The organism is Pseudofrankia asymbiotica, assembly GCF_001983105.1.
In the GTDB taxonomy this organism is placed as follows: Bacteria; Actinomycetota; Actinomycetes; order Frankiales; family Frankiaceae; genus Pseudofrankia; species Pseudofrankia asymbiotica.
Genome location: NZ_MOMC01000082.1, coordinates 1 through 41,984, shown reverse-complemented (window position 1 = coordinate 41,984; position 41,984 = coordinate 1). Strand labels below are relative to the sequence as shown.

The window sequence follows — 41,984 nt, the reverse complement described above, 5'->3', positions numbered from 1 at the left end:
GACAGCCGCGGCGCCTACGAGGACTCCTACCTACCGGACGGGCAGCCCACCGCCACCCCCGAACAGGCACTCGACTGCGCCTGCGGGCTCTACGCCGGCGACCCCACCGCCTGGACCAAATGACCACCAACCAGACCAGCAAGATTTACGCGCGGCTGCACTAGCATCTGCYCGCGGGTCCTGCGGTCATCCAGACCGCTGGTGGACAGCAGGTCGGCGCGGAACGGCTCCTCGCCAAGCACGGCGAGGGTCCGGGAGTCGACGCCTCGACCCTGCCGGTGCCCCGGCGGAGTGAAGCCGTACCGACCGAGCCGGTGGTAGTCGCTCAGACCCTCAAGGATGGGCGCACGTGACTGATCCATACCCGGTCATTACCCAGCCGGACGCCAGTGACCGCCTCTGGTCGTCCCGGCCTGGACGACTCCACAGCCGGCGCGCCGGACGAGGCACCCAGCGGCTGCATGAYCGGGCAACCAACCACGACCACGCGCGTGGCGCACGCCGGACGTCGCCTTCAGCGCCTCGGCCGCCGTGCTTCGGTAGCGGCCATCTGGATGGCGAATGATTGCCCCGGGAGACTTGGGGGATGTCTCGACCGCCACCGAGCGTGGTCGCCGTCGCCAACCTGCCCGGGCCTGGCGCTCGTCGTCATCTCACCAGCGCGGGGCCTGATCAGCCGCAACCGGTATATGGAGCCGCGATACTTCATGATCTTCGGCCCATAGCCTCGAGATCAGCCGGGGAGGAGCGGAGGCAACAGTACATGTGGATGGAATGGAGGCGCCATGCGGCAGGACGCTCGATCGAGCGGGCGACGATCTGAGCGGCACGGCGGCGTCCACGACGTGGCGCGGAACGGGGCCACCAACGATCATGCCGACGGGACAACCGAACCTGGCCCTGGTCCRCACGCCACGACGTGGAAGGAGGCGCTTCGGTTGGCTGATCTCGCCCATGGGAGGTTGGTCGACGCGGGGCGGACGGTCGCGGTGGCCGAGTCCCTCACAGGCGGCCTGGTCAGCGTGGTTCTCACCGCCGCGCCCGGGACCAACGCCACGTTCAGAGGGGGCCTTGTGGTGTATGCCACCGATCTCAAGCATACGGCCGCTGGAGTGCCCCAGGCCGACATCGAGCGCCACGGTCCTGTCCACCCCGTGGTCGCCGAGCGGCTCGCGGCCGGAGTCCGCGAACGACTCTCGGCGGACTACGGCATCGGCGTCACCGGCGTTGCTGGGCCGGGCGAGCAGGCAAGGCATCCCGTCGGCGAGGTCTTCGTCTCGATCGGCTCCGAGGCGGGCACCTCGGTCACCCGCCATCAGTTCGAGGGCAGTCGTGACGACATTCGGCTGGCGGCCGCGATCGCGGCCCTCTCGGACCTCGTCCGCGCCCTCGACACCTCCCCGACGACCAGCACCTGACCCCGCCGGGCCCCAAGGACGCGCTGCGGACCCACACGTTGACCCGCCGCGGGCCCACCCTCACGTTGACAGGGCACGGCATCAGCCTGGTGGGGAGTCGGATCCGGCTCGGACTGGCTCGGAAGACGGTGAAGGGCGGACTTCGAGGTCGGATCGTTCCTCGGGCGGGACGGAGCGGGCGAGTCCTCGTGGAGGGTTATCCTTCGGCGCCGGTCACGTCGTGCGGGGTGCCGACGGGCTTGGACTCGGGTGAGCCGCGTTGTCGTAGGTAGATGGACAATGCTGCCATGGAGGCGACGGCGAGGAATTCCGACTGCCAGTTCTGGAAGGTGCGGTTCCAGAAGTCGGCGGAGCTGACGTAGCCGGTCCAGCTGACGGTGGGGGCATGCTGGGAGAGATGGTCCGCGTTGTACGCCGCTCGGCCCGCGATTGACTGGGCGAGCCATGACAGACCGAAGACCGTGCCCATTGCCAGCCCGAGGGACCGGGAGTACAGCCCAGCCCAGAACCGGCYGGCCCGTACTGGTCCCGGCGAGCGGGCTGTGGCGTGCGCGCCGACGTGCTGCTGTTCGTCGGACTCCGTGCCGCGGTCGTCGAGCGGCTTGGACTCGTTGGAGCCGCGTTGCACCAGCCAGACGGTCACGAAAATGTAGAGGAAGAACTGCAGGTACTCCGACTGCCAGTTCTCGGCCACATCGACGGCGAAATGGGAGGAGGTCAGATAACTACCCAGCGCCACGGTCGGGGCCCCGTTGAGTTCCTGTTGGTTGTTGAAGTCGGTGTGGCCGGTCAGCGCCTGACCCGCCAGCGCCAGCAGGAACACGGCGCCGAAGAACAGTGTCAGGCCGTTGTCCCGAAGGAAGGTCCGCATCGGCCTCATCTGTGCAGCAATCCCAGCAGGCTGAAGTAGGTAACGCCTGCCAGCAGTACGACCASCGTTACGACGAACACGACTCGCATGATCAGCCCTCCACCGTGCAGTCGTAGCGGTCGGGCGCTGGTTGGCACCCGGTGGCGCTGATCTGCCAGCCGGATKGGAAGTGAGCCAGGAACACCGTCTCGGTGTCGAGGACCACGCGAGCCTCAGTTCCCCATACCTCGCTCGAACGGAAAATTCCGCCCTTGAGATCGAGATCAGGGAGTGCCTGCTGGCACGATCGGCCGCTCGCCGCCTCAAGCGCGCCGCGGGCCTGTTCGGTCAACATCGCACAGGCGGCAGGCCCGTCGCCGTGGTTCAGCGCGTCGTAGAAGGACCGCGTGGTAGCGGTGGCCGCGTTCCGCTCGTCGCCGGGCCCGCACCCGGCCAGCACAGCCGTGGCGATGGCCCAACACAGCGCGACCATCCCGAACCCTCGATGTCCACCCGCGACTCGCCGCCGCCAATCGCCTCCGGTGTCGTCAGGTCCTTGCCCCAAGGACGTGGATGCTGTCACGAAGGCCGCCTACCCGGGTATCTGGGCCGATACGCCTCAGCGAGCCCAGGATCCGGGCACAACCACGATTGCTCTGTCGGCCCCAGGGTCCGTGTCTGGGCGGTTGCTCGGTGGCCGCGGCCCTACACCGCTGAGCCGCGCACCGCGCGGCCCCGCGTTAGCAGGAGCGGACCGGGTAGCGACCGGCTCATGACCCCTGATACTCCAGCCGCCATCGTGACCGGCTCCGACTCGGGAATCGGACGTGCCTGCGCCGTGGCGCTGGCCCGCGACGGCTTCAATGTCGGCATCACCTACTCGTCGGACGCGCAGGGTGCCAAGACGACCGCGGACGAGGTGCAGGACCTCGGCGGTACCGCGCACATCGCCCACCTAAACCTGACCGAGCTGCCCCGCGCCGGCGATGTCATCGACGGCCTCGTCGACGCCCTCGGCCGGATCGACGTCCTGGTCAACAGCGCCGGCACCGGATCGGCGACGCTCTTCGTCGAGACCGAATACGACAAGCTCCGGGAGGTCCTCCAGGTCGACCTGGAGGGCCCGTTCGTCTGTGGGCAGCGCGCCGCCCGCCACATGATCGAAGAAGGCCGGGGCGGTCGCATCATCAACATCACCAGCGTCCACGAGCACCAGCCGCGGGTCGGCTCCGCCGCCTACTGCGCAGCCAAGGGCGGCCTGGGTCTGCTCACCAGGACGATGGCGATCGAGCTCGCCGAGCATGGCATCACCGTGAACGCGGTCGCGCCGGGTGAGATAGCGACGCCGATGACTGGCCAGACCGACATCGACCCGAGGACCCAGCGCCGCCCCGGCGTGCCGCTCGGCCGGCCAGGTGACGCCCGCGAGATCGCGGCGGTAGTGGCGTTCCTGGCTAGCCCAGCGGCCTCCTACGTGACCGGCAGCTCGTATGTCGCCGACGGTGGAACGCTCCAGATGGGGCCGCAGGCGGGGTCGCACCTCGGCTCCGACGACTGGCGCCGGCCCTGATCGAAGCTCCCTGCCACTCCGGCCGATCCCGATAAATCCTCGCGACCCGTTACGACCGACCCACAGAGCCGCGGCGCGACTTCGCCGGCCACCTGCTTGATGGCGCGTGAACGCTCAGGCCGGGGCGGGTGCCGGCCCGGCGTTCTCATGCGCCCGCAGCGAGGTGTGGCCGCCACGCCTCGCGACTCGACCCACATCAAGGTGACCCGTGTGGGCGCGGGTGTCGTGGGTATTTCGCGAGTCGGCTCCGCGCGACGGCGCGCGGCGTTCGAAGGGGGCCAGCGGTGGCCCGCTTCGATGTCAGGAGCGATCATTGCCCTTCTTTGATCCGGTCGAGTCGGGGTTCTACGCGGCCTGCCTGGAGAACCTCCTGGGGAACACCAGGCTGCGACCGACCCTGGCGAACGGCGTGGTGGAACTGGGCGCCGGCACCGGCATTCCGATGGTGGAGGCGCTGCGACACCAGGAGTCAGCCATCCCGGTCCGCGGTTTCGAGCGCGACGGCCCCTCCAGCGGGGTCGCTGCCCGCGTTGTCGAAAAGGCGGGACTGACGAACTACCAGATCGTCCACGGCGACTTCTTCGACGGCGTACGCGACGGACCCGAGCGGTGTGCCGTCGCCAACCCGCCCTACCTCCCAGCTCCCGGCCACGCACCGGAGCTGTGGGGCGGCGACTCCGGCGCCGACGTCTCCCGGCGGATACTCTCCGCCGGCTTCGACGCCGTCCTGCTGCTCGTCTCCTCGATCTCCGATCCCATCGGCCTCCTCGAGCACGCCCGCAAGACGGGGTACCGGGTGGTCGACTGGATGGCGCGGCCGATCACCTTCGGCGCCTACACCCGAGACAGCCGGGTAAGCCACCGCATCCGCGAACTCGCCCGCCACGGACACGCGTTCTTTACCCCCGACACGTACACCATCGCCGGAGTCACCTGGATCACCGACCCTACGGCGACCGACGACACCGAGGCACTCACCACTGTCCTCACCGCCGGTCAGGCCATCGGGATCCGTGAGCACGACTCCCACGCCCACGAGCCGGTGGCGAGGGTCCCGTCGCCAGGTCAAGGCAGGTAGAACTGACGAGACCGTGCCCGCCCGTCCGTCCGCCCGCCCCACCTCGTCCGGAATCGGCGGGTGGGCGGCGGGCGACGAGGAAGACAGGCGGGCAGCCACCTGTTCGGATGGTTCGTTCGGAGCGGGGTCGCCAGACGGTGTCTGTCAGGCAGGCCCATGGCGGGCCTGCCTGACCTTTGACTCCGGTCAGGCGGGAACGAGGTCCACCTGGCGGTCGAAGTGGCGGTGAGCGGCGACGGCCTGGCTGAATGTCCCGGCGAATGCCTCCAGCTCAGAGCCCAGCGGCACACTTCCGGAGCCCGCCAGGGTGACGACCCCCAGGTCCACGACGGGCCCGTCGCCCGGCGCGCCGACCCGTGCGCCGGGCAGGTCAGCGCGCTGCAGCAGCCGGATGCCTTCTCCGAAGGCGCCGACTGCCTTGCCGTGCTTGAATGCCTCGCTGACATAGTGGATGGCTTCGCCGTTGGCGATCAGGGCGTCCGTCGCGGCTGTGCCGTCAGCGACGAGTACGGCGTCGTACAGCACGGACGCCATGGTCACCAGGTTCCGGTCCACCGGAAGGTCTTCGCCGGACGCCGTGGTGATCGTTCCGCCGTGTGGAGCGATCACCTCGGTGACGATCCCCTGCCCGCCCAGCAGTTCACGCAGCCGCCGCAACGTCGGCCCCTCGGCACCGTCGGCGGACAGGACGGCGATCTTCCTGCCACGGGAGGTCCTGGGCTGGTTGGCCTGGCTCAACGCCGGCGAGCTGCGGCCGTGGTTGGTGGCCTGGACCGCCGGCGGTTCGAGCCCGAGGCCCGCGGCCACCCCGGTGGCGAGATCGTGATCCACGTGGGCGAGGTGTTCGAGGACCCGCTGCTGGATCACCGGGTAGTCGACCTTGCCAAGCTCGAACTGGAAGGCCGCGACGATGTGGTGCCGCTCCCAGCCGCTCATGCTGTTCCAGAACAGCGTCGCCTGGCTGTAGAAGTCCTTGAAGCTCTCACTGCGCTCCCGGATCTTCTGCCCGTCGACCCGCTCCGCGTAGTGGGTGTACGCGCCTTCCCCGGCAGACGCCAGCGCCGGGCAGCCGCCGGAGATGCTGTTCGGGAAGTACGAGGTGCGCCCCACGTCGATGCGGTGCTGGYCGTAACCGTCGCGCTGGTCGTTGTGGACGGGCACCACCGGCCGGTTGACCGGCAGCTGGCTGAAGTTGGGGCCRCCCAGCCGGATGAGCTGGGTGTCGAGGTAGGAGAACAACCGGGCCTGCAGGAGCGGGTCGTTGGTGAAGTCGATACCCGGGACGACGTTTCCGAGGTGGAAGGCCACCTGCTCGGTCTCGGCGAAGAAGTTGTCCGGGTTCCGGTCGAGGACCATGCGCCCCACGACGCGCAGCGGCACCTGCTCCTCCGGGATGATTTTCGTCGCGTCCAGGAGATCGAAGTCGAACGCGTGCTCGTCCTCCTCCCGTACCAGCTGCACGCACAGCTCGTACTCCGGGTACTGCCCGGTCTCGATCGCCTCCCACAGGTCCCGCCGGTTGAAGTCGGGATCCTTCCCCGCGATCTTCTGGGTCTCGTCCCAGACCAGCGAATGGGTCCCGAGCGCCGGCCGCCAGTGGAACTTCACGAAGGTTCCTCGCCCGTCGGCCGCCACGAGCCGGAAGGTGTGGACCCCGAATCCCTGCATCGTCCGGTAGCTGCGCGGCAACGCCCGGTCCGACATGAGCCACATCATCATGTGCATTGACTCGGGGACATTGCCGACGAAGTCCCACAACGTGTTGTGGGCGGACGACGCCTGCGGGATCTCGTTGTGTGGCTCCGGCTTCACCGCATGCACGAAGTCGGGGAACTTGATGYCGTCCTGGATGAAGAAGACCGGCATGTTGTTGCCGACCAGGTCGAAGTTTCCTTCCTCGGTATAAAATTTCGTGGCGAATCCGCGGACGTCTCGGACGGTGTCAGCGGATCCTCGCGACCCCGCGACGGTGGAGAACCGCACGAAGACCGGCGTCCGCCGACCGACGTCCCCGAGGAAATGGGCCCGGGTCACGTCCGCCAGCGAGTCGGAGGTGACGAAGTACCCGTAGGCGCCGGCCCCTCGGGCGTGCACGACCCGCTCCGGGATGCGTTCGTGGTCGAAGCGGGTGATCTTCTCTCGTAGGTGGAAGTCCTCCATGAGCGTCGGGCCCCGGCTACCCGCGCTGAGGGAATCGTCGGTGTGATCGACGCGTACGCCCTGGTCGGTGGTGAGCCGACTTGCCTCATGGGAGACCCGGGCATCACGGTCGAGCTGGTCCTGTTTCGGGTCGGCGCCCCGCGGGCCCTGACCATCGGGCTGGCCGTCGAACGATCTGGTCACGCCATCCTCCTCGCCTGCGCGGATCGCCCCCGCTGGGCAGGTGTGTCCCGCTGCCGCTGTATCGGCGGCCTGCCAATATCACGCGGGCGCGGCGCCAAGTCCCAGAAGAATCCGGCTGGGAACCAAACGCACTGACGCGCCCATGTCAGGGCGGAAGACAGCCACGTTCGTGGCCACCCGCGCCTACCACTCAGCAGCACTTTAGGATGCGGGCGCGGGCCTCCGCCTGGGACCGCCATCCCCGGATTTCTAGCGCCAAAACACGCGAAGCTCCGCGGAGTAACGCGCGACGGAAATCATCCCCTTGCGAGCGGCCGGATAGTCGATGCCGGCGAGGAACTTCTGCGGCGGAAAGAAGTGAGACGCCTGTCCCATCCCGGCCGCACGCTCTTGTCGAACAGATCCATCATCGGCATCGGGTCCACCTCACCGCCGTACAACGACACCGTCCCGCCACGGCGGACCGCCCGGATCGCGGTGTGCGGCACGGTCATCAGACCGACCCCGAACCGCTCCGTCAGCGGCCGACGACGTCCCGACAGGCCAGTACGTCTTCGGCTGCCCGCAACACGTCGTCGACGGTCAGGGTCAGCAGGCCGGGATCGGGGGTGACCGAGCGGGGATCGCCCAGGCGCCCCGACCAGAGGGAACGGTGCGTCGGGCGCCGGGCCGGCGGGCCCCATTCGGCCGGCGAGACCGGGCCGAACAGCAGCACGGACGGTGTTTCGTAGGCGGTGGCGAGATGGCCGATGCCGGTGTCGGCGGCCAGCAGCAGCGCCGCGTCAGCGACCAGCCCGCAAAGCCCGAGCAGATCCGTCCGCCCGGCAAGGACGCTCGAATCCTCCAGGCCCGCCAGCCGGGCGACATACCGGGCCAGGGCGGCCTCCTCCGCCCCGCCGGTGATGACCACCGGCCAGCCGCCGGCGGCGAGTTCACGCGCGACCGCGGCCCAGCGTTCCGGCGGCCAACGCCGGGCCTGCGTCGCGCCGCCCGGATGCACGATCACCCAGCCGTCTCGGCGGCCGGTCAGCCCGTCAGCCAGATCGGCCGGCGCCGAGGCTGGTCGGACGGGGCGCGGCAAACCAAGGTCGTCGGCGTCGCAGGGCACGCCGTACCAGGCGAGCAGCCGGCACCAACGTCGGCTCTCATGTTCGACCTGGTGGGGTGATGGACCGTCATCCGCTTCCGGACCACCATCGGCCCGCGCGTGGTCGTCCTGCATGGGGTCATCGTCCTGGGTCGCACTGGCGACCCCGTCCAGCCGGTAAGCATCCGCCTCACCCGCGGCGGGCAGATAGCGCGGTCCATCAGGCAGCTCGAACGCCCAGAGGCGGTGTGGGCCGGTGGCGCGCAGTGCCGCCGTTGACTCGGGTCCGCGTCCGTGCAGGTTGACGGCCAGCTCGGGGGCCCGCACGGCGGGCACGGCGAGCGGGACGGTGGGGATGACGGCGTCGACCGCGCCGGACAGGAGGGCCACCGGTTCGAGCCAGCGCGGCGCGGCGAGCACGATCCGCCGATCCGGCAGGGCCCGGCGCAGCCCGCGCAGCGCGGGAAGCCCGGTGAGCAGGTCGCCAAGCCCGAGTGCCCGCAGGACGACGACCGTCACCCTCGGCCCGCCGTTCTCCCGCCACTGGGGATCACGGGTAGGAGGTCTCCCATCGTGAGGTCACGACCATCTCCTTCATCTCGCAACCGGGAGGCTGGGTCAACGCGAAGAGCACGGCACGGGCGACGTCCTGTGGCCGGTTGAGCCTGGCGTCCGGGCCGGGCTTGTACTTGTCCTCGCGCTCGTCGAAGAACCCGGTGGTCATCCCGCCGGGAACGAGCAGCGTGACGCCGACGCGTCCCTTGAGCTCCTCGGCGAGTGCCCTGGTCAGGCCCACCACCCCGAACTTGGACGCGCAGTACGCCGAGGCGTCGCCARCCACCCGCAGGCCGAGCGTGGACGCGCAGGTCACGATCCGCCCGCCATGCGGTTCGAGCGCGGGCAGGGCCGCGCGCAGCACCGCGGCCGTCCCGAGCAGGTTGACCGCGACGATGCGCTCCCAGTCGGCGCCGGCCAGCGATCCGAACGGCGCCGGGGTGTCGGTGCCGGCCGCGGTGAAGACCCCGTCGAGGTGGCCGCCCGCGTGCTCGACCAGTCGGCGGGTGGCCGCCTCCGCGGCGCGCCCGTCCGCGAGGTCGACGACCTCGTGAGGCACGTCGCGGGCCGGGACGCGGTCGAGGACCAGCGCCTTCCCGCCCGCGTCCCGGACGGCCGCGACGACCGCCGCGCCCAGTCCACCGGCGCCTCCGGAGACGAGGACCGTCCCCGGACTGCCGAACCCGTTCGTCGCTCCGGTGTCGAGCTCGATGTCAGCGACCGTCACGGTGTACCGCCTCTCTGATGATCGATGTGGTTGACCGGCCGTCCAGGTACGGCAGCACGACCGCCTGGCCGTGCCAGGACGCGACGACCTCGGCCTCCGGGAGATCCGCGACCGCGTAGTCGCCGCCCTTGGCGAAGATGTCGGGACGCAGCTCGGCGAGCAGCCGCGCCGGGGTGTCCTCGTCGAACACGGCCACCGCGTCGACGCTGCCCAGCCCGCGCAGCACCGCGGCCCGGTCGCCGGCCGGGACCAGCGGGCGTTGTGGGCCCTTGAGGCGGCGCACCGAGTCGTCGCTGTTCAGGCAGACCACCAGGCAGTCGCCGAGCTGGCGGGCCGCGGCAAGCACCTCGACGTGCCCGGCGTGCAGAAGGTCGAAGCAGCCGCCGGTGGCGACGACCGTCCCACCCGCCTCCCGAGTGCGCCGCACCACCGCCAGCGCCTGCTCCAGACCGCTGTCGCGGTATGCCACCGCGGCGCCTCGCCCGGACTCCGTGCCGGYCGCGTCGAGGGCCGCGTCGAGGGCGAGCGCGTCCGCGTCGAGGGCCAGGTCCAGCGCGTCGCCGTCCATGGGGCCGGTGTCGATACGGCTGGTGTCGATACGGACGGCCGAGGCGGCCCCGGCGGCCACGAACACGCTCGCGGCGTCGGTGGCCGCCACGATCGCCTCGGAGGGCAGCGCCCCGCCGGCCAACGCGGCCGCCGCCGTCACCGCGAACATGTCCCCGGCGCCGCAGGTGTCTCCGGTGGCGGCCGAGGCGGGCAGGACCACCAGCGGCGGAGCGCCGGAAGCGTCGACGAGCAGTGCCCCGCGCTCGCCAAGAGTGACGGCCGCGGTGGCGGCGCGCCAGGAACCGACAAGGCGACGCCCACGCTCGGCCGCCTCACTCACCACGTCCCCCCGGGCCGACGCCGTCCCTCCTGGCTCGTCGCCGTCGGCCGTGAACTGGCGTGCCTCCATCAGGTTGGGGGTCACCATGCGTACCCCGGGCAATGGAGCACCACCCCGGGGGTGCGGATCCCAGACCACGGGCACCCGACCGAGGCGTTCCGTGAGCGCGGCCCGCACCGACGTGGCGGCGGCGAGCCCGCGGCCGTAGTCGGAGACGAGCACGGCGCCGGCCACCGCGAGCGCCCGGCGGCCCTCCGCCGGCAGCGCCCCGACGAACGCGCCCCGCTCCGCGCCGCTCCGCTCCGCCCCAGCCCGGCGGTCGCGTCGGTCGCCGGGCGGCGCGCAGGCGCGGTCGAGGCGCAGCATCGTCTGGCCGCCAGCCTGAAAACGGATCTTCCGCGGCGTCGGGCCGCGCAGCCCCAGGTCCACGAGCTCGATCCCCTCCGCCGCGAGCAGCGCGGCGACGCGGCGTCCCGCCGCGTCCGCGCCGAGTGCCGTCACCAGCATCACCCGGTGGCCGGCCCGGGCCGCGAGCAGGGCGGCGAGGCCGGCTCCGCCCGGCCGCGGGTGATCAGCGATGGCGTCGAAGACCGGCGCTGGCGCACCCGGCACCAGCCGCTCGACCCGCCCGTCCACGTCGACGTCGAGCAGGGTGTCCCCGACCACGACGAGCGGGCGGCCACCCGGCCAGCTCGCCGGTACGCGCGGCKGCTCGGTCTCGGCCAGCTCGGTCTCGGCCAGCTCGGCGGCGACTGGCTCGGCGGCATCGGGCGCGGTCGAGGTGCCGGCCATCGTCGCGTCCGCGAGCGCCGTGTCGAAGGCGGCACACAGCAGGTGGACCGCGACGAGATGCGTCTCCTGCACGGTCGCCGTGCTCGGCGTGTCCAGGCTGGCGACGACCGTCTCGTCGCAGCGCCGGGCGAGCGGGCTGTCGGCGACGCCGACCAGTCCCCAGGTCCGCAGGCCCAGCTCCCGCGCCGCGTCGACCGCTCGAACGAGGTTCGCGCTGCGCCCCGAGGTGGACAGCACGACGAGGACATCGCCGGGACGCCCGTGTGCCCGCACCTGCCGGGCGAACACCTCGTCGTAGCCGTAGTCGTTGCCGATCGCGGTGAGCGCCGATGTCTCGGCGTGCAGGGCGATCGCGGACATCGGGGCCCGCTCGTCCTGGAAACGGCCGACGAGCTCGGCTGTCAGGTGCTGCGCCTCGGCCGCCGAACCGCCGTTGCCGGCGACGAGCAGGCGCCCGCCGCCAGGCAGCACCTCGGCGAGCCGGCGCCCCCAGTCCTCCAACCGGGCGACGTCGAGCTGGTCCAGGGCGGCGCGAAGATCCCGGACGTGCCGGTGCGCGGTGCGCCGCTCGTGCGCGCGCTCACCGGCCGGACGCGCGGGAAGGTGGTCAGTCCGCGAAGAGCCCGTCGCCATGTCACACCCCGGCCGGCAGGGACGGGCGCCGGGTGCGCACGCTCTGGCCGGCCAGAATCCGGCGGTAGACGTTCAACGTGAGACCGCCGACGCGGTCCCAGGAGAACAGCTCCCGGACCCGGCGCGCTCCCCGGTTCCCCAGCTCCCGGCACCAGCCGGGATCGGCGAGCAGATCGCCCAGCGCCTCCGCGAGCCGTTCCGGGGATCGCGCCGGCACGTGCAGGCCGGTTCCGCCTTCGACGACGGTGTCGACCAGCCCACCCACCGCGGAGGCGACGACCGGCACTCCGCAGGCCATCGCCTCGAGCGGGACTATGCCGAACGGCTCGTACCACGGGACGCAGGTCACCACGTCCGCGGAGCGGTACAGCTCCGGCAGGCGGTGGTGCTCGACGCGGCCGAGGAACCGGACCCGGTCGGCGACGCCTTCCTGGGCGGCCAGCGCTCGCAGCCGGCCCACCTCCGCGTCCACGTCGAGATCGGCGGGGTCGGGGCCGCCCGCGACGACGAGCTCGGCGTCCGGCACCTTCGCCAGCGCGCTCACCACGTTCCCGACGCCCTTGCGCTCGACGAGGCGGCCGACGAACAGCAGCCGGGCCCGGCCGGGCCCAGGCTCGTCGGCGGGTCCGTCTGGCCGGAAGAACGACAGGTCGACCCCGCACGGCACGACGCTTATCCGCCGCCGCGGCGCGCCCATCCGGACCAGTTCGAACGCCTCGTCCGTGCAGGTGGCGACGATGTGGCCGACGTCGGAGACCAGCCGTTGCTCCAGCGCGATCCGGTCCGGCGGCGAGGTGTCCTTGCGGCCCTGATGGCGTCGCTTGACGACGCCGAGAGCATGCAGCGTCAGCACGACGGGCACGCCGAGCGGCCGGGCCGCGCGTACGGCGGCGAGTCCGGACATCCAGAAGTGCGCGTGCACCACGTCTGGCCGGTCGCGCCGCCACTGCTGGTGCAGGTCATCCGCGAAGTCGTCCATGTAGGGCAGCAGGGCGTCCTTCCCGACGTAGTGGGCCGGCCCCGCGCGGACGTGGTCCACCCGCACCCCGTGACCGAGCTCGACCTGGCGCGGCAGGTCCGGGTCGTCGCGGCGGGTGTGCACGGTGACGTCGACGTCATGGCGGGCCAGCGCCTCGGCCAGCGCGGCGACGTGCACGTTCTGGCCGCCAGCGTCGACGCCGCCGAGGGTCGCGAGCGGGCTGGCGTGCTCCGAGACCATCGAGATCTTCATGTCTCGCCTCCGGGGGCTCTCAGCCTGAGGACGGGAGCGTGGGCCGACGCGGCGGGTGTCCGAGCCGCGAGCGACAGCGGCGAACCAGGCCGGACCGACCCGTCCGGCCGGGCGGGATGCGCTGGCCAGGCGAGTCGGACGGGCGGCGGGTTGGGCGCGGCGAGCAGCGTGTCGAGCGCCGCCAGCGCCTCGGTGGACGTGACGGCTTCCAGGCACGGATGCCCGTCGACGGCGCAGTCGCGGGCACGGCATCCGGCGCACGGCACCGTCTGGTCACCGAGCAGCACCCGGCGGGATGTGTAGGGCGCCCAGCGCTCCGCCGGCACGGTGGGCGCGAACAGCGAGACCACCGGCGTGCCGACAGCGGCGGCCAGATGCGCGGGGCCGGTGTTGGCCACCACCACCGCGGCCGCCCGGTCCAGCACACCGGCGAGCGCCGGCAGATCGGTGCGGCCGCCGAGGTCGACGATCAGGCGCGCGCGGGCCTCGGAATCGGCGGACGCCACCGCCCGATCGTGGATCGCCGCCGTGAGCGCCGTCTCGTCCGGGCCTCCGGTGACTACGACGCGGGTCCCCCGGTCGGCGAGCGCGGCGGCCAGTTCGGCGAACTTCGCGGCGGACCAGCCGCGGGCGGGCACCGAAGTGCCCGGATGCAGGACGACGTAGCGATCTCCGCCGGTCAACGGGGCGGGATCGGGCAGTGGTCCACGCACCGCGAGCCGGCCGTCGTCGCCGGCCGGCCGTGGGTAGCCGAAGGCGGCGGCGGTCGACAGGCCCCGCTCGACCTCGTGCAGGCCGGTCTCCGGTAGGCGGTGGCGGACGTCGAGCAGCGAACCGGGATAGTCCTCGCTCGCGGCGGCGATCCGTCCGACTCCGGCCATCCGCAACAGCAGCGCGGTGGGAAGGGGGCTCTGGTGGAACGACGTGAGCACGAGCGCCTCGTCGTAGCGRCCGCGAGCCAGCCGGCCGACGAGGGCGTCGACATCGTCGCGACGCACCGGACCGGGTGTGGCGTCGATCCATGGGCAGCGCCACACGAGGACGTCGTCCACGGCCGGCAGCAACCGCGCGGCGTGCTGGCCACGGGGGCCGACGAGCAGGGTCAGGTGGCGTGCGCCAGCCCGCATCGCGCGGATCGCCGGTCCCGCGAGCAGGACGTCGCCGTCGCTGTCCAGGCGGGCGACGAGAACCCTCGGCTTCACCGGGCGACCGCGCGGGTCTCGCCGCCGGCCAGCCTGTCGAGATCACCGCCCGTACTGCCCRCACGCGCTCGAGCGGGAGGACCGAGCAGCAGGTCCACGGCGGCCAGCAGGTCCGTCGCGACCTCCGTGGCCGCGGCGACCTCCTCGGCGCGGGTGACCGAGGTCGGCACCAGCACCGCGCGCGCGCCCACAGCCGCCGCGGCGGCCATGTCCGCGCCGATGTCCCCGATCACAGCACAGGCGCCGACCGGAACACCGAGGCGGCCGGCGGCCTCGAGCAGCAGCCCGGGCGCTGGCTTGCGGCAGGCGCACCCGGCCGTCGGCGAGTGCGGGCACACGAGCACCGGCCCGATCCCGCCGAGCAGCTCGTCGAGCCGCCGGTTCACGGCGCCGACCTGCTCCAGGGTGATCAGGCCGCGCCCGACCCCACTCTGGTTGGAGATCACGGCCGTCGGCACCCGGGCCGCCCGCAGCCGGGCGAGCGCCGCCGCGGCGGTCGGCATGGCGGCCACCAGCGCCGGGTCGCCGTTGTAGGGGACGTCGACGCACAGGGTCCCGTCCCGATCGAGCAGCACTCCGGCCGGCCGCGCGGCAGGCGTCGCCAGCCGGCCAGCGGGGTCCTGCTTTCCCAGGGTGGAGGAGGCCATGGCTCGATGGCTGCCCGAATGCCGGGCCTGAAAACTACTACTCAGCGTACAAATCGTCGTACGACTGATGACGACTCTGAGTAAACCTGGCCGGCCGCCACGGTCCGCGCGACCGCCACCGCGACAGCCGTGACGCCGAGATCCACCATGCAGGCCGGATCCGTCTCGGACAGCGGGCAGTCCGCCGTCCACCAGCACTCCTGCTCCGTGATCGCCAGTGGGCGTCGGACCGGGCACCCGGGCAGCCCCTGCAGGTCGACGACGGCAACCGGCGCGTGCCGCTCCCACCCGGCCGCCGACGTGCCCGAGGTGCCCGTTCTCGGTCTCGGCGTGTCCTGGGCCGGCACACTCGGCGCGAAGCCGTACCGGCTGGCCGAGGTCGGACCGAACAGGCCGACCGCCGGCGCCCCCACCGCGACCGCCAGCCGGACCGGGCCGGTGTCACCGCCGACGACCACTCCCCCGGCGCGGCCGGTCGCCGCGCCGACGGCCGCGAAGAGACGCAGCGGCGCCGGCGGCAGCACCTGGACCGGCGTGCCTCGCTCGAAGCGCACGTGGGTGGACGCGCTCAGCACCGGGTGGCCTCGCCGGTCGAGCTCGCGCGCGAGCGCGGACCAGCGCCGGGCCGGCCAGCGCTTCACCGCCATGCCGGCTTCCGGCACCAGGAGCACGGGACAGGCGCGACCGCCCGTGAACCGCCGCAGCCACCGCGCGCCCTCCGCTCGCTCCCCCTCGTCGAGGGCGACCGCCCCGGGCGCCGTCCGGCCGGGCTGGCGCGGAGTGCTGTCGACCCAGCCGTCGGCGGCGAGCAGGCGCAGGTAGCGCGTCCCGACCGGCTCCGTGGCCGGCGGCTGGCGCCACAGGTCGGCCACCAGCGCCGGCACTCTGGCCGAGCCTCCCGAGGTGTCCCCGGACCGTTCCATCGCGCGCGCGAGCAGCGCCGGAATGCCGCTGTGCCGGCTGGTCGTCACCACCAGGTCCGGCCGCCGACGCGCGACCGCCGCGGCGAGGGCGGCGTGGATCGCCGGGGCGGTGTGATCGGCCAGCTCGATGACCTCGCCGACGCGGGGGTCGCCGGCGAGCAGCTGCCCACCCGGAGCGAAGGTCACCACCCGCAGTGCCGCCTCCGGGTGGCTGTCCGCGAGCCGGTGGATCGCGGGCAGCGCGATGAGCAGGTCACCGAAGCCGCCCAGCAACTCGACGAAGAGGATCTCGCCCACGATGCCGGGCCGCTCGTCGGCCGGCCCGCCCGCCGCCCGCCCGGCCCGCGCCGACGCGCTCCCCCCGCGGTTCTGGTCCGCGCTCACCGGCCCTCCGCCGCCACGAGCCGCTGGTAGAGGCGCAGATGCGCCTGGGCGACCGCCGGCCAGTCGCGTTCAGCGACGAGCGCCCGTCCTCCGGCCGCGACCGCGGCACGCAGGTCCGCGTCGGCGATCACGCGGCGGATCCCGGCGGCGAGCGGCACCGGATCGCGCACCCCCCGCACGACGACCACGGTCCGGCCGTCGGCGAGATCCGGATCCGGCGGGTCGGCCGCCGTCACGACGGTCGGCACCCCGTGCGCGAGCGCCGCGGCGAGCGCGCCGCTTCGGCCGGTGACTCCCGCCGTGAACGGCAGGACGCACGCGTCAGCGCCGAGCAGGACGCGGGACACCTCGGCGGCGGGCAGATGACCGGTGAACGTGACCCGATCGGCGACACCGGCCGCACGAGCATGACCCGCCAGCTCGCGCCGGAACGCGTCCGCTTCCGGCGCGGGCAAGGCCCGCGAGGTGAAACCGCCCGCGACGACGAGGCGCAACCCGGGATGGTCCACGGCGAGCATCGCGAGCGCGTCGAGCAGGTAGCGCACGCCCTTCACCGGATGGACGAACCCGAAGAACACCAGGACCGGGTCGTCTGGGTGACCGCCGATCCGTCGTCGCAGGTCGGCGCGCGCCCTGGCACGTCGGTCGCGGTCAGCGGGCTGAGCGTCGGCCGACGCCCTGCCCGCCGACCGCGGCGCTTCGGCCACGCTCGCGCGCTCGCAAGCCGGTGCCACATTGGGCGGCAACGGGATGGTGTGCGGCTCGACGCCGAGCCGGCCGCGCACCATCGCGGCGTGCTCGGGGTTGGTCACCACGAGGCCGGCCGAACGCGGGCCGAGCAGCAGCGTCTCCCGGTCCCACCGGGCGGTCGCGCGCCGGCCCCCGATGCCACGTTCGCAGCGTCGCCATGCCCAGGCCGGCGGCCACGACGGCCACGACCACCAGCCGTACTCGTGCAACGTCGTCAGCCAGCGGACCCGCCGGCCCGTCAGCGCCGGCAACAGGCCGACGGCTGGAGAGAACCCGAAGGCCGACGGGGCGAACTGGACGTGCACGACGTCCGGCGCCGCGCGCCGCAGCCCCCGCGCCGCGGCCGGAACCGCGCGCGGTCCCCAGCCGATACCGCGAAGGTCGACAACCGAGCTGAACACGTCGGCGGAGCCGGACACCTCGCCGCGCCCCGGCCCGGTGGCGACCTCGCTCGCCGTGACGAGGACCGGGTCCACCTCGTCGCGCAGCGCGTGGGCGAGCCGGACGGTGTAGTCGGCCACACCGTCTTGATCAGGGGTCAGATTGCCACAGAGGAAGGCGATACGGGGACGGCGCATGCGGCCCGGAATACCCGGCGATCGCAACGACATCACCACCTCAGGACCGGTATTCCCGCAATTCCCGCGTCGTCCGCCTGGCCGCGTCAGTACTCGCCGCCGTCGCCTGACGCGATCGCGACGCCATGCCCGGCGGTCGCCGCCGCTGACCGTCTCCGTGACAGAGCCCCTGGCCAGATCGATGCGGTGTGTAGCAGTTTGCCGGCGTGGACTGCGGGCAGTGCCTCGGGGACGTCACCGCTGACCGTGCCGGAGGCCTTGTGACCACCGTCGTGTCCCGCCCGGCCGCCGTGCTTCCCCCGGCGAGCTTGTCTCGCCAGGCCGCCGGCCGCCAGGTGACAGTCGGGTCCCATCCCGCCGCCGACCGGGCCGGCTCGCTCGACCTCAGCGCCGCCCGCCGGATTCTGGTCGTGCGCCCGGACAACCTCGGCGATGTCGTCCTGCTGACTCCGGCGCTGCGCGCGCTGCGCGACGCCGCTCCGGCGGACGTCCGCCTCGACCTGCTCGCCACTCCCGCCGGCGCCGCCGTCGTCCCGCTGATCGACAGCGTCGACGACGTCGTCGAGGTCCCCTCGGTGAGCTGGCAGGACGCCGACGACAAGGCCTTCGACCCGGACGCGCACCTCGCGCTGATCCGACGCCTCGCGGCGGCCCGCTACGACGTCGCCGTGCTCTTCACGTCGTACTCCCAGTCGCCCTGGCCCGCCGCGTTCATCTGCGCGTCGGCCGGGATCCCGGTCCGGGTCGGCGCGTCCCGCGAGTTCGGCGGCACGCTGTTGACGCACTGGATGGACGCCCTCCCCGACGGCCAGCACCAGACAGACCGGGCGCTGGCGCTGCTGAGCCGGTTCGGCGTCCCCACCGACCACATCGATCCGCGGCTGGTCCTGAAGGTCCCCGCCGACGCGGTCGCCGCGGTGCGGCGGCGACTCGCGGCCCTGGACCCGACAAGCTCGGGCGCTGGCGGTGGCTCCGACGGCATCTCCACCAGCGGCGGGCCTTACGCCGTGCTGCTGCCGGGTGCGACGTGTTCGTCCAGGCGCTATCCCGAGCACCGGTTCGCCGCGGTGGCGGGCGGGCTGACCGACGCGGGCCTGCGCGTCGTCGTCGCCGGCACGGCCCGGGAGGCCGAGCTGGTGGAGCGGGTGCGCAGGGGAACGGAGCGGGTGGCGCTGAGCCCTGACCGCGCGGGAATCGGACTGGCCGGCGAGCTGTCGTTGCCGGAGCTCGTCGCCCTGCTGCGCGACGCCGCGGTGGTGGTCACGAACAACTCGGGCGGCGCGCATCTCGCCGACGCGGTCCGGGCGCCCGTCGTCGTTCTCTACGCGGGGACCGAACGGGAGGCGGAGTACCAGCCCCGGTCCGGGCCACGGGTGCTGTTGCGCCGCCCGACGACGTGCTCGCCGTGCCGCGCGTTCGTCTGCCCGTACCAGCACGAATGCCTCGACATCCCACCAGCGGAGGTCGCCGCGGCCGCCGCTGGGCTGGTATCCGGGCTGCCCGCTCGTACTCCCGGGGCGGGCTCGACCGGCCCGGCGCGGAGCGCCGCCCGGTGACGGCCGCGATGGACACCCGCGTGGACCTGGACCGCCTCGCCGAGGTGCGGGTGCTGGTGGTCGGGGACGCCATGCTGGACGCGTGGAGCTGGGGACCGCCGCGCGGGCTGTCCCGGGAGGGCCCGGTGCCGGTGGTCCGGGTGACCGAGCAGACGGAGGCGCCCGGCGGCGCGGCGAACACCGCCGCGGCCATCGCCGCGCTCGGCGCCCGGGCCGGCCTGGTCGGGCTCGTCGGCGATGACCGCGACGGCGACCGGCTTCGCCACATCCTCGCCGAACACGGCGTCGACACCGATGGCCTGCACACCGTCCCCGGCCGCGCGACGCTGGTCAAGCGGCGCATCTCCTCGGGCAACCACCTGCATCTGCGGTGCGATACCGGCGACGAGACACCGCCAAGCCCGACGGTCACCGGCCGGTTGGCCGCGACGGTCGCGAGCGCGGCCGCCACCAGCGCGGCGGTGGTCGCCTGCGACTACGCCGCCGGTCTCTGGACGCCGCGGCTGATCGACGCCGTGGCCGCTGCCGCGCGCACCGCCGGGCGCCCGCTCGTCGTCGACGCGCACGACCTGAGCCGGTGGGCGCGGGTCCGGCCGGACCTGGTCAAGCCGAACGCCGGCGAGACCGCCCGTCTGTTGCCCGACGGCGAGGCCCGGGCACGGTTCGCCCGCGACCGGGTCGGCACGGTCCTGGCTTACCGGGATGCGTTGCTGCGGGCGACAGGCTCGCGCGCCGCCACGGTGACCCTCGACCGCGACGGGGTCGTCGTGCTCACGGACCAGCGTGCGCCCTGGCATCTGCCGGCGGCCGGCGATGCCGTCCCCGACGAGCAGACCTCCGGGGCGGGCGACACCTTCGTCGCCGCGCTGACCGCCGCGTGCTGCGCCGGCGCGCGGCTGCGGGACGCCGTCGAGCTGGCCGCCACCGCCGCCGCGGTCGCCGTCGCGTCGAGCGGCACCAGTACCTGCACCGCCGACGACCTGCGCGCCCGCCTCAGCGGGGTGCCGCCGGTCGTGGTCGAGCCGGGCCAGCTCGTCGAGCTCGCGGCCACCCACCGCGCCGCCGGCCGGCGGATCGCCTTCACCAACGGCTGCTTCGACGTCCTGCATGCCGGCCACGTCGCCTACCTTGACGCGGCCAGCCGGCTCGGCGACGTGCTGATCGTCGCGGTCAACGACGACGCGGGCGTACGCCGGCTGAAAGGACCGGACCGGCCCCTCAACCCGCTGCGCGACCGGCTCGCCGTGCTGACCGCTCTCGCCGGCATCGACCACGTCGTCGTCTTCGCCGAGGACACACCCGCGGACCTGCTCCGGCTGCTGCGCCCCGACGTCTACGTGAAGGGCGGCGACTACACCGAGGAGATGCTGGCCGAGGCGCCGCTGGTACGACAGCTGGGCGGCGAGGTGCGGATCGTCGACTACGTCGAGGACCGGTCGACGAGCGGACTCGTCGGCCGGATCCGCCGGGGGGCGGTACCAACCGGATGACCGCTTCGCCCTCCTTTCCATCGGTTTCCGCGGGAGTTCCGGTGGACGTGCTCATCCCCACCTGCGGACGTCCAGAAGCACTGGCGGTCACGCTCGCCGGGCTGGCGAACCAGACCCATCCCGAGTTCCGGGTGGTGATCTCCGACCAGACCCCCGCCCCCGCGCCGGCCGCCCTCGACGCGCCCGCGGTCGTCGCGATGCTGCGCCAGCTGCGCCACCGCGGTCACGAGGTCGAGACCCACCGTCGCCGGGCCCGCCGGGGCATGGCCGAGCAGCGCCAGTTCCTGCTGGACCGGGCCGCCGCCCCGGCGGTGCTCTGCCTCGATGACGACATCTTCCTGGAAGCGCCAACCCTGGGCCGGATGCGGCAGGCGCTCGGCGAGCTCGGCTGCGGATTCGTCGGCGCCGCGCCGCAGGGCCTGAGCTACCTCGACGACGTCCGACCGGCCGAGCACGAGTCGTTCGAACCGGTCATCGGCGCGGTCGTCCCGGAACGGGTGCGCAAGGGCAAGCCGGGCTGGGAGCGGTGGCGGCTGCACAACGCCGCGAACCTGGCCCACCTCACCGCTCGGTTGGCGGACCAGGACGCCGCCCCGGCGGCCCGGTCCGGCCCGGGCAGCGCAAACGGCCCCGATCTTGGCCGGGACGGCGCCGCGGCCGCTGAATGGGTGGCCTACAAGGTCGCGTGGGTCGCCGGCTGTGTCCTCTACGACCGGGCCGCGCTCGTCGAGGCGGGTGGTTTCGCCTTCTGGCGCCGGCTGCCCACCGGTCACCGCGGCGAGGAGATCGTCGCCCAGCTGCGCGTCATGGAGCGTCGCGGCGGGGTCGGGCTGCTGCCGTCGGGTGCGGTCCATCTGGAACTACCGACGTCGGTCGTCGACCGGACGGTCGACGCCTACGCCGCGATCGTGGAGGCGGACGAGGCGCCGCCGGACAGGAGCACGCCATGAGGGTCCTGCTGTGGCACGTCCACGGCTCGTACACGACGTCGTTCGTCCAGGGCGGCCATGAGTACGTCATCCCGGTCATCCCCGATCGCGGCCCTGACGGCCGCGGGCTGGCGCGCACCTACCCCTGGCCGTCCAGCGTCCGGGAGGCGTCCCCGCGGCAGCTGCGGGACCTCGACGTCGACGTGGTCGTGCTGCAGCGGCCGCACGAGCTGGAGCTCGCCGAACGCTGGCTCGGCCGCCGACCGGGCCAGGACGTCCCCGCGATCTTCCTGGAGCACAACACACCCAAGGGCGACGTGCCGAACAGCCGCCACCCCGTCGCCGACCGACCCGGCCTGACGATCGTGCACGTAACCCACTTCAACCGGCTGTTCTGGGACACCGGAAGCTCGCCCACCCGGGTCGTCGAACACGGCATCGTCGACCCCGGATACCGGTTCACCGGCGAACTGCCGCGAATCGCCGTCGCGGTCAACGAGCCGGTCCGGCGGGGGCGGGTGACCGGGACCGACCTGCTCGCGCCGTTCGCCGCCGCGGCACCGGTCGACGCGTTCGGGATCGGGGCGGCGGCCCTGCCCGCGCACACGGGCCTGCCTGCCGACCGGCTGGGTACCTTCGACGACGTCACGCAGCGGCGGATGCACATCGAGTTCGCCCGCCGGCGGGTCTACGCGCACCTGCCCCGCTGGACCTCGCTGGGACTCTCGCTGCTCGAGGCGATGCACCTGGGCATGCCGGTGGTGGCGCTGGCGACCACCGAGGCGTACGAGGCGGTACCGCCGGGAGCCGGGATCCTCTCGACTGACCCCGGCGTGCTCGTCGACGCCGCGCGCCGCTTCATCGCCGACCCCGACCTCGCCCGCGCCCACGGTGAGAAGGCCCGGCAGGCGGCCCTCGACCGGTATGGCCTCGACCGGTTCCTGTCCGACTGGGATGAAGTCCTCACCTCGGCCGCTGCCTAGGTTCCCCGAGCCCGGCCGACGCCCGGTCGGCGGCGATCTCGCTGCTCAGGTGGGGAAAACAGAGCGGCCAGCCTTCCGGCATTCGCTTCGCGAGGCTGGAAGGCCGGCCCACGTGGGCGTCGCTGCGACGCTCCTCGGCGGCGATGATCCCGACCGCGATGGCGCCATCGCGGTCGGGATCATCGAGCGAGTCGTTCAGCGCGCCTTGGTGGTCGACCGGCGGTTCGCCTTCTTGATGGCTTCCACCAGATCGGCCTTCTTCATCGTCGACCGGCCCGGGATCTCGAGCCTGCGGGCGACCTCGCGCAGGTGGCTCACCGAGGCGTTCGCGTCCACGCCCTCGGCGGTCGGGCCGCCGCGCCGGGAGGCCGGGGCCTGCTGGGCCGCCTGCTGGTCCGAGGGACCCGCATCCTGCTTTGGCTCCCAATGGTCGCCGACCTTCTCGTGAGTGTGCTTCAACGACGCGAAGGCGGCGCGGCGCGCACGTTGCCCCTCGCCGTAGGTCTCGACCGCCGAGTCGTGTGTCTTCTTCCAGGTCCGCACGGCCTTGGCGTCCGAGCGCGCCACTGTCGACGGCACGTCCGACCGGAAGCTGTCCGCCTGCTTCGCCTTGCTCGCCACCACGCCCTCCTTTGGGGTTCATCCCGGTTCTGCCTCGGCGAGCCCGCCCGACGAAACGCCGAAAGGCTCAGGCCGCCTTCGCGAATCACGTTCCCGATGATTTCCGAGCAAACCACCCCTACTGGTGGCGGCCGGCCTCGGATGCGATCTCAGCTCCGATGGGGCAGCAGCTCCTGGACCTTCGTGCGCAGCCCCGCCGAGACAACACCCCAGCGGTTCTCATCGCCCTTGAGCAGCGCCTCGGTGGCGTCCTTCGCCTGCTCGAAGGTCGCGTGCGGCGGGATCGGCGGGAAGTTCGGGTCGGTCCGCACGTCCAGCACCGTCGGCCGGCCGGCGGCGAGCGCGGTGTCCCAGGCCGAGCCGACCAGTGCGGGGTCGTCGACGGTCAGCGCCTCGAGGCCGATGGAGCGGGCGAAGTCGGCGTAGGACACCTCGGGCAGGTTCTGCGACTCGGTGAACTTCGGGGCGCCCTGCATGGCGCGCATCTCCCAGGTGACCTGGTTGAGGTCGTTGTTGTGCAGGACGGCGATGACCAGCCGGGGATCGGACCAGTCACGCCAGTAACGGGCGATGGTGACCAGCTCGGCCAGCCCGTTCATCTGCATAGCGCCGTCGCCCTCGAACACGACGACCGGCCGGTCAGGATGAGCGAACTTCGCCCCGATGCCGTACGGCACGCCTGGGCCCATCGTCGCCAGCGTGCCCGACAGCGAGCCGCGCATCTCGCCGCGGAACCGCAGGTCACGGGCGTACCAGTTGGCGGCCGAACCGGAGTCCGCGGCGATGATGGCGTTCTGCGGCAGGCGGGACGAGGCCTCCCAGAACAGCCGCATCGGGTTGATCGGGTCGCCGTCGACCATCGCCTCCCGCTCGATGGTGGTCCACCAGCGCGCCACGTTGCGCTCGATCGTCTCTCGCCAGGACCGGTCCTCCTTGCGCCGCAGCGGCGGGATCAGCGCGCGCAGGGTGGCGGCGGCGTCGCCTACCAGGTTGACCTCGTACGGGTAGCGCATGCCGATGTACTTCGCGTCGACGTCGATCTGGATGCCGCGGGCCTGGTGCAGGTCGGGCAGGAACTGCGTGTACGGGAAGTTCGATCCGACGGTCAGCAGGGTGTCGCAGTCGCGCATCAGCTCGTAGCTCGGCCGGGTGCCGAGCAGGCCGATCGAGCCGGTGACGAAGGGCAGGTCGTCGGCGAGCACGTCCTTGCCGAGCAGGGCCTTCGCCACGCCGGCCCCGAGCAGGTCAGCGACCTCGACCACCTCGCGGCGGGCGCCGCGGGCGCCCTGGCCGACGAGCATCGCGACCTTCCCGCCGGCGTTCAGCACCTCGGCGGCCGCCCGGACGCCGTCGTCGTCCGGGGAAACCGCCGGCCACCGCACCCCGAGGCTGGAGGGAACCATCTTGAACGCGTGCGTCGGCCCGGAGTACTCGAGCTCCTGCACGTCCGCGGGAATGATGACGCACGTCGGCGCGTGTTCCGCGAGGGCGATCCGGAAAGCCCGGTCCAGGACGTTCGGCAGCTGTTCGGGGACCGTCACCATCTGGACGTACTCGCTCGCCACGTCCTTGAAGAGGCTGAGTAGATCGACTTCCTGCTGGTAGGAGCCGCCCATCGCGGTCCGGTCGGTCTGYCCGACGATTGCCACCACCGGAACGTGGTCGAGCTTCGCGTCATAAAGACCGTTAAGCAGGTGGATCGCGCCCGGGCCCGAGGTCGCGGTGCACACCCCGACCTTCCCGGAGAACTTCGCGTAGCCGACCGCCTCGAACGCCRCCATCTCCTCGTGCCGGGCCTGCACGAACCGCGGCTGGTTCTCAGCCCGACCCCACGCCGCCAGCAACCCGTTGATACCGTCGCCCGGATATCCGAAGACGTGTTCGACGCCCCAGTCCCGCAGTCGCGCGAGTACGTAGTCCCCGACAGTCCGGCTCATGAAGGCGCTCCTCACTTCGCTGGCGTTTCGCCGTGCGGTTGTCCGGGACGTCAGCCGGTCAACCCAGCGTTGCGGGGCGCGGGGCCAAGCTGCGTCAGCAGGCGGCGCCAGGAGGCGTTGGTTTCTCCGCGGCCCGGGCTCGTCGTCCTGTCGCATTCGCCCTACCCCGCGCGTGGCCCTGAAACCTGCCCTAAAACTGGCCCGATCCACGCCCGCGGTGCCATGCGGTCACCCGAAGTTGCCCGCCAGTCCGCGACAGCCGGAAGCGAGTGGCTCGGCGCGGGCGCCAGTGGCGTCGAGCAGTTCCTGGTCGGCCTCCCAGCCGAGCACGGCGTGCTGGTGGCAGTGCACCTGCGCGATCGCGCGCACGTCGGCAGCCGGGGCGGYGACCATCCGGGCGTATGCCGGGTGAGCAGCTCCGCGAGGGTGACGCTCTGCTTCGCGAGCCGGGCGATGTCGAGATCCTCGGGCATCAGCTCGGCGGCGTCCGCGCGCAGAACCGTGGCGCAGCTCGGTTCCAGGCCGACGACCAGGCCCCGGTAGTGCTGAGCGAGGACGGCCGGCACCGCGTCAACCGCCCGCGCGACGGTCTCGAAACCGAGCACGACCAGGGTGCGTTCCCGCGGGATGTCCGGGTAACGCGCCCGGATCTCCCCGGCGTACTGGTCGCGCAGCCGGCGCAGCGAACGGTAGACGGCGGCCCTCCGGTCGCCGTGCCGCTCGATCCGCGCGTACTGCTCGTCGTCGGTCTCCCCGCACCAGAACCGGGTGCCGTCGTAGAGCAGAACCTCGAGCCGGGCGATGTTGTCGACGACCTTGCCGGTGCGCTGCGCCGTGGCGCCGCACGAGTTGTTACCGATCATCCCGCCGAGCGTGCAGTTCGGATGGGTCGCCGGTTCCGGGCCGAAGCGCAGTTCATACCCRCTCAGCTGCCGGTTGAGGACGTCAAGCACGATGCCAGGCTCGACCACACAGGTCCTCGCCTCGGGGTCCACGGACAACAGCCTGTCGCAGTACTTCGTCCAGTCGATCACTACCGCCGCGTTGGTGCACCGCCCTGCGAGGCTGGTCCCACCGCCCCACGAGAGCACTCGGAGGCCGAGGCATGGCCGATGGCCCAGCAACGGTGCACCGCGGACGACGCTTTCGGCGTCCCGCGGCAGACCTCCCAGAACCGGAATCGCAAGCTCCGCGACGGCTACGCACCGAGGCCAGGCGACACGCCCCAGTGAAACGCCGGTCCGCGTCATAGATGCCGGCCAAAAAGAAGAACCCCCGCCACTCGCGTGACGGGGGTTCAAACGTGCTCACGCTTGTGGAGGTGGCGGGAATCGAACCCGCGTCCTCCGGCGGCGCGTCAGGGCTTCTCCGGGCGCAGCCTGCTTCTTATTTCTCGGCCCCACCGGTCCCGCAGGCAGGCCGGTGTGGGCCCAGTCACTGTTTGATGTTCCGCGCTACCCCGTGACCGGGTGGCGAGGTGATCCTCCTAGCGATGCCAGACCCTGGGCCGGAGGAACTCCCAGGCTGACAGTTACCTATATCCGTCAGGCCGCGAGGGCGTAAGCGGAGGTAACAGGCTGCGTCTTGTTGGCAGCTATTCTTTTGAGCGGATCGTTTACGAGATAACCGCTCATCCTCGGCCCGCTTCCCCTGGCGTGGCGTCCGAAGTCGAAACCGGTCACCCCCAGGTTCAGGTTCCACGATCACCGAGACGCGTGACGCGCCGTGGCGAAGGTGGCTCACACGCTTACGCATGCCTCGCGGCAATACGATGACCGTGTGTCATGCCGTGCTGTGTAGTTCAGGAGGTGCAACGAGCCCAACGGCCCTGGCGGTCAAACATACCCCCGGCTGCCCCACCCGGCAAGTTCGTTTTCCACCGACTAGTACAACGCCCGCCAGCCGGGCTTGTTCCCGCCCAGGCCGGAACGCCCGCCCGCGTGGGCGTTCCGGCACCGCTCTCAGGACGGACGGACACGGCCGGTGGCGACCTTCAACGCGACGATGATGGCGAGCGTGGACGCCAGCGCGAGCGGCACGGGCACGCCGCCCGCCCGGTAGGTGGCGGCGCCGACGAGCGCGCCGCTGAACATCACGACCGGGGCGGCGGCGCGCCGCCGGGTGCTTCGGCCAAGCTCACGGGTACGCCAGCCACCAGCCGCGATCATGGTCAGCTGGGTCGTCAGCACGTTGGTCGGAATGTCCGGCATCGCCAGGCGACGCCCGGCCGCGTTCTGCATGCCCATCGCCAGCGCCAGGACGACGATCATCGCGTACCGCATCCGGCCCCTCTCCGCGTCGAAGACCACGGCGATCACGAGGCCGATGACGAGCAGGCCCGCGTAGGCCGCGGCCGTCAGCGCCAGCGTGCGCCGCGCGGCCCACGCGGCGGCGTCCTCGTCGGGGGCGTCCTCATCAGGGACCGGGTCCGCTGTGGCGCACGGCGGCCCGGCCCCGGCGCCCATCCCTCCGGGGACGATCACCTGGACGCTCGTTCCCAGCTCGCCTGGCCCCGGAGCGCCCGGTCCCGCCGCGTCCCCGCGACCGCGCCGTGCCGGTGACCGGCGACCCGGCGACCCTGCGCCCGGCGCCTGGCGAGACGGCGCACCGACCACCGCTCCGACGAAGAAGCCGGCCACCGCGGTCGCGAGCTGCGCGGTCGAGTGGCCGGGCGCCCCGGCGAGGGTGAAACCGAGGAACATGATGTTCCCGGTGACCATGGCGACGAACAGATGACCGACGGCCAGGAACACGACCGCGTCCACCAGCCCGGACACGAACGTCATGGACAGCAGGGCACTCGCCGTGGCACCCGGCCAGCGCTCGTCCGGGCCGGGCGCGTCCGGACCGCCAGCCCGCCCACCACCCACCATCGCCAGCCCCCACCAGGCAGCACCGACCCGAAACCGGGCAGCCGGGCTCACGGCGCCCGACATCCGAGGGCGCCCGCGCCCTCGTCAGAGTGTCACCCGGCCACCCGCGGATCGGCCGACGGCGGGCGCTCGTGCCGCCCTCGCCTATGTTCGCCGCCAGCGCGCCACCGGTAGGTCGCTACCTCCGGGTCGCCACAGTCGCGGATCCAGCCGGATCACAACCGTGACGACACACCTGCGGCGATCATGAACGACGTGAGCTGGGTTCGCGGCGCTAGAGGCGCAGGGGGCGGATCGGGGCCGTGACCAGGGTCGGGTCGTTCCTCCAGTCGACGCCGGGGACGTCGATGTAGAGCTCGATCTCGTTGCCGTCCGGGTCGAAGATGTAMAGGCTGTGTGTCACCGTGTGGTCGGATGCGCCCGCGATGGAGACGCCGGCCCGGGTGATCTGGGCGAGCACCTCGCGCAGCTCGTCGTCGGTGTCGCCGACCTTCAGCCCGAAGTGGTACATGCCGACGTGCCGGCCGCGCGGTAGTTCCGCCGCGTCCTCGCCGACCTCGATCAGCAGCAGCTCGTGGTGGGTCCGACCGGAGGAGAACCCCACCGCCGGGAACGGGAACGGGCCGTCATCGGTGGGATCCGGAAAGACCTGCCGGAATCCGAGGGTGTCCCGGTAGAACGACGCGGACCTTTCGAGGTTGTGCACGTAGAGCACCAGGTGCCCGAGTTCCTTGATCTCCATGGTCCCCGCCGCTTCCCGTTGTTGGGCCTGTTGAATGGGCCGGCAACGCCGCCCTCGTATCCGACCTCACCGCGGCTGTCTGACCTCACCGCGGCCCCACTACATTGTTGCCGACGCAACCATGCCTGATCGACGTCTGTTCCGTCACTCCGCCGCACGGCCGTCCGGCGTGGCGGGGCCGTCTGGTGCCGCCGGGCCGCTGGACGCCGCCGGAGCGGTGCAGACGAGGGCCCAGGGGCGATCGTGGTGGCGCGTCATGACGACGGTGACGGCGGGACCGCCCGCGACCAGGTCCCGGCGGCCGGGAAGCAGCCGGCGCCGCAGGGTGTCGACGTCGCCGGCGAGCCCGCGGCGGCGCAGGTCAAGCGCGCCGATCCCCATGCCGCGCAGCAGGGCGGCGAGCCGGCGGACGTCGAAGGGCAGGCTCGCCTCGACCCGCAGCAGCCGGGCGAACGGCGTCGGGACCGCCTGGTCGGACGTGAGAAAGGCGATCATCGGGTCGACCTGCCAGGCGCCGAGCCGGCGGGCGAGCTCTCCGACGAGCCCGGCCCTGGTGACGGCGGGGCTCGGGTCGTACAGATAGGCGCCGGGTTCGCCGATCTGGCGCGTGCCCACGCCGTCGTCGTCGGGAGCTCCGGCGAGCGTCACAGCCATGGTGCCCAGGCGGCCCGCGGTCTCGGGCGTGCCCTGCGGCGAGGTCTCTGGCGTGGCCTCCGGCGACGTCTCCGCCGGCGCTCCCGCCGCCGTCGGGCCGTCGCGGCGCGGCCGGCCCGCGCCGTCGAGCCGAGTGGCGGCGATCCGCGCGGCGGCGGCCTGAGCCTCATCGAGCAGGACGGTGGCGCGCCGTGGCGTCGCACCGGCCAGGGCGGGAGAGAACAGCACCGCCTCCTTCAGGTCGCGGCCGTCGGCGACGAACTCGATCTCCCAGCCGGGCGGGACGAGCGCCGTCGGCAGACCCGGCGCCGCCTTCACCGCGACGGCGGCCACCCGCTCCGTCAGCGCGAAGCACCAGGGCAGCGGCGGCTCGCTGGTGCCGGCGGCGAACCGCCGGCCGGCCGCGCGCCGCGCCGGGTCGACGAACACCGCCTCGATGCCCGCCAGGTCCACGTCCCGGACGTCCGCGCCGCGCGCGTCGATGTCCGCCTCCGGCGCGTAGACGCGCGCGTTGTGGACGGCGATACGCAGGTGCGATGGGTCGCGGTCGACGGCGAGCAGCGGATGGCCGGCGCCGGCCAGCGCCAGCAGGTCCCCGCCGATGCCGGTGCACAGGTCGGCGACGCGGCCCAGGCCGGCGAACCGCGCGGCGCGATGGCGGGCCGCCGCCTCGGCCGTCGACTGCTCCAGCCCCGCCCTGGTGAACAGCATCTCGGCCGCGCGTGTGAACGCGCCACCCGCCCGCCGGCGCAGCTCCGCCTGGGTGAACGCGGCGGCCACCAGCCCGGGCGGCACCCCCTCGGCGCGCAGCCGCGCGCCGGCCCCGAACTCGTCGCCGGCCTCAAGCGCCACGGCCGCCCGCGCGAGCAGCCGCGCGCCCCGCGCCGAGGTCAGCTCGTCCAGCCATTCGAGCCCAGCCGGGCTGGGCAGCCCAGGGGGGCCGGGCGCGGCGGCTTCCCCGTCGGCTGGCCCGTTCCCGGGCTCGGCGGGCCGCGCGTCCCGCTCGTCCTGGGTGTCCGTGGCCCCGTCGAAGACCGGTGGAACGAGCCACTCGGTGTGGGCCAGCCGGCGGCGCTCGCCGCCAGCCCCGGGACCCCCGCCAGCCGCCCTGCCCGGCGGCCGGCGACGCGGAGAAGGTCGCTGGCTCAGCTGTAGCGACCCTTCGCCTTGCGGCCCATGATGCGGGCCATCTCGCGCTTGGCGTCCTTCTCCGCGAGCGCGGTGCGCTTGTCGTAGTTCTTGCGGCCACGGGCGAGCGCGACCTCGATCTTCGCCCGGCCGTCCTTCCAGTACAGGGCGAGTGGCACGAGGGTCAGGCCGCCCTCCTTGGTCTTGCCGACGAGCTTCTCGATCTCATCGCGGTGCAGGAGCAGCTTGCGCTTGCGCCGCGGCGTGTGGTTCGTCCACGTCCCCTCGACGTACTCCGGGATGTGGACGTTGTGCAGCCAGACCTCACCGCGCTCGACCTGCGCGAACCCGTCGACGAGCGACGCGCGCCCGAGCCGCAGCGACTTGACCTCGGTGCCGGTCAGCACCATGCCGGCCTCGTAGGTGTCGAGAATGTCGTACTCATGCCGGGCACGCCGGTTCTGCGCGATCGTCTTGCGACCGGTCTCCTTCGGCACCGTCTTCCCTCAACCGTCTTCCGTCTTGCGTCGTCTGTCGTCTTCTGTCCAGCGCCCGCGAGACCGCGCTCCACCCCGCACGGCCAGCACCCCAAGGTCACGAGGGTACCGCCACGCCCGCCACTTCGGGCGCCGCGGAGCCTCTCGTGATCGTCCGGACGGCCGCGGCGGGTCGCTTCGCGGCTACCCTGCGGGGCTCGCCAGGCCCGACGGGGCTCGCCAGGCCCGGCAGAGGCTCGCTAGGCGCGGAGGTGGCGGTGCAGCGCGAGGCTGCCCATCGCGGCCGCGGCGAGCGCGCCGAGCGCCATGACGGCGCCACTGGACACCCACACCGCGTCCCAGCCGAACAGCGGGAACGTCGTCTGATGCGCGAAGTGCCCATCGACCAGGACCGCCTTACACACAACCAGCGCGGCCGCGGCCACCATTCCGCCCGTCAGTCCCGACAGAGCGCATTCGAGCACGAACGGCGCCCTGATCGTGGCGTTCGTCGCGCCGACGAGCCGCATGATCGCCGTCTCCCGGCGCCGGGCGTGCGCCGAGACGCGGATCATCGTGTAGATCAGCGCGCCGGACGCGGCCGCCTGCACGGCGGCGAGCGTGAACGCGGCGACGCTGAACCCGTCCAGCACCTGGTAGAGGGGCCGCAGGAGCGCCCGCTGGTCACGCACGGCCTCGACGCCGTCGCGGCCGGTGTAGCCGAGGACGATCTGGTCGCCGGCGCGTGGGTCGACAAGCCGCAGCCGCAGCGCCGCGGGCAGGTCGGCCGGCCCCACCCCGGCGACGACGTCGGGCGAGGACTGGAAGTCCCGCTTGAACCGCTCGTAGACCTGCCGTTTGTCCTCATAGCGGACGGTCAGCACCGCGGGGTCGGCCTTCAGGTCATCGACCAGCATGGCCCGCTGACCCGGGGTGATGTCGTCGGTGAGGTCGACGACGACCTCCAGCTGGTCGACCAGGTAGCCGTCGATGGTGTGGACCTCGGCGCGCAGCAGCAGTCCCGCGCCCAGCATGCCCAGGCACACGGCCGCGGTGATGACCACGGCGGACGTCACCGCCAGGTTGCGCCGCAGGCCGGCGCCGAGGATCGCGAGCAGCGGCCCGATTCGCACCTAGTCCACCCCGTCGCCGGCGCCGGCGGGAGCATCCGCGCGGTCACCCGCGTCCTCATCCGTCCTGACCCGGGCGGCCGTCGCGGTACCTCGTTCCGGCGCATGTCCCGGCGCATGGCCGGGAGCCTGTCCCGGAGGCGCCGCGGTGCCTCCCGCGTCCCGCGCCTCGTAGGCGCCACCGCGCTCGTCGCGGACGCAGGCGCCGTCCGCGAGCTCGACGACCCGGCGACGGCGCGCGTCGACCAGCCCGGCGTTGTGCGTCGCCATCACCACCGTCGTCCCGGTCCGGTTGACGGCGTCCAACAGTCGCATGATTCCCTCACTCGTGGCCGGGTCGAGGTTGCCGGTCGGCTCGTCGGCGAGCAGCACGCGCGGCCGGCCGACGAACGCCCGCGCGATCGCGACCCGCTGCTGCTCGCCGCCGGACAGCTCGTCGGGATAGCGGTTCTCCTTTCCCGCCAGGCCGACGAGTCCCAGCACCTCGGGCACGACCGCGCGGACGACGTGCCGCGGGCGGCCGACGACATCGAGGGCGAAGGCCACGTTGCCGGCGACGGTGCGATCGGGCAGCAGCCGGAAGTCCTGGAACACGCAGCCGACGGCACGGCGCAGCAGCGGCACCCTCCGGTCCGGGATGGCCGCCAGATCCGCCCCGTCGAGGGTCACCAACCCGCTGGTCGCGCGTTCCTCGCGCAGCAGCAGCCGCAGCAGGGTCGACTTGCCCGAGCCGGACGGGCCGACGAGATAGACGAACTCCCCCTCGTCGATGCGCAGGGTGAGGTCACGCAGGGCCGGCCGGGTACCCGCCGGGTAGGTCATCGTCACCGCGTCGAGCCGGATCATTCCGAGCCCCTTCCGCGCGGCCAGCGCGGCGGCGCGCGAACCGCCGCCGCTACGGCCATCCCATCCATCACCATCCGAACTACTCTCAGCACTGTAAGTGACTGGATGGTCGTGACCGGTAAGCGGGCGTACGGTGAACAGACAGCGTCCGACAGTGTGGTCCTAAGGATCAACCCAAGAACCATGGCGGGGACCAGGGTGGCGAAGAGTGCTTCGCGGCCCGGTAGACCACCCGCGGATCCGGGAAGAACGCATCGTGGGGCGGTGCCCGCCCTCGCGGACGGGAGAAGGGACGGCGGCAATGTGCTGTGACGACCTGGTCTGCGCACGGTGTGCGAGTCCAGTGGCCGAAGGCCGCTGCCCGGCGTGCCGAGCCGCCCGCGCCGAGTTCCACCGCCAGTCCGGCGGGTTCACCCTGTCCCCCCAACTGGTCGCCGTGCTGCTGCTCGTCCTGACCGCGCTGGCGTTGGTCGCCGCGCACCAGGTCCAGTAGGGCGGGCACGAGACCCCGCCTGTCGGAAGCCCGATATCGGCCGGAGCCCCGCTCCGATTTCGCCGCGAGCCCACCAGGGCGGATCCTGGGAGCATGGCATCCGGGCGGGACCGACACTCCCTGAGGAAATCTGGCCAGCCGTGGACCTCCCTGGCCGTCATCGTGGGAGTCCTGGCCGCCGCTCTGGTCGCGTGCTCCAGCGACGGGCATGACAACGCCGGCGATGTGACGCCGGCCGGCGCCTCGTCGACGGCCGCGGCACCGGCGGCGCCCGGCGGCGCCACCGCCGCCCGCCAGCCAGGTGACGACGCCGGGGCCGACCGGGTGATAGCCAGCGATCTGCGCTCGCCCTGGGGCCTCGCGTTCCTACCGGACGGCGACGCGATCCTCAGCGAGCGCGACAGCGGCAAGGTCCTGCTGATGCCGGCCGACGACAGCGGCGGCAAGGGTGGCTACGGCACCCCGGCGGAGATCGGCACGCTGCCCGGCGTGTACCACGTCGGCGAGAGCGGCCTGCTGGGCCTCGCGGTCTCGCCGGCCTACGCGACCGACCACCTCGTCTACGCGTACTACACGACCCGCGCCGACAACCGGATCATCCGGTTCACGCTGGATGGCGGCGACAAGGGCGCGACGCCCAGGATCGGCGAGGTCACGCCGATCCTCACCGGCCTCGCCGCCGCCCAGTTCCATGACGGCGGCCGGATCGCCTTCGGCCCGGACGGCATGCTCTACGCCGGCGTCGGGGACGCCACGGACCGTACCCGGGCGCAGAACCTGAAGATCCTCAACGGCAAGATCCTCCGGATGCGCCCGGACGGCTCGGTCCCGCCGGACAACCCGTTCCCGGGCTCGCTGGTATACAGCCTCGGCCACCGCAACGTGCAGGGACTGGCCTGGGACAGCGCCGGGCGGCTGTGGGCGGCCGAGTTCGGCCAGGACACCTGGGACGAGATCAACCTGATCCGGCCGGGCGCGAACTACGGCTGGCCGGTCGTCGAGGGCGTCGGCGACACCGGCGGCGGGCAGTTCACCAACCCGGTGGCCACCTGGCCGACGGACGACGCCTCCCCGAGCGGGGTCGCGATCTCGGGCGACGTCCTCTATGTCGCCGCGCTGAAGGGCGAGCGGATCTGGACGATCGACCTGCGCCCGAGCCTCGTCCAGGGCACCGCCTCGGCGGCGGCCCCGGCCCCATCCGCGGCATCGAACGGCGCGGGCGCGCCCGCGAGCGGGGCACCGAAGACCGGGGCGCCCAAGGCGCTGCGCCTCGACGCCTACGGCCGCCTGCGCACGGTCGTCACCGCCCCCGACGGCACCCTCTGGGTCACCACCAGCAACACCGACGGCCGCGGCCAGCCCGCCAAGGACGACGACCGGATCATCTCCCTGCGCTAGCCACAGCCGCTCCTTCCCCGCTCCTCCCCCGGTCGTCCGGTCAGCCGGCCCGGTCTCCCCGGGTCCTGGCCTCCGTCGACCTCCCGGGTCCCGGCATCCGTCGGCCGGGTCAGTCCGGGATTCGGTAGGCGCCGATCCCATCACGTAGGGTGACGACCTCACCGATGACGATGACGGCCGGGGATCGCAGGCCCGCGGCGGCCACCGCCGCGGCGATGTCGGCGAGGGTGCCGGTCACGACCTGCTGGCGGGTGGTGGTGCCGGCGTGGATGACGGCGACCGGGGTCGACGCCGGACGGCCTCGCTTGACCAGCTCGCTGCTGATCTCCGCCAAGGCCCCGATGCCCATGAGGACGACCACCGTTCCCGGCCCGGCGGCGAGCGCGTCCCAGTTGGACGTCGATCCGGGGTGGGAGGGATCGACGTGCCCGGAGACGATGGCGAGGTCCTGGGTGACGCCGCGATGCGTGACCGGGATGCCGGTAAGCGCCGGCACCGCGACCGCGCTGGTCACACCGGGCACCACCTCGCAGGGCACCCCAGCGGCAGCGCAGGCGAGCGCTTCCTCGCCGCCTCGGCCGAACAGGAACGGATCACCGCCCTTGAGCCGGACGACGCGCAGGCCGCGCCGCGCCCGCTCGACCAGCAGCTCGTTGATCTCGTCCTGGGCGAGGTTGTGACCGTGCGGCCCCTTGCCCGCGTCGACGACCTCCACCTCGGGGCGAAGGTCGGCGAGCAGCTCGCGGGGCGCCAACCGGTCCACGACCACGACGTCCGCCCGGCGCAGGAGGTTCAGACCTCGGACGGTGATCAGATCCGGGGCACCCGGGCCGCCACCGACCAGCGCCACCCAGCCGCCGCCCGAACCGTCTGTCTCCACGCTTGGCCTCACCCGTCAGGTCACCTTCCCGCCATCCGGCCGCCCTGCGCGGCCATCTTCAACGTCCACGCCAGGTCCGGACCCGCGCTAGTCAGCTGGCGGGGTCGGGGTTCCTGCCGGATCCGGGGTTCCCGCCGGATCGACCGAGCTTGCGTACGGGGTCCCTGCCGAATCGGCGACAGGGTCCCTGCCGGATCTGCGAAGCAGATCTGGGAGGTAAGCGATCTGGGAGGTCGTGATCTGGGAGGTCCGGAAGCCGATCTGGGAGGTCGCGGTGGGCTCGGCGGTGTCGGCCAGTTCCAGCAGCTCGGCGAGGTCCGAGAACTCCGCCAGGCCGCCCAGCTCCGCGAGCTCGGTGCCCGGTGGGGGATCGGCCGGGTCAGGAGGGTCCGCCGCCTCGCCGAGCTCGGCCAGCAGTTCCAGCAACCGCACCTGCTCGGCCCGCAGGTCGGCCGCCCGCCGCCCCGGTGCGCGCCGCGCCGCCGACCAGGACCAGGACCACGACCCGTGGGGACGCCCAGCGGGCGGACGACGTCGTCCTGGTGAGCCGGGCGGCCGGGTACGCATCGAGAGTCGGGCGGCGTTCGCTAGTTGGCGCTCGACTCGGCCGAGCGCCGCCAGCGCACCTCGGCATCAATGAACTCGTCTATCTCGCCGTCCAGCACCGCGCCGGTGTTGGACGTCTCCACGTCGGTCCGTAGGTCCTTGACCATCTGGTATGGGTGCAGAACATAGTTACGGATCTGGGAGCCGAACGAAACGTCCTGCGGGCCACCGGTGAGCCGCTGTTTTTCGGCTGCCTCCTCGGCCCGGCGCCGTTCCAGCAGCTTGGCCTGCAGGACGACCATCGCGGCCGCCTTGTTCTGCAGCTGGCTGCGCTCGTTCTGGCAGGTGACGACGATATTGGTCGGCAGGTGGGTGATACGCACGGCCGAGTCCGTCGTATTGACGCCCTGCCCGCCAGGGCCGGATGACCGGAAAATATCGATCCGAAGGTCCTTGTCGTCGATGTCGACGTGGTCGGACTGTTCGACGACCGGGGTGATCTCGACCCCGGCGAAGGACGTCTGCCGGCGGTTCTGGTTGTCGAACGGGCTGATACGCACCAGCCGGTGCACCCCGTGCTCGCTGCGGAGCGTCCCGTACGCGTACGGCGCCTTGATCAGGAAGGTGGCCGACTTGAGGCCGGCCTCCTCGGCCTCCGACGAGTCGTACACCTCGGTGGTGTAGCCGTGCCGCTCGGCCCAGCGCGTGTACATCCGCAGCAGCATCGCCGTCCAGTCGGCGGCGTCGACCCCGCCCGCGCCGGCGGACAGCTGGATGATCGCGTCCCGCTCGTCGAACTCGCCGGACAGCAGGGTCCGGACCTCCAGGGCCGAGATGTCCTTCGACATGGCGGGCAGCTGGTCGGCCGCCTCCGCCATCAGGTCGTCGTCCCCGAGGTCGAAGGCGGCGATGAGGTCGTCCAGCCGTCGGCGCAGCCCCTCGACGCGGCCGATGTCGCCGCGCACCGACGACAGCCTGCGGGTGACCGCCTGCGCCCGCTCCTGGTCACTCCACAGGTCGGGGTCGCCGGCTTCCCGCTCCAGCTCCTCGGCGCGCCGGCGCAGCCCCTCGACGTCCAACACGGTCTCGATACCGGTCAGGGTCGCGTCGAGGTTCTTGAGCTCCTCAGCGATGTCGGCGGCCATGTCCTCAACCTTACCGGCGACCATGCGTCCCCGGCGCCGACAGTGATCGCGTGCCGCCCGCCGCCGGCACGGCCGCGCCCGCCAGCCGTGCCCGCCCGCCGTGTGGACGACCCGGTCCCCAGCCCCACGGGCCTCCCGGGACAGCCCCGCGGGCCTTCCCCGACCGCCGAGATCATCGACCCGCGGGGCGGCGGGACCACGCATAGGGACGCCATCCCGCAAAGCGCGCCGCTGGAGGGCGCACGCCGTGGGGCGGCATAGCGGACCGCGGGTAAGCCAGGAGGCGTCGACCGGCGAACAAGTCCGGGCCGCCCGACTCACCGCCGTAACATGCAATTGCGCGGCGACACTTCCCAGAAACATTGTCAGCGTGTCGCGCAATGCTATTAGGGGAGTGCCCGCATCGCTTCTTCAGTCGAGACACAGGCCACACCTCTGTCGCGCCGGGGGTGAGCTCGACCCCGGGATCGAACGCTATCTTGAATGCAAGGTCCCCCGCTACGCCGTGAGGTACTTCAAGATGCGATCACATCGTGGTCTGCCGGCTCTACGGGCTCCCGTGGCGACGGCCGGGGCTCCCCTCCTCCCTCCCTCGTCCGCCGCGGGCGGCCGTCCCGACAACGTCGACAACGCCGAGGACCGCGCGACCATGGTGAAGCCGCGCGCGGCCAGAGGCGGACAGCCAACACCGGCCGGAAGCGGATCACGGAGGTCGTCGCCGTGCCGTACGTCGTCGACAGACGTTTCCTGCTCCGCGCGTTCGGGGCCCCGACGGTGGTCGCGATGAGCTTCGAGCCCCAGCCCAATCTCGAACCGTTGCGCAGCACGACCGACCTGCACCAGGCCTGCTCCGCGGCCCTGAGCCAGGCGATCAGCAGCTATGAGACGTCCGACCTGACCACCACCGCGTCCTCGATGCGCCCGTTGGAGAGCACCACCCGCACCATTCCTCGCCAACGCCGGCTGCGCGGGCGGGACGCGCTCGACTGGATGCGGCTGCACGCCGCCGTCACGATGGTCTCCGCCGGGACCGACTACGACCGGGGCCTGCACTCGGACGCCGCCGCGCGATCGGACCGGGCCGCGAGCCTCGCCAGGGCAGCCGGTGACGGTCCGCTCGCGGCCCGGGCGCTCGCCCTGCGGGCGCGGCTGGTACGCCAGCACAGCCCTGCCGTCTCACTGCAGATCGCCGGCGCCGCGGCCCGGATCGCCGGGCACAGCCCCGCCCGCGCGATGATCGCCGGCAAGGTCGTCGCCGGGGCCTACGCCGCGGCGGGTGACCTGGCCGGCGTCCGCGACGCGGTCGCGCGTGCCTGGCGCACGATGGAGCAGCTCGACGACAACGCCTACGGCCGGCCGGGTTTCGCGCTTGAGACCTACTCCCCCGCCGACCTGGCACTCGCCTCGGCCGAGGCGTTGACGACGGTCGGCGCCGCCGAGGACGCCCGGCCATACCTGGAGAAGGCGTACGCGCTGATCAAGGACAGCGGGCAGACCGGCATGATCGTATCGGTCCTGATGGCACAGGCGCGGGCGTCGGTCAGCGGTGACCGTCCAGACCACTTCGAGGCCGCGGAGCACGCGGCGGCCGCCGTGGCACTGGCCGCCGACCGGCCCGCCGAGTGGGTCGCCCGGCTGGTCCGCGACGTCTCCGGCCTCGCCGAGCAGCGCACCGGCCACGCCCTCGACGATCTGGTCGCCGCGACCGCCGCCTGGGTCTGAGCCTTTCTCTCTCCCCCCGCTCAGCCAGCCGGTCCGTCCGGGCGGCGAGGCGGGAGTGGGGGCTCGGCAGGCCCCGCGCGCCCAGCCGAGTGTCCGGCGGGGCCGGAAGTCACGCGGGGCCGTCGGGTGGCACGCCGCCGGTGCTGTCAGGGCTCCTGCCGCTGGCGCACGATGGTCTGGGCGTCCGCCGCCGCGTGGACCGTCACCGGGCCGATACCGAGAAAGCCGACGAGAGGCAGGTCGACGACCCGGCTGCCCTGGACCTCGACGGTGGTCCCGTCGAGAACCGATCCGGTCAGCACCGTCGCCCCGCTGGGGTCGGCGCGGTCCTGGTAGTCGGCGACCGCGGTCAGCACGTCCGCGAGCGGCAGCTCGTCGAGCTGCCCGGTGGCGGTGTAGACGGCGTTCTCGTCGATCCGTTGCGCCGCGGCCAACGCCGCCCCGTCCGCCGCCGACGCGACCGAACGGCGGGCCAGATACACCGCCGAGACGTCGGTGACCACGATCGCCAGCATCGACGCGACCATGAGGTAGCCCAGCGTCAACATCATGATCGACCCGGCGTCGCCGCGCGCGGCCGGGCGGCGTGCCGGCGGGCACACCCGCATCCACGCGGACACAACGGCGCGAACCCGTATCACCCGACCATTGTCACTCACGGCGCCCAGCCAGGGACAGGCCGCCCACCCAACGCGCCACACCCATCACCGGACCCGCGCCGCGCCTCCCCGCGGCCAACAACCTCGCTACTGGTCAGCGGTGCAGCGAAGCGCCTCCCGCGCAGGGAAGCCGCCAGCTCCGACTTCCGCGAGATCGAGAATTCGCTCGGCGGACAACTTCGCCGGTTCCCGTCATTTGGCCGCGATGTGGTTCTCTGGACCTGAGATCCAGGACTCGCCACGACGTGGACACAGGCGGGCGAGCGTACGGGTGGCCAGCCCGGCGGATGGCCAGCCCAGCGAGTGGCCAGCCCGGCGGATGGCCAGCCCAGCGAGTGGCCAGCCCAGCGGAGCCGCCGGCTGCCCAGACGGTCAACGCCGCCCCCTCGGGCGGGATGGGAGACACCGTGCGCAAGCGCGAGGCCGACACGCTGCTGCGCTTCGTCCGCGTGGCCCGGCCGGTGGCGGCGACGGCCGTCAGCGTGACCACCACCGCCGACGACGACCAGCGCGCCCAGGCGGACCGGATCGTGCGGCACTGGCGTAACGAGCTCGTTCCGCTGGCCGCGCTGCCCGGGGTCGGCGGCCGGTTCACGCAGCCGATCCGCGAGGTGCTCGCCGGCACCGTGCAGGGGCTGCTGGTGCTGTCGCTGGCGCAGCTGCGCGGCGTCACGGACGAGCGCGAGCAGGTCCGGCTGGTCGCCGTCCTGATGCTGCGTGAGGACCTGCCCGCCGGCTGGACGCCGTCGGCGCCCGATCCAGCCCACGACCGCGCCGGAGGCGGCGTGGACGTTGGCTCCGGCGCTGAGACCCCCGAGGCCGAGGCTGGCGGCCCCAGGACCGAGACCCCCGCGGCCGAGGTCCCCGACGACGTAGCTGTTGGCCCCAAGGACCAGGTCCCCGACGACGTAGCTGTTGGCCCCAAGGACCAGGTCCCCGACGACGTAGCTGTTGGCCCCAAGGACCAGGTCCCCGACGACGTGGCCGTTGGCCCCAAGGACGAGGTCCCGGAGGGCGTGACCGGCGGCCCCAGGACCGAGATCCCCGCGGCCGAGGTCTCCGAGGCGGCGGCCGAGGAGTCCGCGACCTGGCGGCTGGTGGCTCAGCAGATCCCGGTGGCCGTCTACCGCGCGGCTCGTGAGCTGTGGACCGCGCACAGCCTCGCCGGTCAGCGCGCCGAAGGCCGCCTCTGGCATCGCGCGCTCGGCAACCTCCCCGCGGTCGGCGTCGTCGGTGCCACCCTCGGCGAACGCCACGCCCTCGCCGACATCGCGGCCGCCGCCTACATCGAGCTCGGGCTGGCCGCCGTGGAGGCTCCGGGGCCGTCGGTGGCCGAGCGCGCGGCCACCGCCGCCAAGGGCGTCGCCGCCCACCTGCCCTCCTTCGGGCGCGCCGCCAGGTCTCCGTTCCGCAAGTCGTAAGGGCCTGATCGAGGCTCCGGCCTGCCGACGCGCAGGCATGTTCACGCCGCGCGCCGGCTCGGAACGGCCGGCCAGCTGTCCGCGCCGCCCCGCGCACCCTGACCCAGAACGCGCGAGGACCAGAACGCGCGGGCCATTCATGATCTGGTGGGATCCTCGGGGCCCCAGCTCACAAAATCCCACCAGATCATGAAACACGGCGCCAACAGCATCGACCCGTCAGGTCACGAGCGGACGGAATCCTGAATGGTCGCCCTCGGGGCGGTTGCCGAAAGGACGGACCGGCMACCGCCCAGAAGGACCGGTCACCGCTGCCCAGCCTTCGGACGGGYGCGTCCAGGAGAATTATCTCTCCTTAATTCCTGGCCCGTTCTCAATACCGTATGACGACGCGATACCGTATGACGACGCGCGCTCGCTTGCCGGGGCAGGAGGCCGCCGTTTTGACGGTCCGGGCCAGGGCAGACTGAGCCTTTCCCAGTAACCGCCGGTGGCGGTGTGTAGCGACAACGTCGTGTTCGGGTGGTGGCCGTCAGGTGGTGCGGCCGTGCTCGGTGTGGAGGATGACGAGGGCGGCTTTCACAATCAGGCCGATCTTCCAGGGGTCGAGGCTGACGTTGCGTAGGGCCTTGAAGTACTTCAGGAGGGCGTTCGCGCGTTCGCCGACGGCCCGCAGCGCGTAGTGGATCCTGTTGTGG

35 protein-coding genes, 1 other RNA gene and 1 pseudogene are annotated in these 41,984 nt (G+C 72.6%); 11 read left to right on the top strand and 26 right to left on the bottom strand.

Features of this window, described 5'->3' with window-relative positions:
* Positions 1–938: 938 nt before the first annotated feature.
* Positions 939–1,418, top strand: a complete 480-nt coding sequence (locus BL253_RS32930) for a CinA family protein (protein WP_076821377.1) — start codon at positions 939–941, stop codon at positions 1,416–1,418.
* A 196-nt stretch (positions 1,419–1,614) separates the two neighbouring features.
* Here BL253_RS32930 and BL253_RS32925 read toward each other — a convergent pair whose 3' ends face one another.
* Together BL253_RS32925 and BL253_RS32920 are read right to left on the bottom strand one after the other, a co-directional pair.
* Positions 1,615–2,289 carry a DUF6766 family protein gene (locus tag BL253_RS32925; RefSeq protein ID WP_096336138.1) on the bottom strand — a complete coding sequence of 225 codons (675 nt, stop codon included), beginning with the start codon at positions 2,287–2,289 and terminating at the stop codon, positions 1,615–1,617.
* A gap of 91 nt (positions 2,290–2,380) precedes the next feature.
* Positions 2,381–2,761: a hypothetical protein gene (locus BL253_RS32920; RefSeq protein WP_076821362.1), complete on the bottom strand. Its 381-nt coding sequence runs from the start codon at positions 2,759–2,761 to the stop codon at positions 2,381–2,383.
* Between the two features lie 279 nt (positions 2,762–3,040).
* On the opposite strand from BL253_RS32920, the gene BL253_RS32915 reads away from it, so the two are divergent.
* Both BL253_RS32915 and BL253_RS32910 read left to right on the top strand, forming a co-directional pair.
* Entirely contained in the window at positions 3,041–3,838 is a 798-nt protein-coding gene (locus BL253_RS32915; RefSeq protein WP_076821360.1) for an SDR family oxidoreductase, read from the top strand.
* Between the two features lie 313 nt (positions 3,839–4,151).
* Entirely contained in the window at positions 4,152–4,916 is a 765-nt protein-coding gene (locus BL253_RS32910; RefSeq protein ID WP_076821358.1) for a class I SAM-dependent methyltransferase, read from the top strand.
* Positions 4,917–5,102: 186 nt separating this feature from the next.
* On the opposite strand, the gene BL253_RS32905 is transcribed toward BL253_RS32910, so the two are convergent.
* The 9 genes from BL253_RS32905 to BL253_RS32865 all read right to left on the bottom strand — a co-directional run bounded on the left by BL253_RS32905 (position 5,103) and on the right by BL253_RS32865 (position 17,600).
* Complete coding sequence (locus BL253_RS32905; protein WP_076821356.1) at positions 5,103–7,259, bottom strand: catalase; 2,157 nt, start codon at positions 7,257–7,259, stop codon at positions 5,103–5,105.
* A 517-nt stretch (positions 7,260–7,776) separates the two neighbouring features.
* The gene (locus tag BL253_RS43105; RefSeq protein WP_076821354.1) at positions 7,777–8,865 is read right to left on the bottom strand and encodes a glycosyltransferase family 9 protein; all 1,089 of its coding nucleotides are present in this window, start codon (positions 8,863–8,865) and stop codon (positions 7,777–7,779) included.
* Positions 8,866–8,896: 31 nt separating this feature from the next.
* Complete coding sequence (locus BL253_RS32895) at positions 8,897–9,628, bottom strand: SDR family oxidoreductase (RefSeq protein WP_198946500.1); 732 nt, start codon at positions 9,626–9,628, stop codon at positions 8,897–8,899.
* Positions 9,615–11,942, bottom strand: coding sequence for a D-glycero-beta-D-manno-heptose 1-phosphate adenylyltransferase (rfaE2, locus tag BL253_RS32890; RefSeq protein ID WP_081438925.1), 2,328 nt, complete (start codon positions 11,940–11,942; stop codon positions 9,615–9,617). Before rfaE2 (BL253_RS32890) ends, BL253_RS32895 begins: the two co-directional genes overlap by 14 nt.
* A 1-nt stretch (position 11,943) precedes the next feature.
* A complete protein-coding gene (locus tag BL253_RS32885) occupies positions 11,944–13,173 on the bottom strand; it encodes a glycosyltransferase (protein ID WP_076821353.1) in 1,230 nt (409 codons plus the stop codon).
* Positions 13,170–14,375 carry a glycosyltransferase family 9 protein gene (locus tag BL253_RS32880; RefSeq protein ID WP_206745140.1) on the bottom strand — a complete coding sequence of 402 codons (1,206 nt, stop codon included), beginning with the start codon at positions 14,373–14,375 and terminating at the stop codon, positions 13,170–13,172. The genes BL253_RS32885 and BL253_RS32880 overlap by 4 nt, the downstream gene beginning before the upstream one ends.
* A complete protein-coding gene (locus BL253_RS32875) occupies positions 14,372–15,022 on the bottom strand; it encodes an HAD-IIIA family hydrolase (RefSeq protein ID WP_081438924.1) in 651 nt (216 codons plus the stop codon). The genes BL253_RS32880 and BL253_RS32875 overlap by 4 nt, the downstream gene beginning before the upstream one ends.
* A 41-nt stretch (positions 15,023–15,063) precedes the next feature.
* Positions 15,064–16,329 carry a glycosyltransferase family 9 protein gene (locus BL253_RS32870; protein WP_076821351.1) on the bottom strand — a complete coding sequence of 422 codons (1,266 nt, stop codon included), beginning with the start codon at positions 16,327–16,329 and terminating at the stop codon, positions 15,064–15,066.
* The gene (locus BL253_RS32865) at positions 16,326–17,600 is read right to left on the bottom strand and encodes a glycosyltransferase family 4 protein (protein WP_076821349.1); all 1,275 of its coding nucleotides are present in this window, start codon (positions 17,598–17,600) and stop codon (positions 16,326–16,328) included. Before BL253_RS32865 ends, BL253_RS32870 begins: the two co-directional genes overlap by 4 nt.
* Positions 17,601–17,917: 317 nt before the next feature.
* On the opposite strand from BL253_RS32865, the gene BL253_RS32860 reads away from it, so the two are divergent.
* The 4 genes from BL253_RS32860 to BL253_RS32845 are packed head-to-tail and all read left to right on the top strand — an operon-like array spanning position 17,918 to position 22,615.
* Entirely contained in the window at positions 17,918–19,213 is a 1,296-nt protein-coding gene (locus BL253_RS32860; RefSeq protein ID WP_241835350.1) for a glycosyltransferase family 9 protein, read from the top strand.
* The gene (rfaE2, locus tag BL253_RS32855; protein WP_241835349.1) at positions 19,210–20,703 is read left to right on the top strand and encodes a D-glycero-beta-D-manno-heptose 1-phosphate adenylyltransferase; all 1,494 of its coding nucleotides are present in this window, start codon (positions 19,210–19,212) and stop codon (positions 20,701–20,703) included. Before BL253_RS32860 ends, rfaE2 (BL253_RS32855) begins: the two co-directional genes overlap by 4 nt.
* A 41-nt stretch (positions 20,704–20,744) precedes the next feature.
* Positions 20,745–21,653: a glycosyltransferase family 2 protein gene (locus BL253_RS32850; RefSeq protein ID WP_241835348.1), complete on the top strand. Its 909-nt coding sequence runs from the start codon at positions 20,745–20,747 to the stop codon at positions 21,651–21,653.
* Positions 21,650–22,615: a glycosyltransferase gene (locus tag BL253_RS32845; RefSeq protein WP_076821346.1), complete on the top strand. Its 966-nt coding sequence runs from the start codon at positions 21,650–21,652 to the stop codon at positions 22,613–22,615. Before BL253_RS32850 ends, BL253_RS32845 begins: the two co-directional genes overlap by 4 nt.
* A gap of 195 nt (positions 22,616–22,810) precedes the next feature.
* On the opposite strand, the gene BL253_RS32840 is transcribed toward BL253_RS32845, so the two are convergent.
* The 10 genes from BL253_RS32840 to ftsE form a co-directional block, all read right to left on the bottom strand.
* Positions 22,811–23,236 carry a ChaB family protein gene (locus BL253_RS32840; protein WP_076821344.1) on the bottom strand — a complete coding sequence of 142 codons (426 nt, stop codon included), beginning with the start codon at positions 23,234–23,236 and terminating at the stop codon, positions 22,811–22,813.
* 149 nt (positions 23,237–23,385) lie between these two features.
* Positions 23,386–25,173: a thiamine pyrophosphate-requiring protein gene (locus BL253_RS32835; RefSeq protein ID WP_076821342.1), complete on the bottom strand. Its 1,788-nt coding sequence runs from the start codon at positions 25,171–25,173 to the stop codon at positions 23,386–23,388.
* Between the two features lie 161 nt (positions 25,174–25,334).
* Positions 25,335–26,423: an FAD-binding oxidoreductase gene (locus BL253_RS45935; protein ID WP_081438923.1), complete on the bottom strand. Its 1,089-nt coding sequence runs from the start codon at positions 26,421–26,423 to the stop codon at positions 25,335–25,337.
* 63 nt (positions 26,424–26,486) lie between these two features.
* Positions 26,487–26,859, bottom strand: a transfer-messenger RNA (tmRNA) gene (gene ssrA, locus BL253_RS32825).
* A gap of 275 nt (positions 26,860–27,134) precedes the next feature.
* Positions 27,135–28,097, bottom strand: coding sequence for a YoaK family protein (locus tag BL253_RS44235; protein ID WP_241835347.1), 963 nt, complete (start codon positions 28,095–28,097; stop codon positions 27,135–27,137).
* A gap of 223 nt (positions 28,098–28,320) precedes the next feature.
* Complete coding sequence (locus tag BL253_RS32815; RefSeq protein ID WP_076821337.1) at positions 28,321–28,788, bottom strand: VOC family protein; 468 nt, start codon at positions 28,786–28,788, stop codon at positions 28,321–28,323.
* Positions 28,789–28,932: 144 nt separating this feature from the next.
* Positions 28,933–30,294, bottom strand: coding sequence for a class I SAM-dependent methyltransferase (locus BL253_RS32810; protein WP_076821335.1), 1,362 nt, complete (start codon positions 30,292–30,294; stop codon positions 28,933–28,935).
* Between the two features lie 293 nt (positions 30,295–30,587).
* Positions 30,588–31,067, bottom strand: a complete 480-nt coding sequence (gene smpB / locus BL253_RS32805; protein ID WP_076821333.1) for an SsrA-binding protein SmpB — start codon at positions 31,065–31,067, stop codon at positions 30,588–30,590.
* A 239-nt stretch (positions 31,068–31,306) separates the two neighbouring features.
* On the bottom strand, positions 31,307–32,179 hold the full coding sequence (gene ftsX / locus BL253_RS32800; RefSeq protein WP_076821331.1) for a permease-like cell division protein FtsX: 873 nt from the start codon (positions 32,177–32,179) through the stop codon (positions 31,307–31,309).
* The gene (gene ftsE, locus BL253_RS32795; RefSeq protein ID WP_241835346.1) at positions 32,180–33,022 is read right to left on the bottom strand and encodes a cell division ATP-binding protein FtsE; all 843 of its coding nucleotides are present in this window, start codon (positions 33,020–33,022) and stop codon (positions 32,180–32,182) included. It lies immediately after the preceding gene.
* Between the two features lie 343 nt (positions 33,023–33,365).
* On the opposite strand from ftsE, the gene BL253_RS32790 reads away from it, so the two are divergent.
* Positions 33,366–33,515, top strand: coding sequence for a hypothetical protein (locus BL253_RS32790; RefSeq protein WP_338013764.1), 150 nt, complete (start codon positions 33,366–33,368; stop codon positions 33,513–33,515).
* A gap of 93 nt (positions 33,516–33,608) precedes the next feature.
* Positions 33,609–34,913 carry a PQQ-dependent sugar dehydrogenase gene (locus BL253_RS32785; RefSeq protein ID WP_076821328.1) on the top strand — a complete coding sequence of 435 codons (1,305 nt, stop codon included), beginning with the start codon at positions 33,609–33,611 and terminating at the stop codon, positions 34,911–34,913.
* Between the two features lie 109 nt (positions 34,914–35,022).
* Here the strand turns inward: BL253_RS32785 and cobA are convergent, their stop codons facing one another.
* The 3 genes from cobA to prfB all read right to left on the bottom strand — a co-directional run bounded on the left by cobA (position 35,023) and on the right by prfB (position 37,484).
* Complete coding sequence (gene cobA, locus BL253_RS32780; RefSeq protein WP_241835345.1) at positions 35,023–35,805, bottom strand: uroporphyrinogen-III C-methyltransferase; 783 nt, start codon at positions 35,803–35,805, stop codon at positions 35,023–35,025.
* A gap of 75 nt (positions 35,806–35,880) precedes the next feature.
* Positions 35,881–36,219, bottom strand: a complete 339-nt coding sequence (locus BL253_RS32775) for a hypothetical protein (protein WP_131831628.1) — start codon at positions 36,217–36,219, stop codon at positions 35,881–35,883.
* 161 nt (positions 36,220–36,380) lie between these two features.
* On the bottom strand, positions 36,381–37,484 hold the full coding sequence (prfB, locus tag BL253_RS32770) for a peptide chain release factor 2 (protein WP_076821323.1): 1,104 nt from the start codon (positions 37,482–37,484) through the stop codon (positions 36,381–36,383).
* A 720-nt stretch (positions 37,485–38,204) separates the two neighbouring features.
* On the opposite strand from prfB, the gene BL253_RS32765 reads away from it, so the two are divergent.
* Positions 38,205–39,206 carry a hypothetical protein gene (locus tag BL253_RS32765; protein ID WP_076821322.1) on the top strand — a complete coding sequence of 334 codons (1,002 nt, stop codon included), beginning with the start codon at positions 38,205–38,207 and terminating at the stop codon, positions 39,204–39,206.
* Positions 39,207–39,352: 146 nt separating this feature from the next.
* Here BL253_RS32765 and BL253_RS32760 read toward each other — a convergent pair whose 3' ends face one another.
* Positions 39,353–39,814 carry a pilus assembly protein TadG-related protein gene (locus tag BL253_RS32760; RefSeq protein WP_076821367.1) on the bottom strand — a complete coding sequence of 154 codons (462 nt, stop codon included), beginning with the start codon at positions 39,812–39,814 and terminating at the stop codon, positions 39,353–39,355.
* Between the two features lie 458 nt (positions 39,815–40,272).
* On the opposite strand from BL253_RS32760, the gene BL253_RS32755 reads away from it, so the two are divergent.
* Positions 40,273–41,286 (top strand): hypothetical protein, encoded by a 1,014-nt coding sequence (locus BL253_RS32755; RefSeq protein ID WP_076821365.1) that lies wholly within the window; start codon positions 40,273–40,275, stop codon positions 41,284–41,286.
* A gap of 532 nt (positions 41,287–41,818) precedes the next feature.
* Here the strand turns inward: BL253_RS32755 and BL253_RS32750 are convergent.
* A pseudogene (locus BL253_RS32750) lies at positions 41,819–41,984 on the bottom strand (IS5/IS1182 family transposase); the annotation flags it as partial.

Coding starts and splice junctions, on each gene's coding strand:
- BL253_RS32915 (WP_076821360.1), top strand. CDS start 3,041: ATGACCCCTGATACTCCAGCCGCCATCGTGACCGGCTCCGACTCGGGA.
- BL253_RS32885 (WP_076821353.1), bottom strand. CDS start 13,173: ATGAAGATCTCGATGGTCTCGGAGCACGCCAGCCCGCTCGCGACCCTC.
- BL253_RS32845 (WP_076821346.1), top strand. CDS start 21,650: ATGAGGGTCCTGCTGTGGCACGTCCACGGCTCGTACACGACGTCGTTC.
- ftsE (WP_241835346.1), bottom strand. CDS start 33,022: ATGATCCGGCTCGACGCGGTGACGATGACCTACCCGGCGGGTACCCGG.
- BL253_RS32785 (WP_076821328.1), top strand. CDS start 33,609: ATGGCATCCGGGCGGGACCGACACTCCCTGAGGAAATCTGGCCAGCCG.
- prfB (WP_076821323.1), bottom strand. CDS start 37,484: ATGGCCGCCGACATCGCTGAGGAGCTCAAGAACCTCGACGCGACCCTG.
- BL253_RS32760 (WP_076821367.1), bottom strand. CDS start 39,814: ATGCGGGTGTGCCCGCCGGCACGCCGCCCGGCCGCGCGCGGCGACGCC.